Raw genomic sequence first — 55,940 nt, forward strand, 5'->3', positions numbered from 1 at the left:
GCGTCCCCGGCCCGCCGCCGGGCCCGCCCTGCGGGCCCAGGGTGCCGGTGCGGCCGCCGTTGCGGTGGTTCTCGATGAGGGCGACCGCGCGCGAGGGCAGCCACGCCGACGCGGTGCCGCTGTCGTCGCCGGCGGCGAACAGGTGCGGGGCCAGCTGCGCCTGGAGGTCGGCCGGCGTCGGCCGGGCCGTGGCGTCCATCTGCATGCAGGAGTCGATCAGCGGGCGCAGCTCGTCGGGCAGGCCCTCCAGGTTCGGTCCCTCGCGCAGCAGCATGAAGACCGTCTCCACCGGGTTGGCCCCGTGGTACGGCGGGTGGCCGGTCGCGGCGAAGACCAGGGTGGAGCCGAGCGAGAAGACGTCGCTGGAGCCCTTGACGCTGCGCGAGTCCTTGGCCTGCTCGGGCGACATGTACGCGGGGGTGCCGACGGCGACGTTGGTCATGGTCAGCCGGGTGTTGGAGATACCGCTGGCGATGCCGAAGTCGATCACCCGCGGCCCGTCCTCGACCACGAGCACGTTCGAGGGCTTGAGGTCGCGGTGGACCAGGCCCGCCCCGTGGATGGACTGCAGCGCCTCCGCGATCCCGGCGGCCAGCCAGCGCACGGCCTGCGCGGGCATCGGCCCGCACTCGTTGACGATCTCCTCCAGGGAGGGCGCCGGGACGTACGCGGTCGCCAGCCACGGCACGGCGGCCCGCGGGTCGGCGTCCACGACCGCGGCCGTGTAGAAGCCGGAGACGGCCCGGGCCGCCTCCACCTCCCGCGTGAAGCGCACGCGGAAGAGCTGGTCCTCGGCGAGCTCGGTCCGTACCGTCTTGATCGCGACCCGCCGGCCGGACGCCGACCGCGCGAGATAGACCAGCCCCATGCCGCCGGCGCCGAGCCGTCCCAGCACCTCGAAGGGGCCGATCCGTCTCGGGTCGTGCTGCGTCAGCTGCTCCACCACTCGCCTCACACCTCCCCGTACGGACCCGAGCCGGGCCCGCCACACCAGCCCGTGCAGCGTCTCACCGCCGGGCGCCGCCCGGGGTCGCGCAACCCCGATTCTGTCAGGCCTTCCCGTCCCCGGTTTCGGAGAGCAGGGCGAAGGCCGCCCCCTGATTGTCGGTGACCACCGCGATCCGCCCGTACGGGGTGTCGAAGGGGTCCGCCGTGACCCGTCCGCCCAGTCGGCGCACGTCCGCGGCGGTCCGGTCGCAGTCGGGGACCGCGAAGTAGACCAGGAAGTGCGCGGGCATCGCCTCGGGGAACGCGTCGGTGATCAGGCTACGGCCCATGACCGCGGTCTCGGGCCCCGGCACGCTGCCGGGCGGGGACCAGGTGCGGTACTCGGTGCCGGCGTCGTCCTGGTCCTGGGGCACGTAGCCGAAGACGGTGGCGTAGAAGACGTCGACCGCGTCCCGCGCCCGGGTGTAGAGCTCGCTCCAGCAGTACGTGTACGGCTCCATGCTGGCCTCGAAGCCGTGGTGGGTGCCGGGCTGCCAGAGCCCGAACACGGCCCCGCCCGGATCGGCGGCCATGGCCGCGACGCCGTACGGGCCGACCGGCATCGGGTCCATGACCATCTGGCCGCCGGCGGCGCGGATCCGGGCGGCGGCCGCGTAGGCGTCGGCGGTGTAGAGGTAGACGCCCCAGACGGTGGGCATGCGCCCGTCGGGCTTGGGGGCGAGGGCCGCCACGTTGCGGCCGTCGCGGTAGGCCTGGGTGTAGCCGCCGTACTGCCCGGAGCTCTCGCTGAAGGTCCAGCCGAACAGTTCGCCGTAGAAGCGCTTGCCCGCCTCGACGTCCGGAAGCGAGGCGTCCACCCAGCAGGGCGTGCCTTCTGCGAATGCGGCCATGGGCCCTTCCTTCCGTTCCGGGGCTGGTACCTACTGCTACGTACTGCTACCTACTGCCACGTACGCTGCTTATCCACCCTCCCGACATGATCTGCCCCCATATTGTCCACAGCCTGTTGACAGGCCTGTTCGGGGGACCCCGCCGCAGGCCAGGGGGCGGGTCACCCCATTTGCATGCGGCCGGATCGCGCCCCGATCACCCCTCGGTAAGCTGACGGCATGACAGGACAAGTACGCACCGTCGACGGCCGTGTCGCCGGCCGGCGCGGTCAGGCGACGCGGCAGAAGCTGCTCGACTGCCTCAGCGAGATGCTCAGCACCTCGCCGTACCGCGACGTCAAGGTCATCGACGTCGCCAGGAAGGCCGGCACCTCGCCCGCGACCTTCTACCAGTACTTCCCGGACGTCGAGGGCGCCGTCCTGGAGATCGCCGAGCAAATGGCCGCCGAGGGCGCGCAGTTGACCGCGCTCGTCGAGGGCCGCTCCTGGGCCGGCAAGTCGGGCTGGCAGGCCGCGGAGGAACTCGTCGACGGATTCCTGGACTTCTGGCGCCGCAACGACGCCATCCTGCGGGTCGTGGACCTCGGCGCGGCCGAGGGCGACAAGCGCTTCTACAAGATCCGCATGAAGATCCTGAACTCCGTCACCAACTCCCTCTCGGCGTCGATGCAGGAGCTCCAGGCCAAGGGCAGGCTCGACAAGGACCTCAGCCCCGCCGCCATGGCCGGCTCGATCGTCGCGATGCTCGCCGCGGTCGCCTCGCACCAGAAGGGGTTCCAGACCTGGGGCGTGAAGCAGGCCGAGCTCAAGCCGAACCTGGCGCTGCTCGTGCACCTGGGCATGACGGGCAAGAAGCCCTCCAAGTAACGGCGGACCCTGCCGGGTCCGCCGCGATCAGCGCCGTTCCAGCCGGAACAGCCTGATCTCCCGCTCGATCCGCGCCTGGTACGCCGCGTACGGCGGCCAGAACCGCAGCACCGCCTCCCACGCCGCCGCGCGCTCCGCGCCCTGGAGCAGCCGGGCCCGGACGTCGATGTCCCGCCCCTTCCAGCTCACCCGGGCGTCCGGGTTCTTGAGCAGGTTCGCGGTCCAGGCCGGGTGCCCGGGCCGGCCGAAGTTGGACCCGACCAGGATCCAGCTCGTCCCGCCCTCCTCGGGCATGCACGCCAGCGGCGTGGTGCGGGGCTCCCCGGTCCTGGCGCCCTTGGCGGTGAGGACCACCCCGGGCAGCATCCGGGCGCTGAGCAGGACCTTGCCGCGGGTGAGCCGGTGCACCGCCTTGTCGAGGGCGGGGACGAAGTGCGGGGCGACCTTCGCGAAGAGCGGTGTGGAGGACAGCCACTGCATCAGCTTCACGCCGGGTGCGGCCATCAGAGCACCACCCTCTCGCGGTGGACGCCGGTGGCGGTCGCGCCGGTGCTCGCGGCGACCGCGGCGCCGCCGGCCACGCCCGCCGGCCCCGGACCGAACAGCCCGGCCCGCTCGGCCGCGTGCGCGCGCAGCCGGTGGACCGGCCCGAACAGCAGCTCGTCGGCCGCCGCCCGCTTGAAGTACAGGTGCGCGTCGTGCTCCCAGGTGAAGCCGATCCCGCCGTGCAGCTGGATCGCCTCCCCGGCGCTCCCCCGCAGCGCCTGCAGCGCCTGGGCGAGCGCGAGCGGGCCCTGCTCGGGGTCCCAGGCCGCGTAGTACGCCGCCGAGCGGGCCGCCTGGACCTGTACGTAGAGGTCGGCCAGCCGGTGCTTGACCGCCTGGAACGAGCCGACGGCCCGCCCGAACTGCTCGCGCCGGCCCACGTACTCCACCGTCCGGGCCAGCGCCTGCCCGGCCGCGCCGACGGCCTCGGCGGCGAGCGCGGCCGCCGCGGTCCGGCCGGTGGCGGCCAGCGCCGCGAGCGCGTCCGCGTCCTCCTCCCCCAGCGGTTCGGCGGGTACGTCGCGCAGCTGGACCCGGCCCTGGGCCCGGGTCTCGTCCAGCGCGGTCTGCCGGGTCCGCACCAGCCCGGGCACGTCGCCGTCGGTGTCCCGGGCCCGTACGAGGAACAGCGCGGTCCGGCTGCGCGCGAAGCCGCCGGTGTGCGCGGCGACCAGCAGCAGCCCGGCCCGGTGCCCGTCGAGGACCTGGGCGGCCTCGCCGTACAGCCGCCAGCCGTCCTCCGTCCGGCGGGCCTGCACGCCCCCGGCCCGTCCGCCGCCGGCCCAGTCGCCCTCGGTGTTCTCACCGGTCAGGGCGAGGGCGGTGGCCAGCGCGGTGCCGGGGACGGCGAGCGCGGCGGTGAGGGAGCCGTCGGCGAGCCCGGGCAGCAGGGCCGCCCGCTGGGCCGCGGTCCCCAGCGCCGTGACCAGCGGCGTCACCAGCACGGCGGTGGCCAGCAGCGGCGAGGGCAGCAGCACCCGCCCGGCCTCCTCGCAGGCGAGCGCCAGGTCGGTGGGGGTGCAGCCGACCCCGCCGTACTCCTCGGCGACGGCCGTGCCGGGCAGCCCCAGCACCTGTGCGAGCTGCTGCCACAGCTCGCGGTCGTACCCGGCGGCGGTCCGTACGGCGGCCTTGACCTCGTCCGGTCCGCAGCGCTTGCCCAGGATCTCGCGCAGGGTGCGGCGCATCTCGTCCTGCTCCGCGGTGAAGGCGGCGTCCATCGGCGGGCTCCTCCCCGTAACTGACGGGCCGTCATATTAGGCTCGGCCCCCACCGATGCCCAGAGGGCGGCCCCGGCCGATACCCGCACCGACAGATCTGATGTACCGTCAGATTCATGCCTGCACCCACGCCCCGCCGCAAGGTCGCTGTCGTCGGCGTCGCCCTCTCGGACTGCGGCAAGGTCGACGGCCCGACCCCCTACGCCCTGCACGCCCAGGCCGCCCGCCGCGCCCTCGCCGACTCCGGCCTGGACCGCTCGGTGATCGACGGCCTCGCCTCCGCCGGGCTCGGCACCCTGGCCCCGATCGAGGTCGCCGAGTACCTGGGCCTGCGCCCCACCTGGGTGGACTCCACCTCGGTCGGCGGCTCCACCTGGGAGGTGATGGCCGCCCACGCGGCCGACGCCGTCGCGGCGGGCCACGCCGACGCGGTCCTGCTCGTCTACGGCTCCACCGCCCGCGCCGACATCAAGGCCCGCCGGCGCACCTCCAACCTCTCCTTCGGCGCCCGCGGCCCGCTCCAGTTCGAGGTGCCCTACGGCCACACGCTGGTGGCCAAGTACGCGATGGCGGCCCGGCGGCACATGCACGAGTACGGCACCACCCTGGAGCAGCTCGCCTCGGTGGCCGTCCAGGCCCGCGCGAACGCCGCCACCAACCCGCAGGCCATGTACCGCGACCCGATCACGGTCGAGGACGTGCTCGCCGCCGAGATGATCGCCGACCCCTTCACCAAGCTGCACTGCTGCATCCGCTCCGACGGCGGCTGCGCGGTCCTGCTCGCCGCCGAGGAGCTGGTCCCCGACACGGCCAGCACCCCCGTGTGGGTGCTCGGCCACGGCACCGCCGTCTCGCACACCACCATGTCCGAGTGGCCCGACTTCACCGTCTCCCCGGCGGCCGCCTCCGGCCGCCAGGCCTTCGCCCGGGCCGGCCTGACCCCGGCCGACGTGGACCTCGCCCAGATCTACGACGCCTTCACCTACATGACCCTGGTGACCCTGGAGGACCTCGGCTTCTGCGCCAAGGGCGAAGGCGGGGCCTTCGTGGAGAAGGGCCGCCTGCTGCGCGACGGCGACCTGCCGGTCAACACCGACGGCGGCGGCCTGTCCGCCTGCCACCCGGGCATGCGGGGCCTGTTCCTCCTGGTCGAGGCCGTCCGCCAGCTGCGCGGCGAGGCGGGCGCCGGCCAGGTCCGCAGGCGCGACGGCAGCCTGCCCGAGGTCGCCGTCGCCTCCGGCACCGGCGGCTGGTTCTGCTCCTCGGGCACCCTCCTGCTCGGCCGCGGCTAGATCCCGCCGCGCACCGTCACCGCCGAGCACCGGCCACCCGCCCCATGGTGTTCGATGGACGCCATGAGCAGCGAAGAGCCCCTCGACGACTTCCACGCCGCCCTGCGCGCCGCCCGCGTGTGGGACATCGAACTCCCGCGCTTCGACCCGGCCGACGCCCCCGCCGACCCCGTCGCCCTCTTCCGGCAGTGGTTCGTGCACGCCGCGAAGGCGGGCCAGCCGGAGCCGCACACCATGTCCCTGGCCACGGCGGACGAGGCCGGCCGCCCCGACGTGCGCACGCTGATGCTGCACGACGCCGACGCCCGCGGCTGGCACTTCGCCTCGCACTCCACCAGCGCCAAGGGCCGCCAGCTGGCGGCCCGTCCGGAGGCGGCCCTCGGCTTCTACTGGCCGGCCGTCGCCCGCCAGGTGCGCGTCCGCGGCCGGGTCACCGCCGCCGGCCCCGAGGTCAGCCGCGCCGATCTGGCCGTCCGCTCGCGCGGCGCCCTGGCCGCCGCGCTGACCGGCCACCAGAGCGAGGTCCTGGACTCCCCCGAGGAACTGGCCCGCGCCTCGGCCGCCGCCTGGGAACGCGCCGGCGCCGAACCGGACGCACCGGCCCCGACCTGGACGGCGTACGTCCTGGAACCCGACCGCGTCGAGTTCTTCCAGGGCGACGCGATGCGCCGGCACGTACGGCTGCGCTACCGCCGCACACCCGACGGCCACGGCTGGGCCACGGAACTCCTCTGGCCCTAGCGGCACGTGGGACCAGTGCCATGTCACTCAATTCGGCCAACTCCCTCACAGAGCGTCGCCGGACCGTCCTACGCTGATTCCTCCGGTACGGGCTGTACGGACGAGGGCGGATCAGCCATGAACGACCTGTCACCACGCGAAGAACGACCCGAGCGCCCGCTGGAGGTGGATGGGACGGCCCATCTCTTCCGCACCCTGGGCAAACAGATCAAGACGCTGCGCGAACTGATGGGGCTCACCCAGAAGGAACTGGCGCAGCGGATGCACGTCAGCGAAGACCTCGTCGGCTCCATCGAGCGGGGCGTACGGCTCCCGCAGGTGGACTTCCTGGAACGGGCGGACGTGGTCCTGGAGGCCAGGGGGTTGCTCCTGGCGTCGGTGGAGGAGGTACGGGAGGCGCTCAAGAAGGCCCGGGCTCGGCACCCGGACTGGTTCCGGGACTATGCCAACGCGGAGGCCGAGGCCAAGGCCCTCCACTACTACGGCCACCAGGGCGTGCCTGGAATGCTCCAGACCGAAGCCCATGCAAGGGCGATCTTCACCGCGTATCGCCCACTGCTTGACGAGGCGACCATCGAGAAGCGCGTGGCAGACCGTCTCGACCGGCAGCAGCTCTTCGCACGCTGGCCCTCGCCCACCTTCAGCTTCGTGCTCGACGAGAACCTACTGATGCGCGAAGTGGGCGGCAGAGAGGCTCACATCGTGCAGCTGCACCGGTTTCTGGAGATCGGCCGTCTACGGACGGTCGAACTCCAGGTGATCCCGTTCGGGCGGGGTGTGCACGCCGCCATGGAGGGTTCATTCACCCTCCTGCACCCCAAGGGCCGTCATCAAGTGGCCTACACGGAGACGTATGGCTATCCCCGCCTTCTCACCGGTCCAGACGAGGTAAGGATCTTCAGCGAGCGCTATGGAATCATCCGGGCAGGGGCGCTCAGCCCTGATGAGTCCCTCGCCCTGATTGAGAAGAAGCTGGGAGAGCTATGAACACCACCGAGCCGTCCTGGTTCAAGAGCAGCTACAGCGGCGGTGAAGGCGGCGAGTGCGTCGAAGTTGCTTACGCCTGGCGGAAGTCCAGCTACAGCGGCGGCTCCGGCGGCGAATGCGTAGAGGTGGCGGCCTGCCCCACCACCATCCACGTCCGCGACTCCAAGAACCCGGCAGGCCCCCGGCTGAATGTCTCGCCGGAGGCCTGGACCGCCTTCGTCAGCGCCCGCTAGGGGCGCGCCGGGTTCAGTTGTAGGTGCCGGTGATGGCGATGCCGGTGCGGGTGCCGGAGACCCCCGTCAGGTCGACGGTGCCCGTGCCGGACCAGGTGGCGTTGGTGTGGCGGATGGTGTGCAGGACCCGGCCGTCCGCGGTGACCATGGCCACCTGGAGCTCGCCCTCGATCGCCGCCGCGGCGACGTCGGTCACGGTCGTGCTCGGCACGATCCCGGCGAGGCTGTTGAAGCCGGTCCAGGTACCGCTGCCGTAGCGGGCGCCGTGGAACTGCTGCGTGCCGCCGTTGGCGGTCACGACGAACTGGAGGTCGCCGTTCCCGGTCCCGGCGACCGCCACGTCGTCGATCCGGCTGATCCCGGCCGCCCCGGCACCCGCCGCGGCCGAGGCGTCGCCCCAGGCCGTCCACGTGCGGTCCGCGTGCCGGATCGCGTGCCGCAGCACACCCGTGTCCGACAGCGCCACCACCTGGAGCTCGTCGCCGGTGCGGCCGACGGCGACCTTGGTCACCGGGCTGCCTCCGGGCTGGCCGAGGGTGCCGAACTTGTCCCAGGTGCCGTCCGCGTGCCGGATCGTGTGGTAGGCCGTGCCGCCCGCGACGACCGCCACGTGCAGGTCGGAGCCGATGGAGACGGCCGTGACCTGGGTGACGCCGGTCAGCTCGCCCGCCTCGGTGTGGACGTCGCCGAAGCCAGCCCATTCCCGGTCGGCGAAGCGGATGGTGTGGTACAGGCGGCCGTCGTTGCTGACCGCGAGGACGTGGGTGTCGCCGTTGACGCCCGCCTCGGCGATGCTCCGCACGCCGCTGGGGACCTCGCCCGCGACGTTCTCGACGTTGCCGAAGTCCGTCCAGGTGCGGTCGGCGTTGCGGACGGCGTGGAAGACGTTGCCGCCGGCCTCGACGGCGACCTGGGCCCGCCACTCCTTCGGCTCGGCCGGCGGCTTCGGCGCGGGCGGGGCCGTGTCGGGGATGCCCGTGGGCGAGACGAAGGCGAGGGCCCGGCCCGCGCCCGGGTTGGTGTACGTACGCCAGTTGAACCAGTCCTTGAACGAGACCTTGCCGCTCTCGTTGCCGCCGACCGTCTGGATCTTCGTACCGTCCGAGGAGACGCCGACCACGAGGCTGACGTGGTTCGCCTCGCCGGAGACCGAGCCGTCGTCGTCCCACAGGACGGCGTCGCCGACCTGGGGGCCGCTGGTGTGCAGGGTGCCGTTCTTCGAGCCGTACGAGTAGAAGCTCGCGGCGGCGGCGTTGAGGCCGGTGGTGTTGGCGCCGGCCTGCTTCCAGACCCACCGGGAGAACTCGGCGCACCAGGCGCGGGGGTAGGCACAGCCGTAGTACGGCGTGCAGTTGTTGCCGATCTGGCTGCGGGCTATGTCGGCGACGCGGGGGGCGTCCGCCGCGGCCGAGCCGGCGGCGGCGATCCCGAGGACGGGCGCGAGGACCGAGACGGCGAGGAGGGCGCGGCCGCTGAGGTGGCGGGTGCGGGTGCGGGACATGGTGGAGGGAGTCCTTCGGGGCGGCGTGGTCGGGTCAGCTGTAGGTGCCGGTGACGGCGATGCCGGTGCGGGTGGCGGGGACGCCGGTGAGGTCGACGGTTCCGGTCTCCGACCAGGTGGCGTTGGTGTGGCGGATGGTGTGCAGGACGCGGCCGTCGGCCGTGACCATCGCCACCTGGAGCTCGCCCTCGATCGCCGCCGCGGCGACGTCGGTCACGGTCGTGCTCGGCACGATCCCGGCGAGGGAGTTGAAGCCGGTCCAGGTGCCGCTGCCGTAGCGGGCGCCGTGGAACTGCTGCGCGCCGCCGTTGGCCGTCACGACGAGCTGGAGGTCGCCGTTGCCGGTCCCGGCCACGGCCACGTCGTCGATCCGCGCGATCCCGGCGGCGGTGGCACCCGCCGCGGCCGAGGCGTCGCCCCAGGCCGTCCAGGTGCGGTCCGCGTGCCGGATCGCGTGCCGCAGCACGCCCGTGTCCGACAGCGCCACCACCTGGAGCTGATCACCGGTCCGGGCGATCTCCACCTTCGCCACCGGAGCACCACCCGGCCGACCCAGGCTGCCGAACGCGTCCCACGTGCCGTCCGCGTGCCGGATGGTGTGGTGGACCGTGCCGTCGGCGACGACGGCCACGTGCAGCTCGGTGCCGATCGAGGCCGCGGACACCTGCGTCACGTTCGCCAGCGCGCCCGCCACCGCGCCGACGTCACCGAAGTCGGTCCACGACCGGTCGTCGAAGCGGATGGAGTGGTACAGCTTGCCGTCGTTGCCGACCGCGAGCAGGTGGGTGTCGCCGTTGATGCCCGCCTCGGCGATGTCACGGGCGCCGCTGGGCACCTCGCCCGCCGCGCTCTCGACGTTGCCGAAGTCCGTCCAGGTGCGGTCCGCGTTGCGCAGGGCGTGGTAGAGGCCGCCGCCCGCCTGGACCGCCACCTGGGCCCGCCACTCCTTGGGCTGGGCGGGCGGCTGCGGGGGCTCCTGGGCGCAGTTCTGGCTGGTCAGGGTCGCACCGCCGGAGAACGGGCTGCCGTTGAAGACGGACTGCTTGACCTGGCCGTTGTAGCGCTGCTCGTAGTGCAGGTGCGGGCCGGTGGAGTTGCCGGTGCTGCCGACGACGCCGATCTTCTGGCCGCGCGTGACGCGGGTGCCGGCGGTGACGTCGTAGTCGTTGAGGTGCGCGTAGAGGGTGGTGTGGCCGCCGCCGTGGTCGATGACGACGTACTTGCCGTAACTGCCCGACAGCGTCACCGCCTTGGAGACGGTGCCGTCGGCGCTGGCGGTCACGGGCTGGTTCAGGGTGCCCTCGCGGCGCGTCCAGTCGATGGCGAGCGGGGAGGGGCTGTGACCGGCCCGGGTGACGCCGGTCCAGGACTGGCCGCAGCTGAAGGGCATCTGGTAGCCGGGCCCGGCGGCGTAGGAGGGCGTGGCGGCGAAGGCCAGCAGGCCGGAGGCGAAGACGGCGGCACCGGCGACGGAGGTCACGGCACGACGGGTGAAGGGGCGACGGGTCATGGGTGGGGAAGTCCTTGAGCGAGAGGGGGTGGTGGTGGAGAGGCGCCGACGGGCGGAGGGCGTCAGCTGTAGGTGCCGGTGACGGCGATGCCGGTGCGGGTGCCGGGGACACCGGTCAGGTCGACCGTTCCGGCCGGGGACCAGGTGGCGTTGGTGTGGCGGATGGTGTGCAGGACGCGGCCGTCGGCCGTGACCATCGCCACCTGGAGCTCGCCCTCGATCGCCGCCGCGGCGACGTCGGTCACGGTCGTGCTCGGCACGATCCCGGCGAGGGAGTTGAAGCCGGTCCAGGTGCCGCTGCCGTAGCGGGCGCCGTGGAACTGCTGCGCGCCGCCGTTGGCCGTCACGACGAGCTGGAGGTCGCCGTTGCCGGTCCCGGCCACGGCCACGTCGTCGATCCGCGCGATCCCGGCGGCGGTGGCACCCGCCGCGGCCGAGGCGTCGCCCCAGGCCGTCCAGGTGCGGTCCGCGTGCCGGATCGCGTGCCGCAGCACGCCCGTGTCCGACAGCGCCACCACCTGGAGCTGATCACCGGTCCGGGCGATCTCCACCTTCGCCACCGGAGCACCACCCGGCCGACCCAGGCTGCCGAACGCGTCCCACGTGCCGTCCGCGTGCCGGATGGTGTGGTGGACCGTGCCGTCGGCGACGACGGCCACGTGCAGCTCGGTGCCGATCGAGGCCGCGGACACCTGCGTCACGTTCGCCAGCGCGCCCGCCACCGCGCCGACGTCACCGAAGTCGGTCCACGACCGGTCGTCGAAGCGGATGGAGTGCAGGAGCCGGCCGGTGCCGTTCACCGCGAGCACGTGCGTGTCGCCGTTGATCCCGGCCTCGGCGAGGTCGCGCACGCCGCCGGGCACGGAGCCGGCCGCGGCGGAGACGTCACCGAACCGGGTCCAGGTGCCGTTGTCGAACCGGCTCGCGTGGAACAGGCCCTGCCCGGCCTCGACCAGCACCTGCGTCTTCCACGACGGGGCCGGGGTGGGGACGGTCGGCGCGTCCGGGTAGGGGTCGGCGTGGTCGCGGCCGAGACCGGCCACCTGACCGCAGTGCGGCCAGGCCCCCGGCCCCTGGCCGGCCAGGACCCGCTCGGCGGTGAGGATCTGCTCCTTCTTGCTCGCCTGGTGCGGGTAGGCGGCGTACTGCGTGCCGCCGTACGCCCGCCAGGTGGACAGCGAGAACTGCAGCCCGCCGTAGTAGCCGTTGCCGGTGTTGATGCTCCAGTTGCCGGAGCTCTCGCACTGGGCGACCTTGTCCCACGTCGCCACGCTGGCGGCGGACGCGGGGCCGGTGCCGGCCGCGCAGAGCAGCAGGGTCGAGCCGACGGCCGCGGTGGCGGTGAGCGTGGCGAGGCGCCTGAAGGCAGGCATGCGGGTCCCCCGTAGATCTGTCACATGGTGGTGCGGATGCGGATGAGGTGCTGCGGGGCGCCTGCTGGCGGCGCCGGTGTGACAGATCATCTCCGCAGGTCAGCGGGGTATCCAGGGTCGGCGGGTGGCCGGAACAGCCCTTGGCCGCAACCGTCCTGCCGCCGCGCTCAGGGGGTGGGCGCGGGCCGGAAGAGGGGGACGCTCACCCCCTCGGCGAGGTCCCGGAAGGTGACTTGTAGGGCCATGCCGACGCGGAGGGCGGCGGGGTCGGGGCAGTCGACCACCTCGGTCATCATCCGCGGTCCCTCGGCGAGTTCCACGACGGCGGCGACGTACGGCACCCGCCCGCCGAACGGCGGCAGGTCGTTGCGGTGGACGACGGACCAGGTGTACAGCGAGGCCAGTCCACTGGCCGGGCGCCACGTGACCTGCTCCTCCCCCGCCCAGCAGTGGGGGCAGAACTCGCGCGGGTAGTGGTGGGTCCGCCCGCACGCGGCGCAGTACCGCAGCAGCAGCGCCCCCTCGCGGGCGGCGTCCCAGTAGGGCCGGGTGAACGCGTCGATCTCGGGCAGGTCGAAGGACGGGGCGGGGGCGGCGGCGCGCGCCGCGGGCGTGTTCACAGGAAGAGCCCCGCCGCCGCGTCGAGGGACCAGACCTGCCAGCTCATGGTGAACAGCGAGACCACCGAGATGAGGGCCATCATCGCGTTCTGCCCCTGTTCGGCCCAGTCGTGGATCATCAGCACGAGGTAGAGCAGGTTCAGCAGCAGACCGCCGACCAGCGCGACGGGCGTGAGGAACCCGGCGACGAGACCGAGTCCGACGGCCAGCTCCGCGTACACGACGACGTACGCCATCAGCCGGGGCCGGGGCTCGACCACCTGCCGGAAGCCCCGGGTGACGAAGCCCCACCGGTGCTTGCCGGCCACCTCGGCGGCCCACGCGATGCCCGTGCCGCGCTCGAACCAGCCCTTCTTGTCCTTGTGCCGCCAGCTCTCCAGCCACCACAGCCCGAGCCCGATCCGGAGCACAGCGCCCCACTCGACCCCACTGAGCCACACGGTCCGCATCCCCGTCCCCACCGCCCTCCACCGCGCGCACTTATCTGACGGTACGTCAGTTCAGCCGATCGCGGCCGATCCCGCAAGGCCGGTGGGCGCGATCGGTCGGGGGATGCGATCGAGCGGGGGGATGTGATCGAGCGGGGGAGGCGGGACCGACCGGGGAGTGCGATCGAGCGGGGGAGGCGCGATCGACCGGGGTGCCGATCAACCGGGAGGCGTGATCGATCCGCAATCGGATCCCCGCCCGACCGAGACCCAACGGCGCCCCACGCCGATACGCTCACTGCTCATGCCTGGAGCGCCCACCGAGCCCGACCTGATGAGCACGCAGCCGCGTCCCGTGTACGTGATCGGTGCCGGGCCCGCCGGGCTCGCCGCGGCCGCCGCGCTGCGCGGGCGCGGGGTGCGCGCCGTGGTCGTGGAGAAGGCCGACGCCGTCGGCGACTCCTGGCGGCGCCACTACGACCGGCTGCGCCTGCACACCACCCGCCGGCTGTCCGCCCTGCCGGGGCTGGCGGTGCCGCGCCGGTTCGGGCGCTGGGTGGCCCGCGCCGACGTGGTCCGCTACCTGGAGAAGTACGCCGAGTTCCACGAGCTGGAGATCGTCACCGGCGTCGAGGTGCACCGCGTCGAACGCGCTGCCGACGGCGCCGGCTGGACCCTGTACGCCAGCGGCGGCCGGGAACTGGCCGCAAGTGCCGTGGTCGTGGCCACCGGCTTCAACCACACCCCCCGCCTGCCGGACTGGCCCGGCCGCGACACCTTCACGGGCCGCCTCGTGCACGCGTCGGCGTACCGCAACGCCGCCCCCTACACCGGCCAGGACGTCCTGGTCGTCGGCGTCGGCAACACCGGCGCCGAGATCGCCGTCGACCTCGCCGAGGGGGGCGCCGCCCGCGTGCGGCTGGCCGTACGCACCGCCCCGCACATCGTGCGCCGCTCCACCTTGGGCTGGCCCGCCCAGCGCACCGGCATCCTGGTGCGCCGCCTGCCGGTGCGCCTGGTGGACCGGCTCGGGGCGCTGGTGGCCCGGATCTCCGTGCCCGACCTGTCCGCGTACGGGCTCCCGCGGCCCACCACCGGCCTGTACAGCCGCGTCCGGCAGGGCGCGATACCCGTGCAGGACGTCGGCCTGATCGACGCCGTCCGCGCCCGCCGGGTGCTGCCGGTGGCCGCGGTGGAGGCCTTCGACGGCGCCGAGGTCGTCCTCGCCGACGGCTCCCGCGTCACTGCGGACGCGGTGATCGCGGCCACCGGCTACGTCCGCGGGCTGGAGCCGCTCGTCGGCCACCTGGGCGTCCTGGACGGGCGCGGCCGCCCCACGGCCCACGCCCCCCGCAGCCCGGCCGGGGCGCCGGGACTGTACTTCGTCGGGTACACCAATCCCATCTCGGGCATGTTCCGGGAACTGGCCCTGGACGCCCGCAAGCTCGCCCGGGCCCTCGCCCGCCGGTAGCGCGCGCCGGACCGGCCCGGCCAGGGGTCCCCGTCCGCGGCCCCTGCCCGCGGGCCGCGGCATCTTTCCCGCGCAGCCCTGTTCCTGACGGCGTGTCAGTTCAGTAATCTGACTACGCGTCAGTATACGAGTTGAGAGTCATCGAGCAGGAGCGGGCGGCAACGATGCTTGGATCTACTCACGGCACCCTCACCACCGACTTCCGCGCACGCGTCGAGGCCTGCGGGGAGACGCCCCGGACGGCCGTCCACTCCACGACGGGCCCGGCCGCCACGGCCGACGGCGCCGTGGACGTCAGCGGACGGCCCCTGACCGCCGACGTGCCCGACCTGGACCGGTTCTTCCGGCCCGAGTCCGTGGCCGTCATCGGCGCCTCCGACGCCGAGGGCCGACCCAACACCGGCATCACCCGCCAGCTCATGGCCTGGGCCGAGCGCGTCGGCGCCCGGCTGCACCCCGTCCACCCCACCCGCGCCTCCGTGTTCGGGCTGCCCTGCCGCACCTCCGTGGCCGACCTGCCCGAACCCGTCGACCTCGCGGTCCTGCTCGTCGCCGACCCGCTTCCGGTGATCGAGGAGCTCGCCGAGGCCAAGGTCAAGTTCGCCGTCGCCTTCGCCTCCGGCTTCGCCGAGACCGGCGAGGCGGGCGCCGCCGCCCAGACCCGGCTGGCCGCCGCGGTCAGGCGCTCCGGGATGCGGCTGCTGGGCCCGAACACCAACCTCAACGCCTTCCAGGAGTTCCGCGAGGACCTCGACGGCCCCGCCATCGCCCTGATCACCCAGTCCGGGCACCAGGGCCGGCCCCTCTACGCCCTCCAGGAACTCGGCATCCGGCTGTCCCACTGGGCCCCCACCGGCAACGAGGCCGACCTGGAGACCGCCGACTTCATCTCCTACTTCGCCGGGCGGCCCGAGGTCGGGGCGATCGCCTGCTACGTGGAAGGCCTCAAGGACGGCCGCTCCTTCCTGCTGGCCGCCGACCGGGCCGCGCGCAGCGGCGTACCCGTGGTGGCCGTCAAGGTCGGCCGCACCGAGGCGGGCGCCCGGACGGCCGCCTCCCACACCGGCAAGCTGACCGGCGCGGACACCGTCGTGGACGCCGCCCTGCGGCAGTTCGGGGTGATCCGCGTCGACGGCCTGGACGAACTCCAGGACACCGCCGCCCTGCTGGCCCGCGCCCGGCGCCCGCAGGCGGACGGGGTGGTCGTCTACTCCATATCCGGCGGCACCGGCGCCCACTTCTGCGACCTCGCCACCGAGGCGGGTCTGCACCTGCCGACCCTCTCCCCGGCCAAGCAGGACGAACTGCACCAGTGGATCCCCGCGTACCTGAACGTGGCCAACCCCGTGGACAACGGCGGCCACCCCGTCGGCGACTGGCGCGGCCGCAAGATCATCGACGCGATCCTCGCCGACCCCGCCGTCGGCGTCCTGATCTGCCCCATCACCGGGCCCTTCCCCCCGATGAGCGACAAGCTGGCACAGGACCTGGTGGACGCGGCCGAGCAGACCGACAAGCTGATCTGCGTGGTGTGGGGCTCGCCCGTCGGCACCGAGGAGGCCTACCGCACCACCCTCCTCGGCTCCTCCCGCGTGGCCACCTTCCGCACGTTCGCCAACTGCATCACCGCCGTCCGCGCCTACTTCGACCACCACCGCTTCACCAGCGGCTACCGCTCCCCCTTCGCCGACGCCCCCCGCACGCCCTCGCCGTCGTACCGCAAGGCACAGGCCCTGATGCGGCCGGGCCAGCAGCTCAGCGAGCACGCCGCGAAGCAGCTGCTGCGCGCGTACGGCATCCGGGTGCCGCGCGAGCAACTGGTCACCAGCGCGGCCGCGGCCGTCCGCGCCGCCGGCCTGGTCGGCTACCCGGTCGTCATGAAGGCCTCGGGCCCGCAGCTGGCCCACAAGACCGAACTGGGCCTGGTGAAGGTGGGGCTCACCTCGGCCAGCCAGATCCGCGACGCCTACCGCGAACTGACCGACATCGCCCGCTACGAGGACGTCCCCCTGGACGGCATCCTCGTCTGCCAGATGGTCGAGCGCGGCGTGGAGATGGTCGTGGGCGTCACCCAGGACGAGCTGTTCGGCCCGACCGTGACCGTCGGCCTGGGCGGCGTGCTCGTGGAGGTCCTGCGCGACGCCGCCGTGCGCGTCCCGCCCTTCGGCGAGGACCAGGCCCGGGCCATGCTGACCGAGCTGCGCGGGCACGCCCTCCTGGAGGGCGTCCGGGGAGCGCCCCCGGCCGACGTGGACGCCCTGGTCGAGGTGGTCCTGCGCGTCCAGCGCATGGCCCTGGAGCTCGGCGACTGCCTCAGCGAGCTCGACGTCAACCCCCTGATGGTCCTCCCCCGGGGCCAGGGCGCGGTCGCCCTGGACGCCCTGGCGATCTGCCGCTGACACCCGCCCACACGACGGGAGCACCCTTGCCATGACCGACTCCGCCCGGACGGTACGGCACACCACGGACCACGGGGTGGCGTGGATCACCCTCGACCGCCCCGAGGCCATGAACGCCCTGACCTGGGACCAGCGCGAACGCATCATCGCCCTGCTCGCCGACGCCTCCGCCGACCCCGCCGTACGGGCCGTGGTGATCACCGGCACCGGCAAGGGCTTCTGCGCGGGCGCCGACCTGCGCGGAGCGCCCCGGACCGGCGGTGACCGGGTCGCCGGGGACGTCGCGCGGATGATCCGCGAGGGCGCCCAGCGCTTCATCACCGCGGTGCTGGACTGCGAGAAACCGGTGATCGCCGCGGTGAACGGCACGGCGGCCGGGATCGGCGCCCATCTGGCCTTCGCCTGCGACCTGGTCCTCGCGGCGGACAGCGCACGGTTCATCGAGGTCTTCGCCCGCCGCGGCCTGGTGCCCGACGGCGCCGGCGCCTACCTGCTGACCCGCCTGGTCGGCCCGCAGAAGGCCAAGGAACTCATGTTCTTCGGCGACGCCCTGCCGGCCGCGGAGGCGGCCCGCATCGGCCTGGTCAACGCCGTGGTCCCGGCCGCCGAGCTGCACGCCACCGCCACCGCCTGGGCCCACCGCCTGGCCGAGGGCCCCACCCGGGCCCTGGTGCTGACCAAGCAGCTGGTCAACGCCGCCCTGGACACCGACCGCACCACCGCCCTGGCGGCCGAGGCCACGGCCCAGGAACTGAACATGACCACGACCGACGCCACGGAGGGCATAGCGGCCTTCACGGAACGCCGCCCCCCGAAATTCCGCGGCACCTGACCGCCCCCCGCCCCGGGCCGGGGCGCCGGGCCCCTGGGCCTCGGCCCAGGGCCGGGGCGCGGGGGCTCAACCTCCCCCCTGGACCCAGGCCGGGCCGGGGGCGCAGGGTGGGGGTGTCCGGGACGTAAAGCGTGATTTGTGGCGTGCCCGCTGCGCGTGATGTGGAATCGGCCGGGACCGCCATAAATCATGCAGTCCCGGATACCCCCACCCGGAGCCGCCGGCCCCCCGAAGCCACCCAGACCCTCAGGCGGCCAGACCCCAGGCCACACCACGCGGCAGGACCGGAGCCAAGCCCGGCCGGGCAGGAGCCCGAGCCAGGCCTAGGCCTGGCGAGGGTTCGGCTTGAGCACCGCGAACACGGCCCCCGCCGGATCCGCAAGCCACGAGATCCGCCCCACCTCCGGCACATCCGCCGGAGGCATCAGCACCTGCCCCCCGTGCACGGTCACCGCCGCCGCCACCGCATCGGCGTCCGCCACGGCGAAGTACGGCACCCACCGCGCGTCCCGCTGCCCCTCCTGCAGGGGTGCCACCCCGCCGAACGAGGCCTCCTCCAGCTCCCCGTCGGCCGTGCTCAGCACCCGGTACGTCATCCCGGGCGCGTCCATCTCCTGCGACCGCCACCCGAACAGCGCCCCGTAGAACCCGATCGCCGCCTCCGGCTCGGGCACGTGCAACTCGACCCACACCAGCGCGTCGTCCTCGGAGGCCCGCTCCAGCCCCTTGGTCCGGCCCGGCTGCCAGACGGCGAACTCGGCCCCCTGCGGGTCGGTGAACTGCGCCATCCAGCCCTCACCCATCACGTCCATCGGTTCGGCCCGTACGGCCCCGCCGCGCGCGACCACCTCGTTGCGGGTGGCCTGGACGTCGTCGGACCGGAAGTAGACCATCCACGCGGGCCGGGCCCCCTCCTCGCCGAGCTTGCCGAGCGCCCCGACGGTCCTGCCGCCCTTCTGCAGGAAGCCGTAGCCGCCGGCCTCGGGCCCGGCGCTCATGAACTCCCACCCGAACACCGCCGAGTAGAACGCGAACGCCCGGTCGATGTCGGGGCTGCCGAGGTCGATCCAGTTGGGTGAGCCGACCCGGAAATCGGTGCCGAGCATGCGATGCCTCCTACGGGTGACGGTTGCGCGACCTCCGCCACCATGCCGACACGCGGCCCGGGCCCCGGCGCAGCGGCCCCACCGCGACCTGCCGTTTCACCCGGGCGGCGCAACGGCGGGTCGCGGCGCGACCGGGCGCACGGCCCTTCCTATCTGACGCACCGTCAGCTTCAATGGCGGTGTGATGGGACACGCAGGGATGGCGGCCACCGTCGTCCGATACCTCAGGTCCGCCGGTCGGCCGACCACGCAGCCCGGGGCGGTCGACCCGCACCCCCGGCCCGATCTGCGGGCCGTGCGGGAGGACGAGCGGGCCCCCGTCGGCCCGGCCGAGTTCCGGTCGGTGCTCGGCAACTTCGCCAGCGGCGTCACCGTGATCACCGCCCCGGCGGCCGAGGGCGAGGACGGCCCGGCGGGCTTCGCCTGCCAGTCCTTCGCCTCGCTGTCCCTGGACCCCCCGCTCGTGACGTTCATGGTGGCCCGTACGTCGACCACCTGGCCGCGGATCGCCCGCGCGGGCGTGTTCTGCGTCAACATCCTCGGGGCCGAACAGGGGGAGCTGTGCCGCGCGTTCGCGGTGAGCGGGGCCGACAAGTTCGCGGGCGTGGAGCACGGTCCGGCGCCGGCGACCGGCGCGCCCCGCCTGGACGCCGTACCGGCCTGGATCGACTGCCGCATCCACGCCGTCCACACCGGCGGGGACCACCTCATCGTGGTGGGGCGGGTGGAGGCGATGGGGGCCAGCGGCGAGGGGGAGCCGCTGGTGTTCCACAAGGGGCGGTTCGGGCGGTTCGTGCCGTAGCTCCGGCGGGCGGCGGCTTCGGGTGGGCCGGCGGCTCCGGGTAGGGGTGTCCGGGACTGCATGATTTATGGCGGTCCCAGCCGATTCCACATCACGCGCAGCGGGCACGCCACAAATCACGCTTTACGTCCCGGACACCCCCACCCTGCGCCCCCGGCCCCGCGGCGGGAACCAGCCCCCGGCACAGCCCCCCGCCCCCGCGGCGGGAGCCGGGGGCGCCGGGCCGGCCGGGGGCGGTCAGAAGGTCAGGACCGCGCGGGCCACTCGGCCCGCCTTGGCGTCGGCCGCCGCCTTGGTGAAGTCCTCCATCGTGTAGACCTGGGTCACCAGCTCGTCCAGCAGCAGGCGGCCCTCCCGGTAGAGCCGGGCGTACAGCGCGATGTCGTGCTGGGGGCGGGAGGAGCCGTAGCGGCAGCCCAGGACGGACTTGTCCAGGTACAGGGAGGAGACCTGGAAGGACGCCTCCTCGGTGAAGCCGGGTACGCCCAGCAGGACCGCCTGGCCGTGCCGGTCCAGGAGGTCGATCGCCCGGCGGATGAGCTCGACGTGGCCCACGCACTCGAACGTGTGGTCCGCCCCGGTCGGCAGGACCTCCTTCACCGCCGCCACGCTGTCCGCCACCGCCGAGGCGTCCACGAAGTGCGTCGCCCCGAACTGCCGGGCCACCGCCTCCTTCGCCGGGTTGGCGTCCACCGCCACGATCACCGAGGCACCGGCCAGGCGGGCGCCCTGGAGGACGTTGAGGCCGATGCCGCCGGTGCCGATGACCACGACCGTCTCGCCGTGGCCGACCCGGGCCCGGTTGAGGACCGCCCCGACGCCCGTCAGCACCCCGCAGCCGATCAGCGCGGCGGACGTCAGCGGGATGTCGGACGGGATCTTCACGGCCTGGACCGCCTTGACGATCGTCCGCTCCGCGAAGGCCGAGTTCGAGGCGAACTGGAACAACGGCTTCCCGCCTCGCGAGAACGGCTGTCCCGGCATGCCGATCGCCTTGCGGCACATCGTCGGCCGGCCCCGGTCGCAGTCGGCGCAGGCGCCGCAGTTGGCCAAGGTGGACAGCGACACATGGTCACCGGGCGCCACGTGCGTCACGCCCGCACCCACCGCTTCCACCACGCCCGCGCCCTCGTGCCCCAGCACCACCGGCGGCGGGAACGGGATCGTCCCGTCCATCACCGACAGGTCGCTGTGGCACAGCCCCGCCGCCGCGATCGCGACGAGCACCTCCCCCGGCCCCGGTTCCCGGATCTCCAGATCGTCGACCACCTGCGCCTGCTTGCCGTCGAACACGACGCCTCTCACCTGGGCTCCTTCGGCAGGCCGAGCACCCGCTCGGCGATGATGTTGCGCTGGATCTCGTCCGAGCCGCCGTAGATCGTGTCGGCGCGGGTGAAGAGGAACAGCCGCTGGGCCTCGTCCAGCGGGTAGGGGTCCTGCGGTGTCCAGTCGCGGGGGCCGGCGGTCGCCGCCGCCCCCCGGACCGCCACCGCCAGTTCACCCAGGCGCCGGTGCCAGCCGCCCCACAGCAGCTTGGCCACGCTGGGCGCCCCCGGGTCCTCGGGGCCGCCGCCGAGGGTGCGCAGCGCGTTCCAGCGCATGGTGCGCAGCTCCGCCCACTGCCGCACCAGCCGCTCCCGCAGCACCGGGTCGGCGGAGGTGGGCGAGGCGAGGAAGGCGCCGACGACGCGTTCGAGTTCGGCGGCGAAGCCGATCTGCTGGACCAGGGTGGACACGCCGCGTTCCAGGGCCAGCAGCCCCATGGCGACGGTCCAGCCGTTGCCCTCGCCGCCGACCACCTCCTCGGCCACCGCCCCGTCGAGGAACACCTCGTTGAACTCGCTGGTCCCCGACATCTGCCGGATCGGCCGGACCTCGATCCGGCCCGGCTGGTCCATGGGGACGAGCAGGAAGGACAGCCCGTGGTGGCGCCGGGAGCCCGGCTCGGTGCGGGCCAGGACGAAGCACCAGTCGGCCTCCCGGGCGAGCGAGGTCCAGATCTTCTGGCCGGTCACCCGGTAGGTGCCGGCCGCCGTGCGCCGCGCGGCCGTACGGATCCCGGCCAGGTCCGAGCCGGCGTCGGGTTCGCTGTAGCCCTGGCACCACAGCTCCTCGCCGCGCGCGACGGGCGGCAGGAAGCGGCTGCGCTGCTCCTGGCTGCCGTACGCCAGCAGGGTCGGGGCGAGCAGGTTCTCGCCGATGTGGCCGACCCGGGCAGGGGCGCGCAGCCGGGCGTACTCCTCGGCCCACACGACCTGCTGGGTCAGGCTCGCGCGCCGCTGGCCGTACGCGCCCTCGGGCGCCTGCCAGCCCAGTCCGATCCAGCCGGCCCGCCCCAGTTCGCGTTCCCACTCCCGGCGGGCGCCGCCGCCCTCGTGCTCGCTGCCGGGGCCGCCGAGCCCGGCCGCGTGGGCGTACGGGCCGCCGCCGGTCAGCCGTTCGGCGAGCCAGTCACGGGCCCGCCGCCGGAACTGCTCCTCCTCCGCACCGAACCCGAAGTCCACCGGGCCGCCCCCTCTACGCGTTGGGGCGGTCCTTGGCGGCCGCCGCCTTCGCCATGGCCTCCAGCTGGGCCAGCATCGGCATGGGGTCGGTGCCCACCGTGCCCGGGAGGAAGTCGGCGATCTTCTGCGGGGTCCAGGAGCCCTCCGCGTAGCCGGCGCGCAGCTCGCGCGGCTGGGCCCAGACGGCGATCTTGGGGCCGGCGATCGTGTAGACCTGCCCGGTGATGCCCTCGGCGCGGGCGCGTTCGCTGAGCAGGTACGTCACCAGCGCGGCCACGTCCTCCGGCTCGCCGATCTCCTTGAGCTCCATGGGGACGTTGGCGGACATCCGGGTCCGGGCCACCGGCGCCACGGCGTTGGCGGTGACCCCGTACTTGTGCAGGCCGAGCGCCGCGGAGCGGACCAGGGAGATGATCCCGCCCTTGGCGGCGGAGTAGTTGGCCTGGGCCACCGAGCCCTGGTGGTTGCCGCTGGTGAAGCCGATGAGGGTGCCGGTGCCCTGCTTGCGCATGACGGCGGAGGCGGCGCGGAAGACGGTGAAGGTGCCCTTGAGGTGGGTGGCGACGACGGGGTCCCACTCCTCCTCGGTCATGTTGAACAGCATCCGCTCGCGCAGGATGCCCGCCACGCACACGACCCCGTCGAGGCGTCCGTAGTGCTCGACGGCGGTGTCCACCACGCGCCGGCCGCCCGCCATGGTGGAGATGTCGTCGGCGACCGCGAGGGCCTGCCCGCCCGCCGCGAGGATCTCCTTCACCACGCCGTCGGCGATCTCGCTGGTCGGCTCGCCGCCCTCGATCGAGACGCCGTAGTCGTTGACGACGACCTTGGCGCCCTCGGCGGCGGCGGCCAGCGCGACGGCCCGGCCGATGCCGCGGCCGGCGCCGGTGACGGCCACGACCTTGTCTGCCAAGAAGTTCCCCACGTCCCGCCCCTTCCCGGGTTTTCTGACGGACCGTTAGATTTTAGGGGCAGTGCGACGGCCGCGCACAAGCCCCCGAACCGCAAGGAGCTGATGAGACCCATGCCGCTGCCTCCCGAGTTCCACGACATCGCCAAGCGCGTCAACAACTGGGGTCGCTGGGGCGCCGACGACGAGAGGGGCACGCTGAACCTGGTCACCGACGAGGTCGTACGGGCGGCCGCGGCCGAGATCCGCACCGGGCGCCGGATCCCGCTGGCGCTGCCGCTGAAGGAGGACGGGGTGCAGGCCGGGATGATCCCGGGCCGGATCAACCCGCTGCACACGATGGTGCAGATCAACCAGGAGATCTTCGGTCCGGGCACGGTGGCGTGCAGCGACGACGCGGTGACCATGGGCCTGCAGGCGGCCACCCACTGGGACGCCCTCACGCATGTCTCCCACTCGGGGAAGATCTGGAACGGCCGCCCCGCGGACACCGTCACGGCGCACACCCGGGCCCAGTACAGCGGCATCGACAAGGCGGGCCCGATCGTCTCCCGCGGGGTGCTGCTGGACGTGGCGGCGGCCAAGGGCCTGGACCGGCTGCCGGGCGGGCACGCGGTGACCCCGGCGGACCTGGCGGAGGCCGAGGAGTTCGGGCGGGTGACGGTCCGCCCCGGCGACATCGTCCTGGTCCGCACCGGCCAGATGCAGGTCTACCTGGCCGGGGACAAGCACGGCTACGGCTTCCCGTCCCCCGGCCTGTCGATCCGCACGCCGGAGTGGTTCCACGCGCGGGACGTGGCGGCGGTCGCGAACGACACGCTCACCTTCGAGATCTTCCCGCCCGAGATCGAGAACCTGTGGCTGCCGGTGCACGCGCTGGACCTGGTCGAGATGGGCATGCACCAGGGCCAGAACTGGAATCTCGAAACCTTGTCCACAGCCTGTGGAGAAGCCCGGCGGTACAGCTTCCTGCTGTCGGCCATGCCGGAGCCGTTCGTGGGCGGCACCGGGACCCCGGTGGCCCCGGTGGCGATCCTCTGACGGGACCGGGACCGGGACCGGGACCGGGGAGCCGGGGCCGGGCGCGGGGCCGGGTGCGGGGAGCCGGGGCCGGGCGCGGGCTGCCGCCGGGCCTCAGCCGGTCTGCTCCTGCGTGACGTCCCCCCGCACCGTGGTCCGCCGTACGACCTGCTCCCCCGGCCCGGGCAGCCGCTGCGTCAGGGAGCCGCCCTCGACCTCCAGGTCGGTCAGCTCCTGCCGGCGCACGGGGGCGGGAGCGGGGGCGGAGGCCACCGCCTCGGCCGCGCCGTCCAGCCGGGCCAGCCACACGGTCAGGACCGCGGCCACCGCGACCGCCACCACCGTGCACAGCACCCAGGCCAGCGCCCACTTCTGGGTGAGCATGCCGGTCGTGACGTTCACGACGGCCCCCGCCACGGCCGAACCCCCCGAGACCACCATGCGCTTGGTCGCCGTCGTCATCGCGCAACTCCCCCCGATTTCCGTACCATTGCGGACCGAACTCACGTTCCGACCACTACTACCACGGGGGACGGCGCCACATGCGCGGTAGTCGCTGGAAGCAAGAGATCAGGGGGGTGCAGGCCGAGAATGTGGTCCAGAGCCAGACCAACATCCAGATCGTGGACGGCGACGTCGTCACCGACACCGATCGCGCCGCACGCCGGCTGCACGTCCGTGTGAAGACCCGGCTGGACGGCGAGGTCGGGCGGCTCCGGCTGGAACGCCCGGGCCGGATCCCGGTCCGCTGGTCCCGCTCCGGGCGGCCCGTGCAACCGCCGGCCCGGGCCCTCGGCATCGAGGGGCACCCCCTGGACGGCGACGTGCGGGCGGTCCCGGAGTTCCTGCGCAGCCTGCCCCGGCGCCAGCTCATGGTGCTGGGGGCGCCCGGCTCCGGCAAGAGCGTCCTCGCGCTGCTGCTGGCCAAGGACCTCCTGGCGGCCTGGCAGCCCGACGAGCCGGTCCCGGTCCTGATGGCGCTGTCCTCCTGGCGGCCGACGGTCGGGTTGCGGGACTGGATGATCCAGCACGTGCGCGAGAGCGGCGGAGCCGACCTCGCGCAGGCCCTGTTCGACGAGCACCGGGTGATGCCCGTGCTCGACGGCCTGGACGAACTGCCCGCCCCCTTGCACTCCCTCGCCGTGGAGGCGATCGACACGGCCGTCGCCGACGGCCTCCCGCTGCTGGTGACCTGCCGGGCCCACGAGTACGAACAGGCCGTCAGGAACAGCGGCCAGTACCTGACGCGGGCCGCGGTCGTGGAACTGGAGAAGGTGGGGACGGCCGACGCGGTCGGCTACCTCCAGGAGTCGACGCTCGCCGGCGACACCCGCTGGGACCCGGTCCACGAGGCCCTGCGCAACCGGCCCGACACCGCCCTGGCCACCGTGCTGTCCTCACCGCTGATGCTGTACCTGGTGCTGACGGCGTACCGGGGAAGGTCGACCGACCCCGCCGAACTGCTGGACGGGGCCAGGTTCCCCACCCCCGAGGCGATCGAGTCCCACCTGCTGACGCGCTACCTCCCGGCGGCGTTCGGACCGCTGTCCGACGCGCGCTTCGACGCGGAGCAGGCCGAGCTGTACCTGACCACGATCGCACGGCAGATGAACCGCGACGAGACGCACGAGTTCGCCTGGTGGCAGATCCACTCCCCGGTCACCGCGGCGGCCGTGGGGCTCGCCTTCGCCTGCTCGTACGGCTGGTTCCTCTCCCTGCTGATCGGTCCGGTGCTGGGTCTGGCCTCCGGGCTGGTGACGGGCGGCGCGGGCTTCTTCGTCCACATGGCCGTCCGGGAGAAGCGGATCCAGGTGCACGTCACCGAGGACGTGCTGCACGGCCCGCGGGGCGTGCTGCGCCGGTACGCGGTCCTCGCCTGGCTGTCGGCCCTGCTCGTGGGGACGCTGATGGGAGCCGCCGTCGGCGGCTGGCTGAGCATGGTGCTGGACGTCCCTAGCAGGCCCCTGCTCTCCTTCAGCCTGTTCGTGGGCGGGGCGGCGGGGCTCGCCGCGCTCTTCGGCTCGACCTGGGGCTCGTACCTGGTGTCCCGGATCTGGCTCAGCCTGACCGGGCGGCTGCCCTGGCGGTTCTGGACGTTCGTGGACACCGCGCACGCGCTGGGAGTGCTGCGGCAGACCGGCGCCGTCCACCAGTTCCGCCACCTGCGGGTCCAGGAGCAGCTGAGCGGCGGAAGGAAGCCCGTCAGGCGGTCCGTCTACAGCAGGGCGAGCGCGGCACGGCGCTGGAAGCTGCTGCTGCCGGTGCTGCCCGTCGCCGCCCAGACCCTGGTGGCGCTGGCGTGGCTCGTGCTCGCGGGCGCGCTCAGCGCCGGCAACGGGATCGGCGAGAACCTGCGCTACCGCTCGGGTGACGAGCCGGTGCGGGAGTACGAATTCTGCGAGACCGCGTGCACGAGCACCGAGACCTGGACCTGGCGCCTGCCGCCGGGCGGGGCGCGGCGGACGGTGACGACCCCGGACCGGCCCAGCGGGACCGCTGTCGCGCAGTGGGGCGGCAGCGTCGCCGCCCACGGGTGCCCCGGGGCCGCAGTCGAGGTGACGCTGCGGCCGGGCGACCACCCCTCGGTGTCCTTCGTCCTACGGGCCGGTGCGGGGGTGGACGCGCTGAGGGACGTGGCCCGGCTGCCCGAGCCCGTCCACCTGGAGGGTGCTCCGGTCACGATCACGCTGCGCAGGACGGACGCGGAGTCCTGCGAGACCCGCTTCAGCTGGACCGGGCCGGGACTGGTGAAGGACGGCATGGAGCCGGTCAGAAAGTACTTCGGCCTCGACTGAGGGCATGAAACCATGAGGTGTCCATGCCGCGTCGTAGGGGACGTACACCCTGCGCCTGCGCGCCTCTTCCGGCATCCCGTACGGCACGCCCACGTCCTTCCCTCCCTCGCCCAGAACGGAGCAGTCCATGTCCCAGTACGGTGGCGGCCCGATCCCTCCGCCGCCCCCCGCCGCGCCGACCCCGCCGCGGCGCTCGGGCGGCTGCCTGACGACGCTCGTCGTCCTCGGCCTGCTCCTGGGCGGCGGCTACGCGGCGTCCAAGGTGTTCGGCGGCAAGGACTCCTCGTCGTCGTCCTCGTCCAAGTCCCCCTCCGCCTCGGCCTCCCCGTCGAAGAACACCTCCAGCTCCTGGCAGGTCGGCGACTGCGGCGGCCCCGACCCGGACGACAGGCCCGACGGCTACAAGGCGCTGAAGTGCTCCGACCCCGGGGCGACGTTCAAGGCGCTGGAGATCAAGGAGGCCGGGATCCTGCCCGGTTCGATCCAGTGCCCGGCCGGCACCGACATCATGATCAAGGTGAGCATCTCCTACGGCTCCTCCAAGGGCGGCGGCATCCCGACGAACACGGTGTGCGGACGCAACCTCTCGGGCGACCACCCCGGCGACGCCGGCGCGGGCGGCGGCCAGCTGGTCAAGGGCGACTGCATCACCGACCAGGCCCAGGAAGTGGCCTGCGCCTCGGCCGGCAAGGGCTCCTACAAGGTGCTCGACCTGGTCAAGACGAAGTCCGAATGCCCGTCGGGCACCACGGAGCCCATGCAGCTGACCCTGTCCGTCGGCCGCCCGTACGACGTCATCTGCGCCACCGACGTCTAGTCGGCGCGGTTCTGTGGGTGGCGGCGCACGGTTCGTGCGCGCCCCGAGCGCGGCACGGCAGCCGCCACCCCACGACCCGCACTCGTCAAGGTCGACCCTTGGCGTCCCCTCGCGACGAATCGCTCCACTCCAGGGTGATCAACGCATGACGGTCCGTCAACACCTCGTTAGAGGTACACGCGCGGTTCCCGGGCCGGGGCGGTTTTTTCGGAGCGCTGCGCGCAGTCCTTCCGGGCGCGGTCGATCTCGCACCAGATCCGCTTGCCCGCACCCTCGCGCTGCCAGCCCCACCGGTCCGCGAGGCCGTCCACCAGCTCCAGGCCGCGCCCGCCGGTGTCGTCCCCGGAGGCGTGCCGGGGGGCGGGCGGGCGGTCGCTGGCGTCGGTGACCTCGACCCGGACGCCCGGGCCGCCGAACAGCATGCGCAGGACCGCCGGACAGCCGGTGTGGACCACGGCGTTGGTGACGAGCTCCGAGATCAGCAGGATCAGCGTCTCGGTGAGCGACTCGTCGTCCCCTATGCCCGATCCCGCCAGCCGGGAGCGCGCCCATCGGCGGGCCCGGCCGACCTCCGCGGGATCCGGCCCTACCTCCAGCTGAACCTGAAGCACCTGCACCGCTCACACCATCCGAACCGGCGGACACTTCGCCTCGCGACAGACTAGGATCACGGTCCGTGACCCCCTTGTGGAGCAGCATGGTTGACCTACAGTCACCACAACAAGCGCTTCGGGCATATTCCAGCGCGAAGGAGTAGGCGTGGTGCATACTGTGCGACGCCCTCGCCGCTGAACCACTCGTACCGAGGGAGCGTACCGGAGCCCGCCCTCCACTCCCCTGCGTAGCGAGTCGGGCGAAGGACACGAAGCGATATCAACTCTCCGTCAGGTCCGCCGCCAGCGCCTCCTCCGCCTCCGCCGCCGTGAGCCACTGCTCGGCGCGCAGCCAGGCCCGCTTGAGGTGCAGGTGGACCTCGGCCTCCCAGGTGAAGCCCATGCCGCCGTGCACCTGGAGGCAGTCCCGGGCGCCCCGCACCGCCGCCTCGTCGGCCAGCAGCTTGGCCGCCGCGGTCTCCACCGGGTCGCCGGTCACCGCTGCCGCGTAGACCGCCGTACGGGCCAGCTCGGCGCGGACCAGCATCTGCGCGCACAGGTGCTTGACCGCCTGGAAGGCGCCGATGGGCCGGCCGAACTGCTCGCGGCGGCCGGCGTACGCCACCGCCAGCTCGGTCGTGCGCAGCGCGCTGCCGACCTGGAGCGCGGCGGTCAGCAAGGCCCCTTCGCGCCGGTACGGGGCCGGCTCCCCGGGCCCGCCCGCACCCCCCGGCCCGGCCGCCGCGGGCCGGGCGGTCCCGGCGCTCCCGGCGCTCCCAGGAGTCCCGGCGGTCCCGGCGGTCCCGACGCTCCCGGCGGTCCCGGGGGCCTCGGCCGTCCCCTCCGAGCGGGCCGCCCGGCCGAGCGGCGTGAGCGGGTCCACCGATGCCGCCGGCCCGGCCGCGACGGCGGGGCGTCCGGCCGCGACCGCGGCCGGGCCGGACCCGCCGAGCACCGCGTCCGCCTCGGCCGGGTAGGTCACCAGGCCGTCGCCGAGGTCGTACGCGGTGACCAGCACCCGGCCCTCCGCCGCCCCCGGCACCGTCCCGGCGGCCAGCCAGGTCGCCACCAGCGGCCCCGGCAGCAGGGCCCGGCCGGCCTCCTCGAAGAGCAGGACCGCCTCCGGCAGGCCCAGCCCGACCCCGCCCGCCTCCTCCGGCAGCCCGAGCGCGAAGAACCCGGTGTCGCCGAGCTCCCGCCACAGCCGCCGGTCCACCACCGGCGCGCCGGCCTCGGCCGCCGCCACGGCCGCGCGGAGCGCGTCCTGACCGAAGCGGGCGGCCAGCACCTCGCGCAGGCCCGCCCGCAGGGCCCGCTGCTCCTCCGTCGGCTGGAAGTCCACGGCCGCCCTCACCCGCCCTTCGGGAGGCCGAGGATCCGCTCGGCGACGATGTTGCGCTGGATCTGCGAGGTGCCGGCGGCGATCGTGTACGACAGCGAGGACAGCCGGTCGGCCACCCAGGGCCCGCCCTCCCCGTCCAGCACCAGCGCCCGCGCGCCCAGCACCTCGGCCGCCGCGTCGTACAGCTCCTGGCGGGCGTGGGAGTAGCGCAGCTTGAACACCGAGCCGCCCACCCCCGGCACCCCGCCCGGGGAGCGCTGCGCCTCGCTGACGTTCCACTGGGTGAGCCGCCACAGCGCGCCGAACTCGGCGTGCAGCCGCCCCAGCCGGCGCCGCAGCGCCGGATCGTCCCAGCGCCCGCTGCGCCGGGCGGCCCGCGCCAGCTCGGCCAGGACCCGGCGGCAGGCCACCACCTCGCCGACGAACGCGGTGCCGCGCTCGAAGGACAGCGTCACCATGGTCACGCGCCAGCCGTCGTTCTCGTCGCCGACCCGGTTGCGGACCGGGACCCGGACCTCGTCGAGGAACACCTCGGCGAACTCGGCGGACCCGGCGAGCGTCCGCAGCGGCCGTACGGTCACCCCGGGGGCGTCCATGGGCATCGCCAGCCAGGAGATCCCCCGGTGCCGGGGCGCGCGCGGATCGGTGCGCACCAGCAGTTCGCACCAGTCGGCGACCTCGGCGTGGGAGGTCCAGATCTTCGAGCCGGTCACCACGTAGTCGTCCCCGTCGCGCACCGCCCGGGTGCGCAGGGCCGCGAGGTCGGAGCCGGCGTCGGGCTCGCTGAAGCCCTGGCACCAGATCTCCTCGCCCCGCAGGATCGGCGGCAGCCATCGCTCGCGCTGCTCGGGGGTGCCCTCGGCGGCGATGGTCGGTCCGGCGTGCAGCAGTCCGACGAAGTTGGCCCCGACGTACGGCGCCCCGGCCCGCTCGGTCTCCTCCAGGAAGATCAGCCGCTGCGTCGGGGACGCGTCCCAGTGCAGGTCGGCGTAGCCCGCGTCGTACAGGGCCCGCTGCCAGCCGGCGTCGTAGGCGCGGCGGCCCGGCCAGTCGCCGGGCGAGGGCTTCGGCGGCAGCTTCGCCAGCGCCCCGGCGAGCCAGTCCCGCAGCCGTGCGCGGAAGGCCTCTTCCTCCTCGGTGTACGTCAGGTCCATCAGACGAGGTCCAGGCCGAGCATCCGGATCGCGTTGCCCCGCATCAGCTTGTGGACGGTCTCCTCGTCCAGCCCCTCGACGTGGTCGAGGGCGACCTGCTTGGTGTGCGGGAAGGTGGAGTCCACGTGCGGGTAGTCGGTCTCGAAGGTGGCGTTGTCGCGACCGACGACGTCGAGCGAGGCGATGCCGTGCTTGTCGCGGAAGAAGCAGCAGAAGATCTGCCGGTAGTAGTACGTCGACGGCGGCTCGGGGACCAGGTCGCGCACCCCGCCCCAGGCCCGGTGCTCGCGCCAGACGTCGTCGGCGCGCTCCAGGGCGTACGGGATCCAGCCCATCTGGCCCTCGCTGTAGGCCAGCTTGAGCCGCGGGAACTTCACCAGCACCCCGCTGAACAGGAAGTCCATCATCGAGGCCATGGCGTTGTTGAAGCTCAGCGAGGCCTGCACGGCGGGCGGCGCGTCCGGGGAGGCGGCGGGCATCTGCGAGGAGGACCCGATGTGCATGTTGACCACCGTCCCGGTCTCCTGGCAGACGGCGAAGAACGGGTCCCAGTAGCCGGAGTGGATCGAGGGCAGGCCGAGGTAGGTGGGGATCTCCGAGAAGGTCACCGCCCGCACCCCGCGCGCGGCGTTGCGCCGGATCTCCGCGACCGCCAGGTCGATGTCCCACAGCGGGATGATGCACAGCGGGATCAGCCGGCCGCCGCTGTCGCCGCACCACTCCTCGACCATCCAGTCGTTGTACGCGCGCACGCACGCCAGCGCGACCTCCTTGTCGTGCGCCTCGGCGAAGGTCTGGCCGCAGAACCGCGGGAAGGTGGGGAAGCACAAGGAGGCCTCGACGTGGTTGAGGTCCATGTCGGCCAGCCGCGCCTTGGGGTCCCAGCAGCCCCGCCGCATCTCCTCGCGGGTGATGCCCTCCAGGGTCATCTCGTCGCGGTCGAAGCCGACGGCGGCGATGTTGCGCTTGTACGGGAACTTCAGGTCCTCGTAGATCCACCAGTCGGTCGGGGGGCCGTCGGGGTCCATCGTGATCTGGTACTTGCCCCCGACGTACGCCAGCTCGCCGATGCCCGCCGTGACGGCCCGGGGGCCCCGGTCCCGGTACTTGGCCGGCAGCCAGGTGTCGAAGAGGTGGGCGGGCTCGATCACGTGGTCGTCGACGCTGATGATCCGGGGCAGTTCCATGGGTTCCCCTCGCATGGTCCCTGAGCGTTCCTGGGCAACGGCTCACAGTTTCTGATGGATCGTCAGAAACAAGCTAGCCCCGCCACCCCTGGACCGACAAGCGGCAGCGCCCTACGCTCTCCAGTCGATCTGACGGAACGTCAGGACTTGGAGGTCCCCGATGTCCGCACCCGAGCAGCTGAGCGGCTCCCCCACCCTGTGGTCCCTGGTCGCCGCGCGCGCCGCGCTCACCCCGGACACCCCCGCGCTGATCGAGGCCGAGACCGGCCGCACCCTCACCTTCGGGGCCCTGCGCGAGCGCGGCGAGCGGGTGGCGGCCGGGCTGTACGGCCTCGGCGTACGGCCCGGCACGGTGGTCGCCTGGCAGCTGCCCACCCGGATCGAGACGGTGCTGTTCTCGGTCGCCCTCGCCCGGCTGGGCGCCGTCCAGTCCCCGGTGATCCCCTTCTACCGGGACCGCGAGGTCGCCTTCGCGCTGCGCTCCTCCCGCGCCGAGTTCTTCGCCGTACCGGGCGTCTGGCGCGGGTTCGACCACACGCAGATGGCCCACCGGCTCGGCGCCCGCGGCGTCCTCCAGGTCTACGCCGACCTGCCCGGCGGCGACCCGGCCGTGCTGCCCCCGCCCCCGGCGGACGGCACGGCGGTCCGCTGGATCTACTGGACCTCCGGCACCACCTCCGACCCCAAGGGCGTCCTGCACACCGACCGCTCGCTGCTCGCCGGCGGCTCCTGCCTGGCCCACGCGCTGCGCCTGCGACCCACCGACGTCGGCTCGATCGCCTTCCCGTACGCGCACATAGGCGGGCCCGACTACCTGGTGATGCTGCTGCTGTACGGGTTCCCGGCGGTCCTGTTCGAGACGTTCGCCCTGCCGGAGGCGGTGGCCGCCTACCGGCGGCACGGGGTCACCGTGGCGGGCGGCTCCACCGCCTTCTACTCCATGTTCCTCGCCGAGCAGCGCAGGACGCCCGGCGAGAAACTGATCCCCAGCCTGCGGCTGCTGGCCGGCGGCGGCGCGCCCAAGCCGCCGGAGATCTACCACGCGGTGGTCCGTGAGCTGCGCTGCCAGCTCACCCACGGCTACGGCATGACCGAGGTCCCGATGATCACCATGAACTCGCCCGACGACACCGCCGAGCACCTGGCCACCACCGAGGGCCGGCCGCCCGCGGGCATGTCGGTCCGGATCACCGACGCCGACGGCAAGCCGCTGCCGGCCGGCACCGAGGGCGAGGTCCGGCTGCGCGGCGAGGCCGTGTGCCAGGGCTATCTGGATCCGGCCCAGACGGCGCAGGCGTTCGACGCGGACGGCTACCTGATCACCGGCGACCTCGGCCACCTCACCGCACAGGGGCACCTGGTGCTGACCGGGCGCACCAAGGACGTGATCATCCGCAAGGGCGAGAACGTCTCGGCCAAGGAGATCGAGGACCTGCTGCACCGGCTGCCGGGGGTCGGCGACGCCGCCGTGATCGGGCTGCCCGACCCCGAGCGCGGCGAGCGGGTGTGCGCGGTGGTCGAACAGCCGCCGGGAGCCGCGCCGCTGACGCTGGCGGAGGTCACGGCGTACCTGCGCGGCGAGGGCCTGGCCACCCACAAACTGCCGGAGCAGCTGGAGGTGGTCGAGGCCCTCCCCCGCAACGAGACGCTCCGCAAGGTCCTGAAACACAAACTCCGCGAACGCTTCACCTGACCAGGACCGAAGCCCACCCCCAGGGGCACACCCCCGCCCCCACCGAAGCCCCACCCCAGGGGCGCGAGGAACGGCGCGCCCAGCCAAGAACCGGCCCGCAGCCCGCCGGACGGCACCCACACCCACGGCGAAGCCCCACACCGCCACCACCGCGCGGATCACCCACGTCGCGGCGGTGCGAGCCGTCGGGCCTTGCCCGCGCAGTTCCCCGCGCCCCCAAGGGCCCGGCCCGGCCGGGGCCGGTTTCGTCGGTCGGTCGCGCCGGAGGCGCTACGCGTCCGGCAGGGCCACGCCGCAGTACGCCGCGAAGGCGGTCAGGATCTCCTCCTCCGAGATCCGGCCGTCCCCGTCGGCGTCCAGGTGGCGCGCCACCGTCTCGGCCAGCTCCGGCGTGCTCCCCAGCACCCGCAGCACCCGGGCCGTCGCCTCCCGCGTCGGCCCGGCGCCGACCCCGTCCCACGCCACCGCGATGACCGCGTGCAGGAACGGGCGGGCGATCTCGGCGAAGCCCTGCGGGTTGTCCCGCAGCCGCTTGACCGCGCCGGTGACGAACTCCTCGCGGGTCACCCGCTGGTCGCCGTCCACGTCGGCGATCCCGGCCAGGCCCTGCCAGAAGAACTCGGCGCCGCCCAGCACGGCCTGCCCGTGGTCGGAACGCGCGGTGGTACCGAATTCGGCCAGCACCGCTTGCGCCGCGACGCTGAAGTCCTCCCGGTCGATGTATCCGTTGCCGTCCTGGTCGAAGGTGGCGAATCGGGCGGCGATCTTGCGCTCGTACTCTGCGCTGTCCATCTCGGCGTTCCGCCTTCACATGTGCGGTGGGGTTCAGATCAAGACAGGCCGAAGCGTACGGCTTCGGTGGCCCGCGCGTTAAGGAAAGGCGGCAAGGGGGTGGCCGCATCGAACCCGCGCACGAGGAGCGCGCCGGGGCGCGTCCCCCGCCCGCCTAGCACGAGGCGTCCTCGTCCGAGGGGACGTTCCCGTAAAACAGGCGCGAACGCGTATGTGCCCACTACATTCGAGGAGTCGACACACGGCTGGGGGCACGATGCCTAAGGACGTACCACCGCGCTGGGACCGCCGCATGCAGCAACGCCTCGCCCGCGGCGAGGCCGCCGCGCTCGGGGAGCTGTACGACCGGTTCGCGTCACTGGTGCACAGCCTGGCGCACCGGGTGCTGGGCGACGAGACGGCGGCGGACCGGATCACCCGCGAGGTGTTCGGCTACATCTGGGAGAACCCCGACGCCTACGACCCCAAGCAGGGGTCCATGCGCTCCTGGGTGGCCCGGATCACCCAGGGCCAGGCGGTGGCCCGGCTGCGCCAGGCCGAACTGGGGCGCGGCTCGCGCGAGGAGCTCGAACGCAAGGTGGCCACGGCCAACGCCGCGGCCCGCGCCGACTTCATCGTCACCTCCATGCCCGCCCCGCTGCGGGCCGCGCTGGAGCTGGCGTACTTCAAGCGGCGCGACTACCGCCAGGCCGCCGCCGACCTCAAGATCAGCGAGGACGAGGCGCGCCGCCGGCTGCGCCTCGGGCTCCAGCTGCTGTCGACCGCCAACGTCCTCCCGCACGAGGACACCGCACCGCCCGGATACGGAAGTTCTCGATGAACGACCCCGCGGAGTTCCCCGACTCCCCCGACTCCCCCGACGACGGACCCGAGGCCCGGGGCGGGGGCGCCCGGATACCGGGTCCCCGCGCGGCGGCGGACGACTGGGACGTGCTGCCCGAACCCCGCCCGGCGCCCGCCCCGCCCACGCACGACGTGCTGAAGTCCCTGCTGGGCGCGTGGGCGCTGTCGGCGTGTTCGGTGGAGGAGACCCAGGCCGTCGAGGACCACCTCACCGAGTGCGCGCCGTGCGCCGAGGAGGCGTTGCGGCTGCGGGACGCGGTCGGGCTGCTGCACCCCGACGAGAGCCTCGACCTCAAACCGCTGCTGCGCTCGCGGGTGCTGGAGGACTGCCTGGGCAAGCGCCCGGCGCGGATCCCGGTGCCGTCCTGGGCGACGCCGTACGACACCGAGACGGCCCGGCTGGACGCGCTGCTGCAGGACTTCGGCGACGCGGAGTGGCACACTCCGGTGCGGCTGAAGTGGTTCCAGGAGGACCGGCACACCTCCCGCCGGACCACCGTGGCCGGTGTCATCGGCCATCTGCTGACGGTGGACGGGCTGATCGCGACCGCGCTGGGCCTGGCCGATCCGCTCGGCGCCCACGCGGGCAGCGACCCGACGGCGCGCACCGAGCAGTTCTGGTCCTCGTCCCCGTACCCGGTGACCCGGCAGGTGCGGGAGCCGTGGCGGGAGCAGGGCCACACCCTGGTGCGGACGGTGTCGTTCGCCGGTCGCGGGGTGGCCGACCTGTGCGTGGGCTACGGCGACTTCTCGCTGCCGCTCGGCGACGCCTTCCTGGAGCGGGCCTTCGAGTGCTGGGTGCACGCCTGGGACATCGCCGAGGCGGTGGACTACCCGTACGAGCCGCCGTCGGGCGCCCATCTGCACCGGATGATCGACCTGGCGGCCCGGCTGCTGCCGACGGTCCTCGCCGTACGCCGCCGGGGCGGGCTCGCGGCCCCGGCGCAGGAGCTGGTCGCGGCCGGGGCGCCGGGCCGGACCCTGCACCTGGAGATCGAGGGCGCGGGCGGCGGCAGCTGGGACATCGCCCTGGACTCCCCGGCGGCGGCGACCTCCGCCGACCGGACGGTGGCGGAGATCGCCCTGGACGGGCTGGAGTTCTGCCAGCTCGCCGCGGGCCACATCGCCCCGGACGACGCGGCCGCCGGCCAGCACGGCGACCGGGAGGCCATCCGCGACGTCCTGTACGCGGCGGCCTCCCTCAGCCGGCTGTGACCGGCGCGCCCGTACCCGTCGCCTGTGCCCGTACCCGTGCCCGGGTGCCCGGCCCGCCCCGGCCACCCGGGCACGGGCACGCAGGCGCGGGCGCAGGCGCAGTCCCGGGCGGGCGGGCTACGCGAAGACGACGGTGCGGGAGCCGTTGAGCAGGACCCGGTGCTCGCTGTGCCACTTCACCGCGCGGGCCAGGGCCTGGCACTCCACGTCGCGGCCGATGGCCACCAGCTGGTCGGGGGTGACGTCGTGGCCGACCCGCTCGACCTCCTGCTCGATGATCGGGCCCTCGTCGAGGTCGGCCGTCACGTAGTGGGCGGTGGCGCCGATGAGCTTCACCCCGCGCGCGTGCGCCTGGTGGTACGGCTTCGCGCCCTTGAAGCTCGGCAGGAAGGAGTGGTGGATGTTGATGATCCGGCCGCTGAGCTCCTTACACAGGGCGTCGGAGAGCACCTGCATGTAGCGGGCCAGCACGACCAGTTCCACGTTCTCCGAGCGGACCAGCTCCAGCAGCGCCGCCTCGGCCTCCGCCTTCGTCTCCCGGGTGACCGGAATGTGGTGGAACGGGATGTCGTAGGAGGCGACGAGCTCGGCGAAGTCCGTGTGGTTGGAGACCACCGCCGCGATCTCCACCGGCAGCGCCCCGATCCGGCTACGGAAGAGCAGGTCGTTGAGGCAGTGCCCGAACTTCGACACCATCAGGATGATCCGCATCCGCTCGTCGGAGCGGTGGATCTGCCAGTCCATCCGGAACGAGTCGCCGATCGCCGCGAAGCTCGCCCGCAGCTTCTCCAGGGTCACCGGCTCGTCCGCCGAGAAGTGGACCCGCATGAAGAACAGCCCGGTGTCGTGGTCGCCGAACTGCTGGCTGTCCTCGATGTTGCACCCGGTCATGAACAGGTAGCTCGACACGGCGTGCACGATGCCCTGCTTGTCCGGGCAGGAGAGGGTCAGGACGTACTGGTGGGACTGCGGCTGCGGGTCTTCGCTCATGACCCCACAGCCTTTCACACCGCGCGGGTCAGGATCCGCAGGACTTCGAGCGAGCGCGGGCGGGCGTCGGGGTCGTCGCCGTCGGCCGTGGCCAGCCGCACGTGCGCCTCGCGGGCCGCGCGGACCGCCTCGGGCCAGCCGTGGTGGTCCAGGTACGCCGAGACGGGCGCGTCGGGGCCGATCTGGTGCAGGATCCGCAGCACGCGCAGCACGGCGACGTCGACGAGGGCGGCCTCCTGGGAGTCACGGAAGATCGTGCCGACGTACTTCTCGGCGGACCAGCTGTCGAGCCAGGTGTCCTCCACCAGGCGGTACACGGCGTCGGTGACGTCCCCGAAGCCCTCGACCCCGGCCAGCCAGGTGTCCTCCTGGAAGACCGGGTCGGAAAGCATGTGCAGCGCCGAGCGCACATTGCTGCGCCAGCGCCACCACGGCATGTCGTTGAGCGGCATGCCGCCCATGGTGGAGGAGCGGCGGCCGCGGCGGGAGGGGTTATTCGGAGCTTGGACGAATGTCACGCTTTCGATCGTACGTTCCGCCTCTGACACGATCTTGACGACCCCGGACGCGGGCCCGTACGGCCGGGACGACCCCGGACCACCCCGGATGTTCACCTGGCCGTCACTGCCCGTTGCGAACCGCCCACATCCCCGTTACCGACGGCGCGGCATGGTGCAGGTCCATGAGCGAAAGGCGACGCACGACTCGACTCCGATCCCTGCTGGCCGTGACGACGGGCGTGTGCCTCCTCGCCGGGTGCGGCGTGCTCCCCGGGACCTCGGGGGGATCCGGGGAGACCCTCACGGTCGTCACCTTCGCCCCTGAAGGCACGAAAGCCACCAACATGAGCGGTATGACCGCCATGGCCAAGGCCTACGCACGCTGGGTGAACAGCAAGGGCGGCATCAACGGCCACAAACTGCGCGTCCTGACCTGCAACGAGCGCAACACCCCCACCGGGGCCGCCGACTGCGCCCGCCAGGCCGTCGCCGAGAAGGCCGTCGCCGTGGTCGGCTCCTACAGCCAGCACGGCCGCGCCTTCATGGCCCCGCTGGAGGCCGCCGGCATCCCGTTCATCGGCGGCTACGGCGTCTCCGCCGAGGAGTTCCAGAGCACCCTGTCCTTCCCCGTCAACGGCGGCCAGCCGGCGTTGCTGGCCGGCGCCGGGCACCAGCTGGCCCGCACCTGCGAGCAGGTCGCCCTGGTCCGGCCCGACACCCTCGTCGGCGACTCCATGCCGGTGCTGCTCAACGCCGGGCTGCGCGCCACCCGCCAGATGCAGGCCGCCGACATCCGGGCCGCCGAGGACGCCGGGGACTACGGGCCGCAGGCCCGCGAGGCGATGGCCGAGGTCGGCCGGACCAAGGACCGCGGCCGCAGCTGCGTCACGGCGGTGCTCGGCGCCCGCACCGAGACCTTCTTCGACTCCTTCCGCCGGGTCGACCAGGGGCAGGGCCCGGTTCAGGCCTCCGGCCCCCAGGCGCCGCGCAAGCCGCAGATCGCGTCGGTCCTCGGCAGTGTCAGCCAGGCGCTGGTGGACCGGACCGGCGGCAAGGAGAGCCCGTTCGAGGGCGCGTACGTCACCGGCTGGTACCCGGTGGCCACCGACCCGCTGTGGGACCACATGCGCAAGGTGGTGGCCGACTTCGCCTTCGGCGACGACGACGCCGATCCCGCCGACGACGGCACCCAGACCACCTGGATCGCGTACACCGTGCTCAGCGAGATCCTGAAGCAGCTCGGCGGCCAGGACGTCACCGCCCGCAGCGTGGCCCGGGCGCTGAACCGGACCGAGGGCGTCAGCACCGGCGGCCTCACCCCGGACCTGCGCTGGCGCTTCCAGGACCTGCGCGCCGTCGGCGGCTACCCGCGGCTGACGAACGCCCGCGTCAGCTTCCAGCTCGTCCAGGCCGGCCGGCTGGTCGCCCAGCCGGGCGACCAGCCCTCTATGGACATGACGCAGACCTTGGAGGCGGCACCGCGCAGCTAGGGCCTGGCTTCCGGATCAGGCCCTAGAGCTGCGACTTGTCGCGCTTGGTGAGGCCGTACTGGGTCGCGATCCGGTTCCACAGGGTCGCGGCCGTCTCCTTGGCCCGGGTCGCCTCGGCGCTCGCCTTGTTGCCGTCGACGGCATGGCCCGACGGCTTGGCGTGGCCGTCCTTGCAGTCCTTCTTCTTGCCGTCCAGCTCGTCGGCCCAGGCCGCGTAGTGCTTGTCGGCGGCGGCCGAGGACTGCCAGCCCTTGGTCAGGGCGGCGGACAGCTGGGCGCTGTCCTTCAGCTTGTCGATCTTCAACTCGCCGAGCCGGGTGACCATCTCCTCGCGCTGGCGCGCCGCGTCCCGCAGGTCCGACGCCGCGTCGTCGAGGTTCTTGCAGCTCTTGATGTGCTCCACGGCCTGGAGCACCGAGGACCGGCTGTCGTTGCTGTCGGCGAGGAGCTTGTCCAGCTGGACGGCCTGCGAGCGGGCCGGGTCCACCGGGGTCTCGCCGGCGGCCGAGGAGGACGGCCCCGGGGTGGGCGTGGCGGCCACGGCCGCCGGGTCGTCGTTGCGCGCCGGGGCGTCGTCCCCGAGCAAGGTCCCCACCCCGAGCCCGATCACGGCCAGCCCGAACACGGCCGCCGCGATGACGGGCGCGGACGGCCGCCGCGACACGTCCTCCTCCGGGTACGGGGTGAACGGCTGGGGCTGCGGCTGCTGGTGCGGCTGCCGCACCCCGGCCCCCGGCTGCGGCCGACCCCGACCGTACGGCCCGGGCGCCACGGGCTCGGCGATCGGCGGCAACACCTGCGTGTGGCCGCCCGCACTGTCCCGGAACAGCCCGTCGTAGTCCGCCGCGGCCCCGCCCGGAACGGGCGGGATGTACTGAGTGGCGGCGTCGTCGGCGGAAGCCGCGGGCACGGGCGGAATGTACTGGGTGGCCGCTTCACCGGCGTTCGCCCCGGCAACAGGGGGAATGTACTGGGTGGCGGCGTCGCCGTCGTTCGCCCCGGGCACCGGGGGGATGTACTGGGTGACGGCGTCGGGCAGCGGCGGGTAGCCCTGGCCGTGGGGCGCGCCCGGCCCCTCGTAACCCGGGCCCAGGACATGGCCGGGCGGCGGCCCCCAGGGCTCGCCCCCTTGTCCGCTCTGCGTCACCGGGACTCCTCACCGACGTTCGTACAAACCGTCGGCCACGCTACCCCGTCCCCCCACCCGACGGCAGGCCCGGCCGGAGCCCCCGGCCGGAGCCCCCGGCCCGACGGCCGGGCCGCCCGGCCCGCCCCGGCCGCCAGGCCGCTCGCCCGCCAGGCGGCTCGCCCGCCAGGCCGCTCGCCCGTCAGGCCGCCGCCCGCGCCTCCAACCCGGCGGTGAACTCCCGCACCGCCGCCTCCTCCCGGTACGGCTCCAGCCGCGCCCGGAAGTCGTCGAGGTACTCCGCCCCCCGGTTCGAGCGCAGCGACCCCAGCACCTCGGCCGCCGTCGCGGCCGTCCGGCACGCCTCCTCCACCTCGCGCTGCTGCACCTGCGCGGCCGCGAGCAGCAGCATCCCGATGGCTCGTCTGCGCGCCTTGCCCTCGGGCAGGGCGCGCAGCGCGGTCTGCGCCTGCCGCGCCGCGGCCTCGGCCTGCCCGAGGTCGCGGTGGCAGTGCGCGAGCTCGTCCGCCAGGTACGCCTCGTCGAAGTGCCGGATCCACACCGGGTCGTCGCCGGACTCCGGCCGGGCCCGCTCCAGCGCGGACACCGCCCGCGCGGACAGCACGGCCGTGGCCCGGGCGTCGCCCAGCAAGGCGTGGCCGCGGGCCTCCGCCGCGTAGAACATCGCCTCGGCCCGCGGCGTGACCTGCCCCCGCGTGCCCTCCTGCGCGGCCCGCGCGAGCTGCGCGATCTCCCGCGGGTTGCCGAGCTCGGCGGCCAGGTGGCTCATCGAGGCGGCCAGGACGTAGCCCCCGTACGCCCGGTCACCGGCGGCCTGGGCCAGCCGCAGCGCCTGGATGTAGTAGCGCTGGGCGAGCCCGGGCTGCCCGGTGTCCACCGCCATGTATCCGGCGAGTTCGGTCAGCCGGGCCACGGCCGCGAACAGCTCCCGACCCACCTGCTCCCGGTACGAGCCGCCGATCAGGCCGGACACCACGCTGTTGAGGTAGTGCACGACGACGGGCCGGACGTGGCCGCTGCCGAACCGGTGGTCGAGGTCCACCAGCGCCTCGGTGGTGGCCCGGACCGCGTCCACGTCGGACATGCCGACCCGCGCTCCGCCCGACCGGGCGACCTGGCTGTCCGCCCCGGTGATCAGCCAGTCCCGGCTGGGCTCGACCAGCGCGGACGCGGCGACACTGGACCCGGCGAGGAAGTCCCGCCGGCCCACGTCGCTGCGCCACAGCTCGCAGACCTGCTCGATGGCCCCGAGGACGGTCGGGGAGAACTGCAGCCCGACGCCGGAGGCGAGGTTCTTGCCGTTGGCCATGCCGATCTCGTCGATGGTGACGGTACGGCCGAGCTTGCGGCCCAGCGCCTCGGCGATGATCCCTGGGGCCCGGCCGCGCGGCTGCTGCCCGCGCAACCACCGGGCGACGGACGTCTTGTCGTAACGGAGATCGAGGCCGTGCTCGGCGCCGCACATGTTGACGCGGCGGGCGAGCCCGGCGTTGGAGCACCCGGCTTCCTGGATGAGCGCCTGCAGCCGTTCGTTCGGCTGGCGGGCGACGAGAGGCCTGGCTGCCATGAAAACCCCCTGTGGCCGCGGGTGATCGTTCGAATGATCACTTCCCGGCGGATTGGCGGAGAATCTTCCGCTCTGCGACGTGTCGCTACCCACTCCCCGCTCACCGTCCTCCCACGCGCCCCCGTCCGTGCACCGATGCGCCCCGCGTGCAGGATCGATGCACCGCCCACCGGCGGGTCGAGGACCGTAACCCCCCGTGACCGCGGAAGTTGTGAAGGACGTGGAAGAGACGATCGGAGTCACGGAGACCGCGCCCATCCCCCAGCAGCGTGGTGAGCAGCTGCTGGACCATGCCGTGCGGTACGCGGAAGAGCGGCACTGGGATGTGTTCGCCGGCACCTGGCTGGAGGCCGGTGACGGAAGGGAACTGTGCTCCTGCGGGGGCGGTGAGGGCTGCACGGTGCCGGGCGCCCACCCGGCCGTGAAGGACTGGGCGGCGCAGGCCACGGGCAGCGCCGTGCAGGTCCGGCGGATGTGGTCCCGCCACCCCCACGCGTCGATCCTGCTGCCCACGGGCCGCACCTTCGACGCGATCGACGTCCCCGAGACCGCCGGTTTCCTGGCGCTGGCGCGCATGAAGCGGCTGGAGCTGACCGTGGGCCCGGTCACCCGCACCCCGGACCGGCGGACGCTGTTCTTCGTGCTGCCCGGCGCCGGTGCGAAACTGCCGGACCTCATCCGCAAGCTCGGCTGGCCGCCCGCCTCGCTGGACCTGGTGGTACGCGGCGAGGGCGAGTACGTCGCGGCGCCGCCCACCCGGTACGGGGTGCAGGGCTCGGTGCAGTGGGCTATGCGCCCGACGCCCGCCAACCGCTGGCTGCCCGACATCGACGAGCTCATCGACGCGCTGGCCTACGCCTGCGGCCGGGACGCGGCGGCGGCCCGGGCGGCGCAGCGCGCGTGACGGCACGCGAAGGACGCCGGGGTGTACCCGTGTGAAAAACGCCGGGTGAACTCATGACATAAGTAACTGCTCGACCCTCGTGACCTGGCCCTATGGTGATGGCGACCAACGGGGACGGACGAGAGGCAGGGCTGGCTGATGGCCGGTGCCGGTGGAACGGGTGGTGCGGTCCAGGCCGCACCGGCGGTACGGATAGAAGGTCTGTGGAAGCGCTTCGGTGAGCAGATCGCCGTGTCGGGGATCGACCTGGAGCTGCCCGCGGGCAGGTTCGTCGGCCTGGTCGGGCCCAACGGCGCGGGCAAGACGACCACCTTGTCGATGGTGACCGGGCTGCTGCGCCCGGACCAGGGCCGGGTGGAGGTCGCCGGGCACGACGTGTGGCGCGACCCGGCCGCGGTGAAGTCCCGGATCGGGGTGCTCCCCGAGGGCATGCGCTTCTTCGAGCGGCTCTCCGGCCGGGAACTGCTCGGCTACATGGGCCGTTTGCGCGGGCTGCCGGGCGACGAGGTCGACAAGCGCGCGACGCAGCTGCTGGACGTCCTGGACCTGGCCGGTTCCCAGCACAAGCTGGTCGTGGACTACTCCACGGGCATGCGGAAGAAGATCGGCCTGGCGGCCGCGCTCCTGCACAACCCGGAAGTGCTGTTCCTCGACGAGCCGTTCGAGGGCGTGGACCCGGTCTCGGCGCAGATCATCCGCGGTGTGCTGGAGCGCTACACCGCCTCCGGCGCCACGGTCGTGTTCTCCTCGCACGTGATGGAGCTCGTGGAGTCGCTGTGCGACTGGGTCGCCGTGATGGCGGGCGGCCGGATCCGGGCCGCCGGCCCGCTGGCCGACGTACGGGGTGCGGCGCCCTCGCTGCAGAACGCGTTCCTCGAACTGGTCGGCGCGCACGGCCGCGACGCCGGTGAGGCGCTGGACTGGCTGGGCGGCGCACGATGACCACGGCCACTCCCGCGGCCCCGGCCGCCCCGGTGGCCGCCGACCCGGCCGCCGCGCCCTCGCTGACCTCGACGTTCGTCCGGCTGAAGCTGGCGCTGCTGCGCAACGGGCTCAGGGGATCGACCAAGCGCAAGGCCGCCTTCGTCAGTTCGGCCGTGTTCGCGCTGCTGGCCGCCGCGGTGGTGGTGCTCGTGCTGGCGCTGCTGCGCGGGCACGCGCACGCGGGCACCGCGGTGGTGGTGCTGGCCGCGATCCTCGGTCTGAGCTGGGCGTTCATGCCGTTGTTCTTCGCGGCGGGGGACGAGACGCTCGACCCGTCGCGGCTGGTGATGCTGCCGTTGCGGCCGCGGCCGATGGTGCGGGCGCTGCTCGTGTCGTCGTTGGTGGGCATCGGCCCGTTCTTCACGCTCTGTCTGGCCGTCGGTTCGGTGGTGGCGGTGGCGGACGACGGGGCCGCCGTCGCGGCGGGGGTGCTCGCCGTGCCGCTGCTGCTGCTGGTGTGCGTGGCGCTGGCGCGGGCCGTCGCCACGGCCAACGTGCGGCTGCTGAACAGCCGCAAGGGACGGGACCTGGCGCTGCTCAGCGGTCTGCTGATCGCGGTCGGCGCGCAGCTGGCCAACTTCGCCAGCCAGCGGCTGACCCAGGCCGGCGGTCTGACCGCGCTGGAGCCGGTCGAGGCGGTCGTGCGCTGGCTGCCGCCGGCCACCGCCATCGGCATGGTGGACTCCGTGAGCGCGGGCGCGTACGGGCGGGCGGCGGTCCAGCTGGCCCTGACCCTGGCGGCGCTGGTGCTGCTGCTGTGGGGCTGGGAGCGCGGGCTGACCAACCTGATGGTCACCCCCGACGGCTCGACCCTCGCCGCGGCCGGGCCGGAGAAGGAGCGGGCGACCGGCGGCGGGCTGTGGGCCCTGCTGCCGGGGGGCCGCACCGGCACGGTGATGCAGCGCACCCTGCGCTACGTCGTGCGGGACCCCAAGACCAAGTCGGCGTGGGTGACGGCGCTGGCCGTCGGCCTGATCGTGCCGGTCTTCAACGCCCTCCAGGGCACCGGCTCCGTGTACCTGGCGTGCTTCGGCGCGGGCATGCTGGGCGTGCAGATGTACAACCAGTTCGGCCAGGACACCTCGGCGTTCTGGATGGTCGCCCAGACCATGTCGTCCTCCCGGGACGCGTTCGTCGAACTGCGCGGCCGGGCCTACGCGCTGGGGCTGGTCACCGTGCCGTACACCGTCCTGGTCACGGCGGTCACGGCCGGGCTCGTGGGTGACTGGTCCGCGCTGCCGGAGGCCCTCGGCCTGGCGCTGGGGCTGCTCGGCGCGATGCTCTGCACGGGCGCGCTGGCCTCGGCGTACTACCCGTACTCGATCCCGTCGGAAGGCGCCTTCAAGAACGTCGCCCCCGGGCAGGCGGGGCTGGCGTGGGCCGGGATCTTCGGCGGCATGCTGTCGGCGGCGGTGCTGTGCCTGCCGCTGATCGCGCTGACGATCACGCTGCACGTGACGGATCTGCACGCGCTGCTGTGGCTGCTGCTCCCGGTGGGCGTCCTGTACGGGCTGCTCGCGACCTGGGTGGGGCTGAGGCTCGGCGCCCGGAAGGTCGCGACGAGCCTGCCGGAGATCCTGCAGGCCGTCAGCAAGGGATAGGCCGGCCGCTGCCCGCGGGGCGCTCGGGCCACCCGTCACGGGGGTGGGGTGGAACGGGCGACCGCGGGCAGCCGCGTCGGGGCGGAAGGTCAGGGGCCGGTCGGCACGGCCGTCAGGAAGGGTTCCAGGGCGGCGCGCCAGGCGGCCGGCTGGTCGTAGTGGAGGTAGTGGCCGGCGTCGGGGACCTCGGCGTACTGGCCGGCGGGCAGGACCCGGACCATCTCCTGGGCCTCGGCGCGGCCCAGCTCGCCGTCGAGGCCGCGGACGACCAGGGTCGGGCAGCGGACCTGGGCGAGCTCCTCCCAGTGCGCGTCGTGCACCCATGTCTCGCGGGCGACGAGCATCTGACGGCGGGAGAACAGCGGGCGCCAGCCGTCCTCGGCCTGGTGCATCACCTCGGCGAAGAAGGCGCCGCGGCCGGGGTTGGGGCGCTCCACCCAGGGGTCGTCCTCGCCGAACCAGCGGCGGGCGGCGTCCCGTGTGGGGAAGGGCAGCGGCCAGCGGCTGAACCACTCCTCCCACTGACGCTGCGAGGCCGCGCCGAGCGCGGAGGCCCGCATGTCGCAGATGACCAGGGCCCGGACGAGGTCGGGGCGGCGGGCGGCCAGCTGCCAGGCGGTCAGGGCGCCCATGGAGTGGCCGACGAGGGTGACGGGGGCCAGGCCCAGCTGCTCGACGGTGGCCTCGGCGTCGGCGACGAAGGCCTCACGCGTGTACGGGCCGGCTGCGGGCCGCTCGCTCTGGCCGTGCCCGCGCTGGTCGAGGGCGACGACGCGGTGGCCGGCGGCGAGCCAGCTCGCGGTGCCGGCCCAGTGGAAGGCGCGGCCCATCAGACCGTGGAGTAAGAGGACGGCCGGGCGCGGGTCACCGGCCGCGTCGGGCGGCTCCGCCCGGGCCGGGAGGCCGGCCGCGGCGGGCTTGCGCAGGCCCGGCCCCGTGGCCTGGCGGGGTGGCGCGGAGTCCGCTTCACGGAACTCCCAGGCCGCCAGGCGCACGCCGTCGGCCCCTGTCACATCGAAGCGCTGTACCACCGCAGATGCACCCCCTTGGCTCCCGCCCAGACTATCGAACCCGCATTCGAAAACGGCTTTCTCGCCGCCAACACCGCTCTTTCGAGTGACCTTGCTCAAGGATTGGCCGCCGCTGCCGAGGGGAGATCTTCATCGGGAGGCGGGCCGCTCGGGGAAGACGGTCCGAGGGGAAGACCCTGAGAGCTCGGGGCTCCGGGTCGACTGGGGAGGACCGGTCCCGGCGCCGCAAGGCGCCGGGACCATCACTACCCACAAATGCGCCGGCTCAGCGCTTCGCCACGAAAACGTGCGAGGCGATCTCGGGCTCCAGCTCGGCGGCCTCGCCGCCACTGCCCACGAGCACCCCGCCGGGCGACTCGGTCACGCTGACCACCGACCCGGGCTGCACGCCCGCCCGGCGCAGCGTGTACATCAGCTGGGCGTCCGTCTGGATCGGCTCGCCGATCCGGCGCACGACCACGGTCTTGCCCTCCGTGCCGGGGTCCAGCTCCGACAGGCTGACCATGCTGTCGTCGAGGAACGGGTCGGCCTCGGCCTTCTCGCCGAGCTCCTCCAGGCCCGGGATCGGGTTGCCGTACGGCGACTCGGTCGGGTGGCGCAGCAGCTCCAGCACCCGCCGCTCCACCGCCTCGCTCATCACGTGCTCCCACCGGCACGCCTCGGCGTGGACCTGCTCCCACTCCAGGCCGATCACGTCGACGAGCAGGCATTCCGCCAGGCGGTGCTTGCGCATGACGCGGGTGGCCAGGCGGCGGCCCTCCTCGGTCAGCTCCAGGTGCCGGTCGCTGGCCACGGCCACCAGGCCGTCGCGCTCCATGCGGGCGACCGTCTGGCTGACCGTCGGCCCGCTCTGGTCGAGCCGCTCGGCGATCCGGGCGCGCATGGGGACCACACCTTCCTCCTCCAGCTCAAGGATGGTGCGGAGATACATCTCCGTGGTGTCGATCAGTCCGGACATTCGTGCCCCTCGGATTTTTCGTGCGCTGGCCCTGCCCCAATTCTGACGCATCGGGCCGACAACCGTCCCGAGCCTGAGCGGTCCGGGCCGTCGGTCCACGGATTGACGTCCGTATTGACACGCCCTTGGTACAGACCGCACGGTGAGCGGCGGACCGCGACGCACCCGATCACTGGAAGGACCCTCGGCGCATGGGCGAGAGCAAGCTGGCCGGTCAGTTCTTCGACGCCGCCATCGGGCTGCTGCAGCGGGTCCGCGAGGAGGAGGAGGCGGCGATCGCCGCCGCCGGGGCGGCCGTGGCGGACGCCGTCGCCGCCGGCAACCGGCTGTTCGCCTTCGGCGCCGGCCACTCGTCGCTGCCCGCGCAGGACGTGGTGTACCGGGCCGGCGGGCTGGCCGTGATGAACTTCCTGGCCGTGCCCGGCACCGCCGGGGTCGACGTCATGCCCGCCACCCTCGGCAGCGCGCTGGAACGGGTGGACGGACTGGCCGGGGCGGTGCTGGACAGCAGCCCGGCCGGGGCGGGCGACGTCCTCGTGGTCATCTCGCTGTCCGGGCGCAACGCCCTGCCGGTGGAGATGGCGATGAACGCGCGGGCGCTGGGCCTGAAGGTCATCGGGGTGACGTCGCTGGCGTACGCCGAGGGCACGCGGTCGCGGCACGTGTCGGGGACGTTCCTGAAGGACCACTGCGACATCGTCGTCGACAGCAAGATCGCGGTCGGCGACGCCGAACTGACCGCGGACGGCATCGACGCGCCGTTCGCCCCGGCGTCGACCGTGGTCACGAGCGCCATCATGCAGGCGGTCATGGCCGCGGCCGCGGGCGACCTGGCCGCCCGGGGCCTGGAACCGCCGCTGCTGCGCTCGGGCAACGTCGACGGCGGCCACGAATGGAACGGCCGCGTGATGTCCCAGTACCGCGACCGCATCTTCTTCCGGCACTGATCCGCCGCGGCCCCGCCCGTCAGGGGCCCGGGGGGCGCGGGGAGAGGGAGGAGGCGAGGTCCATGTCCTCGGCCACTCGGGCCGCCACCTCCTCGGCGTAGGCGGCGTCCGCGCGGTCGAAGACGGGGCGGGAGGCCGCCCGGGCGAAGGTGAGGACGCCCAGGGTGCGGCCGCGGCTGCGCAGGACCGTGCACAGGGCGTGGACGGTGCCCGCGGGCCAGTGGCGGGTACCGGCCCAGGCGGGGGCGTCCTCCCCGCGCGGGACGCTGCTGCGGACCGGGCCCAGGCGGTCCAGGGCCTGGAGGGCGGGATGCCCCTCGGGGTAGCGGACCGGGATGGCGCCGGGCTCCGGCAGGAGGGACACGGGCCCGGCCGAGCCCGAGGGCCAGTCGGCCACCCTGACCAGCCGTTCGCCGCAGACCGAGTCGACGAGGGCGTGGTCGGCGAACCCGGCCAGCGCGAACTCCAGCCGGACGGCCGCGGCCTCGGCCGGGTCCTCGCACTCGGCGGCGGCCCGCCCGGACCGGTGCAGCTGCTGGGAACGGAACCGCAGCTGGGCGGCGTCCAGCTGGACCTGCCGGGCCTCGGTGACGTCCTGGAACAGCCAGCCCACCCCGAGCGGGACGGGCTCCTCCGCCAGCGGCGAGGCCAGCCGCAGGAACCCGCACCGCCAGCAGCGCCTGCGTTCGCCCTCCGGCGTGCGGACCGACACCCACAGCTCCACCGGCGCCGGCGGCGCCCCCTCGGCCAGCACGTGCTGCAGCGCGCCCTCCAGCTCCTCCACGCCCTGCGCCAGCAGCTCGCCCAGCGGCCGGCCCAGCAGGGCCGTGCGCCCCATCCCGAAGGCCCGCGCCGCGTGCGTGTTGACCACCGCCGGCCGCAGGTCCACGTCGACGAGCACCACGCCCCAGGACGCGTCGTCCATCAGGGCCTCGCTCAGCGCGATCGACCGCTCCAGGTCGATCTGCGCGTGCACCTCGCTGAAGGCGCAGTACACCCCGGCCGGCTTCCCGTCGGCCCCGGGCACCCCGGCCGACTGGGTCCGTACCAGCACCCGCCCGCCGTCCTTGGTGACCAGCGCGAACTCGTGCACCTGCCGCCCGGGGCCCTCCTGGGCGGCCATCAGCTGGGCCTCGACCTCCTGGGCGTCGGCCTCCCGAGCCGCCCAGCCCGCGAACCCGCGGCGCCCGACCGCCTCCGCGGCCGTCCAGCCCAGGATCCGCTCCGCCTCCCGGTTCCAGTGCGTGACCACGCCGTCGGCGTCGAACGCGCACAGCGCCGCGTCCATGCCGTCCAGCAGCGCGGCCAGCAGTTCCTCGGTGGTCTCACTACGTCCGGAAGCACTCACCTGGCACCCCCTGCAGGTGTTCGCGTGTGCGGCACGTCAGATCATTGAACTGGAACGTGACGCAGCCCACACCGCATTCCCCCGATTCCCCCAGAATAAATCGGTTGAGGCCCCCGGAACGGGCTCCTAGTGTGGGGCGTACACGAGAAGGGAGGTGGTTCCGGAAATGTATGGCAACCGGACGCGTGAGGTGGCTGCGGGCTAGGGCCCGTCGTCTCAACGCACCCAGTGCTGTGCCGGCGGAAACCGCTGGCCAATCCCAAGCAGTCACCCGACCCGCGGGCTCGCCGGTACGTCCGGCCGGCTCCTCTTTCCTGCAGGAGAGGACCCGAGCCCGCGGGTCGTCTGCGTCTCCGGGACAGGCGCTCGCCGTCTACGGGCACAGGCGCTCGCCGTCTAGGGGCACAGGCGCTCGACGCGCCACGCGTCGTCGTCGCGGACGTAGCGCAGCCGGTCGTGCAGCCGGTTCTCGTGGCCCTGCCAGAACTCGACCTCGTGCGGGACGACGCGCAGTCCGCCCCACTCCGGCGGCACCGGCACCTGCTCCCCCTCCGGGTAGCGCTCCGCGAGCTCGGCGTAGCGCCGGTCCAGCTCCGCGCGCGAGGCGATGACCCGCGACTGCTCGCTGGCCCACGCCCCCAGCTGGGAGCCGTGCGGCCGGGAACGGAAGTACGCGGCGGTCTCGTCGCGGCCGGTGCGGGCGGCGGTGCCCCTCACCACGACCTGGCGGGCGATGGAGTGCCAGGGGAAGAGCAGGGCGACGTGCGGGTTCTCGGCGATCTCCCGCGCCTTGCGGGAACCGTAGTTGGTGAAGAAGACGAACCCGCGGTGGTCGAACTGCTTCAGCAGCACGGTGCGGGAGCTGGGCCGGCCGTCCGCGGTCGCGGTCGAGACGACCATGGCGTTGGGCTCGAAGACGTGCGCGTTGGCTGCCTGCCGGAACCACAGGGCGAACTGCTCCATGGGGTCCGCGGCGAGCCCGTCCTCGCCGAGGATCTCGGAGCGGTACTGCTTGCGCATGACGGCGGGGTCAAGGTCGTGGGCGGTCACCCGGCCATCCTGCCGTAGGGCCGACCGATGGGGTGTGCCGTATGTCACGCTTCCGCACATCAAGCGGAACCGACAAAATCTTGGGGCCGGTCCGCTGGTCCCCGCACGGGTGACGGGCGGCCCTGCCGGGCATCAACGGGGATGACCGCGCCGGACCGCGAATCACGCCGGGAGCCGCGCGTGTTCGCACTACCTGAGGAGCCGCCTGATGTCCGACTTCGTACCCGGACTCGAAGGGGTCGTCGCGTTCGAGACGGAGATCGCCGAGCCCGACAAGGAAGGCGGAGCCCTCCGCTACCGGGGCGTCGACATCGAAGACCTGGTCGGTCACGTCTCCTTCGGGAACGTGTGGGGCCTGCTGGTCGACGGTGCCTTCAACCCCGGCCTGCCGGCCGCCGAGCCCTTCCCGATCCCCGTGCACTCCGGGGACATCCGTGTGGACGTGCAGTCCGCCCTCGCGATGCTCGCCCCGGTGTGGGGCCTGAAACCGCTGCTGGACATCGACGAGGCCACCGCCCGCGACAACCTGGCGCGGGCCGCGGTCATGGCACTGTCCTACGTCGCCCAGTCGGCCCGCGGCCAGGGACTGCCGATGGTGCCGCAGCGCGAGATCGACAAGGCCGAGTCCGTCGTGGAGCGGTTCATGATCCGCTGGCGCGGGGAGCCGGACCCGGCGCACGTCAAGGCGGTCGACGCCTACTGGACCTCCGCGGCCGAGCACGGCATGAACGCCAGCACCTTCACCGCCCGGGTCATCGCCTCGACCGGCGCCGACGTCGCGGCCGCCCTGTCGGGTGCGGTCGGCGCCATGTCGGGCCCGCTGCACGGCGGCGCGCCCTCGCGTGTGCTGGGCATGATCGAGGAGATCGAGCGCACCGGCGACGCCGAGGCGTGGGTGAAGAAGGCCCTGGACCGCGGCGAGCGCCTGATGGGCTTCGGGCACCGCGTCTACCGCGCCGAGGACCCGCGCGCCCGGGTGCTGCGCCGTACGGCCAAGGAGCTGAACGCGCCGCGCTACGAGGTCGCGGCGGCGCTGGAGAAGGCGGCGCTGGCCGAGCTGCACGCCCGCCGGCCCGACCGGGTGCTCGCCACCAACGTGGAGTTCTGGGCGGCGATCATGCTGGACTTCGCCGAGGTCCCGGCGCACATGTTCACCTCGATGTTCACCTGCGCCCGCACCGCGGGCTGGTCGGCGCACATCCTGGAGCAGAAGCGCACCGGCCGCCTGGTGCGTCCCTCGGCCCGCTACGTCGGCCCGGGCAAGCGCGACCCGCGCGACATCGAGGGCTACGCCGACATCGCCGGCTGAGCCGGCCGCACCCCAGGGCCCGTCCCGCACCGGACCTCCCGGCGCGGGGCGGGCTCCCTGCGTCGGGTGGGCTCAGGGCCGCCCGAGGGCCGTCTCGACGATGCGCGACCACTGGGCGACCACCCGGGCGCGGCGGCCGGCGTCGTCGGTGAGGACGTTGGCCAGGCCGAGCCCTCGGGCCATGTCGAGCAGGCCCTGGACGGTCTCGCGGACCCCGGGCACCGACTCGTCGGCGCCGAGCAGCTCGACGGCGATGCGGTGGGTCTCCCGGCCCACCTTGGCCTCCAGCTCGACGACGCGGGGACGCAGCTGCTCCTCGTTGGAGGCGGCCACCCACAGCTGCAGGGCGGCCCGGAACAGCGCCCCGGTGTAGAGGTCCACGAGCGCCTCGACCACGGCGGGGCGGGCGGCGGGACCGGCCGCGAAGAGCTCGCGCAGGGCGGCCGAGCGCTCCTCGGCGACGTGCTCGACGGCGGCGGTGAACAGGTCCTCGCGGGTCGGGAAGTGGTACTGGGCCGCGCCCCGGGAGACCCCGGCGCGCTCGGCGACGACGGCGACGGTGGAACCGGCCCAGCCCTGCTCGGCCAGGCACGAGACCGCCGCCTCCAGCAGGTGCCGGCGCGTCACCCGGCTCCGGGCCTGCTTGGGCGAGGACCCCTGCTTGGGCGAGGATCCCTGCTTCGCCCCCGCCACCTGCGGGCCGCCACTGCCCTGCCGCGCGTCGGTCACCGTGCCCATGACGGGTCCCGGCGCTCGAAGCGGGCGGTGAGGCCCTCCCGGGCCTCGGCGGAGCCGAAGACCCGCGCGGACAGCTCGGCCAGGGCCGCGCCGTCGCGGGCGAGGGCTTCCCGCACCGGCGCGGTGACCAGGCGCTTGGTCTCGGCCAGGGCCTCCGGGCCGGCTTTGCCCAGCCCGGCGAGGACCGGGGCCAGGGCCGCGTCGACGTCCTGCGCGTGCAGGGTGAGCAGGCCGATCCGGACCGCCTCGGCCGCGTCGAACGGCTCGGCGGTCAGGAAGTAGCGGGCCGCCGCGCGGGGGTCGAGGCGGGGCAGCAGCGGCGCGGAGATCACGGCCGGGACCAGGCCCAGGTGCGTCTCCGTGAAGGCGTACGTCGAACCGGGCCCCGCGGCGGCGAGGTCGCAGACGCCGAGCAGGCCGAGGCCGCCGGCCCGGACATGGCCGGTGACCCGGGCGACCACCGGCTTCGGCAGGTCGGTGATCTCGCGCAGCAGCGCCAGGAAGTCGGCCGGGTCGCAGGGCGAGGCGAGGTCGGCGCCCGCGCAGAAGGTGCCCCCGGTGTGGGTGAGCACGACCGCCCGGGCCTGCGGGTCCGCCCCCGCCGCGGCCAGGGCGGCGCGCAGCTCGCCGACGAGGGTCGCGGAGAGCGCGTTGCGGTTGGCCGGTGAGTCGAGCGTGAGCGTGGTGATGCCGTGCGCGTGCGCGGCGTTGACGACCGATTCCACGGCCGCTCCTCCCTTGCGGTCCGGGCCGGCCGGGACGGTGGCGGCTGCCACCGCCCCGGCGGGCGGGTGCGGTGCCGGGCCGTACGCCTAGTACGACTTGGGCAGGCCCAGGGTCTGGTGCGAGACGAAGTTGAGGATCATCTCGCGGCTGACGGGGGCGATCCGGGCGACCCGGGCGGCGGTCACCAGGGCGCCCAGTCCGTACTCACGGGTGAGGCCGTTGCCGCCCAGCGTGTGGACGGCCTGGTCCACCGCCCTCGCACAGGCCTCGCCGGCAGCGTACTTGGCCATGTTCGCGGCCTCGCCCGCGCCCATGTCGTCCCCGCTGTCGTAGAGGTGGGCGGCCTTCGCCATCATCAGGCGGGCCAGTTCGAGCTCGATGTGCGCCTGCGCCAGCGGGTGGGCCACGGCCTGGTGGGCGCCGATGGGCTCCTTCCACACCTGCCGGGTACGGGCGTAGTCCACGGCCCGGCCCAGGGCGTAGCGGCCCATGCCGATGGCGAAGGCGGCGGTCATGATCCGCTCCGGGTTCAGCCCGGCGAACAGCTGCAGCAGCCCCGCGTCCTCTTCGCCGACCAGCGCGTCGGCGGGCAGCCGTACGTCGTCCAGGACGAGCTCGAACTGCTTCTCGGCAGCCTGGATCTCCATGTCGATCACCGAACGGGTGAATCCCGGAGCGTCCCGCGGGACGATGAACAGGCACGGCTTGAGCGCGCCCGTGCGGGCGTCCTCGGTCCGGCCGACGATCAGGGTGGCATCGGCGATGTCCACCCCGGAGACGAACACCTTGCGCCCGCTCAGCAGCCAGTCGTCGCCGTCGCGGCGGGCGGTGGTGGTGATCCGGTGGGAGTTCGAGCCCGCGTCCGGCTCGGTGATGCCGAAGGCCATGGTGCGGCTGCCGTCGGCCAGACCCGGCAGCCAGGCGCGCTTTTGCTCCTCGGTCCCGAACCGGGCGATGACCGTGCCGCAGATCGCGGGCGAGACGACCAGCATCAGCAGCGGGGAGCCGGCGGCGCCCAGCTCTTCGAGCACGATGGCGAGTTCGGCGATGCCGCCGCCCCCGCCGCCGTACTCCTCGGGCAGGTTGACGCCGAGGTAGCCGAGCTTGGCGGCGTCGGCCCACAGCTCGTCCGGATGGCGGCCCTCGCGGGCGGTCCGGGCCAGGTACTCACGGCCGTAGCGCCGGCCGAGGGCGGCGACGGCGGCGCGCAGGGCGGCGTGCTCTTCGGATTCGATGCCGGGTGTGGTGCTCATGCGTGCGGTTCCTCCTGGACGACGGCGAGCAGGGCACCGACCTCGACCTGGTGGCCGGGTGCGGCGTGGAGCGCGGTGAGCGTGCCGGAGGCGGGCGCGAGGATGCGGTGCTCCATCTTCATGGCCTCCAGCCAGAGCAGCGGCTGTCCGGCGCTGACCGGGACCCCGGGGGCGAGGCCCTCGGCGACCCGGACGACGGTGCCGGGCATGGGAGCGAGCAGGGAGCCGGGTTCGGTGCGGTCCTGGGGGTCGGCGAACCGCGGCTGTGGAAGCAGGGTGTGGGCGCCGAACGGCGAGTCGACGTAGACCTCCGTCCTGTTCGAATTTTGTTTCACGTGGAACACCCGCTGGACGCCGTCCTGTTCGAGCACCACGCGGTCGGCGGAGACGCCCAGGACGCGCACGTCGTCCCGCCCCTCGGGGCGCGGCCCCTGCCGGGTGTGCCGGTACGCCACCTCGTACGAGCTGCCGTCGGCGGTCCGGTAGTGGCGGGTCTGCGGCTGGGAGGGGACGTTGCGCCAGCCGCCGAGCCGGGCGGTGAGCGGGGCGTCCGGCGCCGGGACGGTGCCGGCGAGGGCGGCGGCCAGGGCGGCGAGAGCGGTGCCGCCCGCCGCGTCCGGGGCCTCGGCGGTGAGGGCGTCGAGGTGGCGGTCGTAGAAGCCGGTGTCCAGGTGCGCGGCCACGAACTCCGGGTGGCGCAGGGAGCGGACGAGCAACTCGCGGTTGGTGGTCAGGCCGTGCACCCGCGCCCGGGACAGCGCGCGGG

The 55,940-nt window shown here is 73.7% G+C and carries 51 protein-coding genes and 1 pseudogene (1 of these 52 running past the window's edge); 21 read left to right on the forward strand and 31 right to left on the reverse strand.

The genetic code is table 11. From position 1 onward, the window contains the following. Window positions 1–946: serine/threonine-protein kinase (locus LG632_RS02630; protein ID WP_226724720.1), on the reverse strand; the 946-nt coding region annotated here is incomplete at its 3' end. 103 nt (window positions 947–1,049) lie between these two features. Further along, window positions 1,050–1,838, reverse strand: coding sequence for an AfsK-binding protein KbpA (gene kbpA / locus LG632_RS02635; RefSeq protein WP_226724721.1), 789 nt, complete (start codon window positions 1,836–1,838; stop codon window positions 1,050–1,052). Window positions 1,839–2,057: 219 nt separating this feature from the next. Here kbpA and LG632_RS02640 point away from each other — a divergent pair, with 219 nt between their 5' ends. Beyond that, a complete protein-coding gene (locus tag LG632_RS02640) occupies window positions 2,058–2,705 on the forward strand; it encodes a TetR family transcriptional regulator (RefSeq protein WP_226724722.1) in 648 nt (215 codons plus the stop codon). 27 nt (window positions 2,706–2,732) lie between these two features. Here LG632_RS02640 and LG632_RS02645 read toward each other — a convergent pair whose 3' ends face one another. Next, window positions 2,733–3,209: a nitroreductase family deazaflavin-dependent oxidoreductase gene (locus LG632_RS02645; protein WP_226724724.1), complete on the reverse strand. Its 477-nt coding sequence runs from the start codon at window positions 3,207–3,209 to the stop codon at window positions 2,733–2,735. After that, window positions 3,209–4,471 (reverse strand): acyl-CoA dehydrogenase family protein, encoded by a 1,263-nt coding sequence (locus tag LG632_RS02650; protein WP_226724726.1) that lies wholly within the window; start codon window positions 4,469–4,471, stop codon window positions 3,209–3,211. The genes LG632_RS02645 and LG632_RS02650 overlap by 1 nt, the downstream gene beginning before the upstream one ends. A gap of 116 nt (window positions 4,472–4,587) precedes the next feature. Between LG632_RS02650 and LG632_RS02655 the strand changes: the two genes are divergently transcribed. The 4 genes from LG632_RS02655 to LG632_RS02670 all read left to right on the forward strand — a co-directional run bounded on the left by LG632_RS02655 (window position 4,588) and on the right by LG632_RS02670 (window position 7,724). Next, entirely contained in the window at window positions 4,588–5,763 is a 1,176-nt protein-coding gene (locus LG632_RS02655) for an acetyl-CoA acetyltransferase (RefSeq protein ID WP_226724728.1), read from the forward strand. Between the two features lie 63 nt (window positions 5,764–5,826). Continuing rightward, complete coding sequence (locus LG632_RS02660; protein WP_226724729.1) at window positions 5,827–6,504, forward strand: pyridoxine/pyridoxamine 5'-phosphate oxidase; 678 nt, start codon at window positions 5,827–5,829, stop codon at window positions 6,502–6,504. Window positions 6,505–6,621: 117 nt separating this feature from the next. Beyond that, entirely contained in the window at window positions 6,622–7,491 is an 870-nt protein-coding gene (locus LG632_RS02665; RefSeq protein WP_226724731.1) for a helix-turn-helix domain-containing protein, read from the forward strand. After that, window positions 7,488–7,724 (forward strand): DUF397 domain-containing protein, encoded by a 237-nt coding sequence (locus tag LG632_RS02670; RefSeq protein WP_226724733.1) that lies wholly within the window; start codon window positions 7,488–7,490, stop codon window positions 7,722–7,724. The genes LG632_RS02665 and LG632_RS02670 overlap by 4 nt, the downstream gene beginning before the upstream one ends. Before the next feature lie 13 nt (window positions 7,725–7,737). Here the strand turns inward: LG632_RS02670 and LG632_RS02675 are convergent, their stop codons facing one another. The 5 genes from LG632_RS02675 to LG632_RS02700 all read right to left on the reverse strand — a co-directional run bounded on the left by LG632_RS02675 (window position 7,738) and on the right by LG632_RS02700 (window position 13,177). After that, window positions 7,738–9,225, reverse strand: a complete 1,488-nt coding sequence (locus LG632_RS02675) for a CHAP domain-containing protein (protein WP_226724735.1) — start codon at window positions 9,223–9,225, stop codon at window positions 7,738–7,740. Between the two features lie 34 nt (window positions 9,226–9,259). Beyond that, a complete protein-coding gene (locus LG632_RS30435) occupies window positions 9,260–10,735 on the reverse strand; it encodes a peptidoglycan DD-metalloendopeptidase family protein (protein ID WP_308107822.1) in 1,476 nt (491 codons plus the stop codon). 62 nt (window positions 10,736–10,797) lie between these two features. Further along, a complete protein-coding gene (locus LG632_RS30440) occupies window positions 10,798–12,108 on the reverse strand; it encodes a transglycosylase family protein (protein WP_308107824.1) in 1,311 nt (436 codons plus the stop codon). A 167-nt stretch (window positions 12,109–12,275) separates the two neighbouring features. Next, the gene (locus LG632_RS02695; RefSeq protein ID WP_226724736.1) at window positions 12,276–12,728 is read right to left on the reverse strand and encodes a Zn-ribbon domain-containing OB-fold protein; all 453 of its coding nucleotides are present in this window, start codon (window positions 12,726–12,728) and stop codon (window positions 12,276–12,278) included. Continuing rightward, window positions 12,725–13,177 carry a DoxX family protein gene (locus tag LG632_RS02700; RefSeq protein WP_226724738.1) on the reverse strand — a complete coding sequence of 151 codons (453 nt, stop codon included), beginning with the start codon at window positions 13,175–13,177 and terminating at the stop codon, window positions 12,725–12,727. The genes LG632_RS02695 and LG632_RS02700 overlap by 4 nt, the downstream gene beginning before the upstream one ends. Before the next feature lie 283 nt (window positions 13,178–13,460). On the opposite strand from LG632_RS02700, the gene LG632_RS02705 reads away from it, so the two are divergent. The 3 genes from LG632_RS02705 (at window position 13,461) to LG632_RS02715 (ending at window position 17,858) form a co-directional block, all read left to right on the forward strand. Further along, window positions 13,461–14,627: a flavin-containing monooxygenase gene (locus LG632_RS02705; protein ID WP_226724740.1), complete on the forward strand. Its 1,167-nt coding sequence runs from the start codon at window positions 13,461–13,463 to the stop codon at window positions 14,625–14,627. Between the two features lie 164 nt (window positions 14,628–14,791). Continuing rightward, on the forward strand, window positions 14,792–17,026 hold the full coding sequence (locus tag LG632_RS02710) for an acetate--CoA ligase family protein (RefSeq protein WP_226724742.1): 2,235 nt from the start codon (window positions 14,792–14,794) through the stop codon (window positions 17,024–17,026). Between the two features lie 31 nt (window positions 17,027–17,057). After that, complete coding sequence (locus tag LG632_RS02715) at window positions 17,058–17,858, forward strand: enoyl-CoA hydratase/isomerase family protein (protein WP_226724744.1); 801 nt, start codon at window positions 17,058–17,060, stop codon at window positions 17,856–17,858. Between the two features lie 323 nt (window positions 17,859–18,181). Here the strand turns inward: LG632_RS02715 and LG632_RS02720 are convergent, their stop codons facing one another. Then, complete coding sequence (locus LG632_RS02720; RefSeq protein WP_226724745.1) at window positions 18,182–18,964, reverse strand: VOC family protein; 783 nt, start codon at window positions 18,962–18,964, stop codon at window positions 18,182–18,184. 199 nt (window positions 18,965–19,163) lie between these two features. Between LG632_RS02720 and LG632_RS02725 the strand changes: the two genes are divergently transcribed. Continuing rightward, window positions 19,164–19,766 carry a flavin reductase family protein gene (locus LG632_RS02725; protein WP_226724854.1) on the forward strand — a complete coding sequence of 201 codons (603 nt, stop codon included), beginning with the start codon at window positions 19,164–19,166 and terminating at the stop codon, window positions 19,764–19,766. Window positions 19,767–20,003: 237 nt separating this feature from the next. Here the strand turns inward: LG632_RS02725 and LG632_RS02730 are convergent, their stop codons facing one another. The 3 genes from LG632_RS02730 to LG632_RS02740 are packed head-to-tail and all read right to left on the reverse strand — an operon-like array spanning window position 20,004 to window position 23,195. Further along, on the reverse strand, window positions 20,004–21,071 hold the full coding sequence (locus LG632_RS02730) for a Zn-dependent alcohol dehydrogenase (RefSeq protein WP_226724748.1): 1,068 nt from the start codon (window positions 21,069–21,071) through the stop codon (window positions 20,004–20,006). Then, the gene (locus LG632_RS02735; protein ID WP_226724750.1) at window positions 21,068–22,270 is read right to left on the reverse strand and encodes an acyl-CoA dehydrogenase family protein; all 1,203 of its coding nucleotides are present in this window, start codon (window positions 22,268–22,270) and stop codon (window positions 21,068–21,070) included. Before LG632_RS02735 ends, LG632_RS02730 begins: the two co-directional genes overlap by 4 nt. Before the next feature lie 13 nt (window positions 22,271–22,283). Further along, entirely contained in the window at window positions 22,284–23,195 is a 912-nt protein-coding gene (locus tag LG632_RS02740) for an SDR family NAD(P)-dependent oxidoreductase (RefSeq protein WP_226724752.1), read from the reverse strand. A 99-nt stretch (window positions 23,196–23,294) separates the two neighbouring features. Between LG632_RS02740 and LG632_RS02745 the strand changes: the two genes are divergently transcribed. Further along, entirely contained in the window at window positions 23,295–24,221 is a 927-nt protein-coding gene (locus LG632_RS02745; RefSeq protein ID WP_226724754.1) for a cyclase family protein, read from the forward strand. Between the two features lie 93 nt (window positions 24,222–24,314). On the opposite strand, the gene LG632_RS02750 is transcribed toward LG632_RS02745, so the two are convergent. Then, window positions 24,315–24,662 carry a hypothetical protein gene (locus LG632_RS02750; protein WP_226724755.1) on the reverse strand — a complete coding sequence of 116 codons (348 nt, stop codon included), beginning with the start codon at window positions 24,660–24,662 and terminating at the stop codon, window positions 24,315–24,317. A gap of 116 nt (window positions 24,663–24,778) precedes the next feature. On the opposite strand from LG632_RS02750, the gene LG632_RS02755 reads away from it, so the two are divergent. Further along, window positions 24,779–26,995 (forward strand): NACHT domain-containing protein, encoded by a 2,217-nt coding sequence (locus tag LG632_RS02755; protein WP_226724757.1) that lies wholly within the window; start codon window positions 24,779–24,781, stop codon window positions 26,993–26,995. 127 nt (window positions 26,996–27,122) lie between these two features. Beyond that, window positions 27,123–27,812 carry a hypothetical protein gene (locus LG632_RS02760; protein ID WP_226724759.1) on the forward strand — a complete coding sequence of 230 codons (690 nt, stop codon included), beginning with the start codon at window positions 27,123–27,125 and terminating at the stop codon, window positions 27,810–27,812. Between the two features lie 167 nt (window positions 27,813–27,979). On the opposite strand, the gene LG632_RS02765 is transcribed toward LG632_RS02760, so the two are convergent. The 4 genes from LG632_RS02765 to LG632_RS02780 all read right to left on the reverse strand — a co-directional run bounded on the left by LG632_RS02765 (window position 27,980) and on the right by LG632_RS02780 (window position 32,103). Further along, entirely contained in the window at window positions 27,980–28,429 is a 450-nt protein-coding gene (locus LG632_RS02765) for an ATP-binding protein (protein ID WP_226724761.1), read from the reverse strand. A 256-nt stretch (window positions 28,430–28,685) separates the two neighbouring features. Then, window positions 28,686–29,747, reverse strand: coding sequence for an acyl-CoA dehydrogenase family protein (locus tag LG632_RS02770; protein WP_226724763.1), 1,062 nt, complete (start codon window positions 29,745–29,747; stop codon window positions 28,686–28,688). Window positions 29,748–29,755: 8 nt separating this feature from the next. Next, complete coding sequence (locus LG632_RS02775) at window positions 29,756–30,901, reverse strand: acyl-CoA dehydrogenase family protein (protein WP_226724765.1); 1,146 nt, start codon at window positions 30,899–30,901, stop codon at window positions 29,756–29,758. Continuing rightward, entirely contained in the window at window positions 30,901–32,103 is a 1,203-nt protein-coding gene (locus LG632_RS02780) for an amidohydrolase family protein (protein WP_226724767.1), read from the reverse strand. The genes LG632_RS02775 and LG632_RS02780 overlap by 1 nt, the downstream gene beginning before the upstream one ends. A gap of 145 nt (window positions 32,104–32,248) precedes the next feature. Here LG632_RS02780 and LG632_RS02785 point away from each other — a divergent pair, with 145 nt between their 5' ends. Then, the gene (locus LG632_RS02785; RefSeq protein ID WP_226724769.1) at window positions 32,249–33,781 is read left to right on the forward strand and encodes a class I adenylate-forming enzyme family protein; all 1,533 of its coding nucleotides are present in this window, start codon (window positions 32,249–32,251) and stop codon (window positions 33,779–33,781) included. Window positions 33,782–34,051: 270 nt separating this feature from the next. On the opposite strand, the gene LG632_RS02790 is transcribed toward LG632_RS02785, so the two are convergent. Continuing rightward, entirely contained in the window at window positions 34,052–34,573 is a 522-nt protein-coding gene (locus LG632_RS02790; RefSeq protein WP_226724771.1) for an EF-hand domain-containing protein, read from the reverse strand. A gap of 292 nt (window positions 34,574–34,865) precedes the next feature. On the opposite strand from LG632_RS02790, the pseudogene LG632_RS30815 reads away from it, so the two are divergent. Continuing rightward, window positions 34,866–35,051: pseudogene (locus tag LG632_RS30815) on the forward strand (sigma factor); the annotation flags it as partial. Further along, entirely contained in the window at window positions 35,012–36,631 is a 1,620-nt protein-coding gene (locus LG632_RS02800; protein ID WP_508618712.1) for a maleylpyruvate isomerase N-terminal domain-containing protein, read from the forward strand. The pseudogene LG632_RS30815 and the gene LG632_RS02800, both read left to right, overlap by 40 nt. 117 nt (window positions 36,632–36,748) lie before the next feature. Here the strand turns inward: LG632_RS02800 and purU are convergent, their stop codons facing one another. Together purU and LG632_RS02810 are read right to left on the reverse strand one after the other, a co-directional pair. After that, entirely contained in the window at window positions 36,749–37,621 is an 873-nt protein-coding gene (gene purU / locus LG632_RS02805; protein ID WP_226724777.1) for a formyltetrahydrofolate deformylase, read from the reverse strand. 14 nt (window positions 37,622–37,635) lie between these two features. Further along, entirely contained in the window at window positions 37,636–38,082 is a 447-nt protein-coding gene (locus LG632_RS02810; protein WP_226724856.1) for an SCO4402 family protein, read from the reverse strand. 221 nt (window positions 38,083–38,303) lie between these two features. Between LG632_RS02810 and LG632_RS02815 the strand changes: the two genes are divergently transcribed. After that, entirely contained in the window at window positions 38,304–39,611 is a 1,308-nt protein-coding gene (locus LG632_RS02815; RefSeq protein ID WP_226724778.1) for an ABC transporter substrate-binding protein, read from the forward strand. A gap of 22 nt (window positions 39,612–39,633) precedes the next feature. Here the strand turns inward: LG632_RS02815 and LG632_RS02820 are convergent, their stop codons facing one another. Together LG632_RS02820 and LG632_RS02825 are read right to left on the reverse strand one after the other, a co-directional pair. Further along, on the reverse strand, window positions 39,634–40,758 hold the full coding sequence (locus tag LG632_RS02820; protein ID WP_226724780.1) for a hypothetical protein: 1,125 nt from the start codon (window positions 40,756–40,758) through the stop codon (window positions 39,634–39,636). A gap of 181 nt (window positions 40,759–40,939) precedes the next feature. Beyond that, window positions 40,940–42,325, reverse strand: a complete 1,386-nt coding sequence (locus LG632_RS02825; RefSeq protein WP_226724782.1) for an NsdA family TPR-like regulatory protein — start codon at window positions 42,323–42,325, stop codon at window positions 40,940–40,942. Window positions 42,326–42,536: 211 nt separating this feature from the next. Between LG632_RS02825 and LG632_RS02830 the strand changes: the two genes are divergently transcribed. From LG632_RS02830 to LG632_RS02840, 3 genes are all read left to right on the forward strand, one after another. Continuing rightward, the gene (locus tag LG632_RS02830; protein ID WP_226724860.1) at window positions 42,537–43,229 is read left to right on the forward strand and encodes a bifunctional DNA primase/polymerase; all 693 of its coding nucleotides are present in this window, start codon (window positions 42,537–42,539) and stop codon (window positions 43,227–43,229) included. Window positions 43,230–43,367: 138 nt separating this feature from the next. Continuing rightward, complete coding sequence (locus LG632_RS02835; RefSeq protein ID WP_226724784.1) at window positions 43,368–44,171, forward strand: ABC transporter ATP-binding protein; 804 nt, start codon at window positions 43,368–43,370, stop codon at window positions 44,169–44,171. Continuing rightward, entirely contained in the window at window positions 44,168–45,814 is a 1,647-nt protein-coding gene (locus tag LG632_RS02840) for a transporter (RefSeq protein ID WP_226724786.1), read from the forward strand. The genes LG632_RS02835 and LG632_RS02840 overlap by 4 nt, the downstream gene beginning before the upstream one ends. Window positions 45,815–45,903: 89 nt before the next feature. On the opposite strand, the gene LG632_RS02845 is transcribed toward LG632_RS02840, so the two are convergent. After that, window positions 45,904–46,845 carry an alpha/beta fold hydrolase gene (locus LG632_RS02845; protein ID WP_226724788.1) on the reverse strand — a complete coding sequence of 314 codons (942 nt, stop codon included), beginning with the start codon at window positions 46,843–46,845 and terminating at the stop codon, window positions 45,904–45,906. Between the two features lie 265 nt (window positions 46,846–47,110). Next, window positions 47,111–47,803: an iron-dependent transcriptional repressor DtxR gene (locus tag LG632_RS02850; protein ID WP_226724789.1), complete on the reverse strand. Its 693-nt coding sequence runs from the start codon at window positions 47,801–47,803 to the stop codon at window positions 47,111–47,113. Between the two features lie 191 nt (window positions 47,804–47,994). Between LG632_RS02850 and LG632_RS02855 the strand changes: the two genes are divergently transcribed. After that, window positions 47,995–48,750 carry an SIS domain-containing protein gene (locus LG632_RS02855; protein ID WP_226724790.1) on the forward strand — a complete coding sequence of 252 codons (756 nt, stop codon included), beginning with the start codon at window positions 47,995–47,997 and terminating at the stop codon, window positions 48,748–48,750. Window positions 48,751–48,769: 19 nt separating this feature from the next. Here LG632_RS02855 and LG632_RS02860 read toward each other — a convergent pair whose 3' ends face one another. Further along, window positions 48,770–50,098 carry a PAS domain-containing protein gene (locus LG632_RS02860; RefSeq protein ID WP_226724792.1) on the reverse strand — a complete coding sequence of 443 codons (1,329 nt, stop codon included), beginning with the start codon at window positions 50,096–50,098 and terminating at the stop codon, window positions 48,770–48,772. Between the two features lie 396 nt (window positions 50,099–50,494). Beyond that, complete coding sequence (pdxH, locus tag LG632_RS02865) at window positions 50,495–51,118, reverse strand: pyridoxamine 5'-phosphate oxidase (RefSeq protein WP_226724862.1); 624 nt, start codon at window positions 51,116–51,118, stop codon at window positions 50,495–50,497. Between the two features lie 238 nt (window positions 51,119–51,356). Here pdxH and LG632_RS02870 point away from each other — a divergent pair, with 238 nt between their 5' ends. Then, window positions 51,357–52,457: a citrate synthase 2 gene (locus LG632_RS02870; RefSeq protein ID WP_226724794.1), complete on the forward strand. Its 1,101-nt coding sequence runs from the start codon at window positions 51,357–51,359 to the stop codon at window positions 52,455–52,457. Between the two features lie 72 nt (window positions 52,458–52,529). Here LG632_RS02870 and LG632_RS02875 read toward each other — a convergent pair whose 3' ends face one another. From LG632_RS02875 to LG632_RS02890, 4 genes are all read right to left on the reverse strand, one after another. Further along, on the reverse strand, window positions 52,530–53,195 hold the full coding sequence (locus tag LG632_RS02875) for a TetR/AcrR family transcriptional regulator (RefSeq protein ID WP_226724796.1): 666 nt from the start codon (window positions 53,193–53,195) through the stop codon (window positions 52,530–52,532). Beyond that, the gene (locus LG632_RS02880; RefSeq protein WP_226724797.1) at window positions 53,183–53,920 is read right to left on the reverse strand and encodes an enoyl-CoA hydratase family protein; all 738 of its coding nucleotides are present in this window, start codon (window positions 53,918–53,920) and stop codon (window positions 53,183–53,185) included. Before LG632_RS02880 ends, LG632_RS02875 begins: the two co-directional genes overlap by 13 nt. Before the next feature lie 87 nt (window positions 53,921–54,007). Continuing rightward, window positions 54,008–55,174 carry an acyl-CoA dehydrogenase family protein gene (locus LG632_RS02885; RefSeq protein WP_226724799.1) on the reverse strand — a complete coding sequence of 389 codons (1,167 nt, stop codon included), beginning with the start codon at window positions 55,172–55,174 and terminating at the stop codon, window positions 54,008–54,010. Then, a protein-coding gene (locus LG632_RS02890; protein ID WP_226724801.1) for an acetyl/propionyl/methylcrotonyl-CoA carboxylase subunit alpha crosses the window boundary here: on the reverse strand, window positions 55,171–55,940 show its 3' portion. It continues 1,204 nt past the right edge of the window; only the last 770 of its 1,974 coding nucleotides appear in the window; the start codon falls outside the window, past its right edge; the stop codon is at window positions 55,171–55,173. Before LG632_RS02890 ends, LG632_RS02885 begins: the two co-directional genes overlap by 4 nt.

Source organism: Streptomyces antimicrobicus (assembly GCF_020532625.1).
Taxonomy (GTDB): domain Bacteria; phylum Actinomycetota; class Actinomycetes; order Streptomycetales; family Streptomycetaceae; genus Streptomyces; species Streptomyces antimicrobicus.

Excerpts from the sequence above, each read along its gene's own strand:
- kbpA (WP_226724721.1), bottom strand. The coding sequence starts at position 1,838 with ATGGCCGCATTCGCAGAAGGCACGCCCTGCTGGGTGGACGCCTCGCTT.
- LG632_RS02640 (WP_226724722.1), top strand. The coding sequence starts at position 2,058 with ATGACAGGACAAGTACGCACCGTCGACGGCCGTGTCGCCGGCCGGCGC.
- LG632_RS02645 (WP_226724724.1), bottom strand. The coding sequence starts at position 3,209 with ATGGCCGCACCCGGCGTGAAGCTGATGCAGTGGCTGTCCTCCACACCG.
- LG632_RS02650 (WP_226724726.1), bottom strand. The coding sequence starts at position 4,471 with ATGGACGCCGCCTTCACCGCGGAGCAGGACGAGATGCGCCGCACCCTG.
- LG632_RS02655 (WP_226724728.1), top strand. The coding sequence starts at position 4,588 with ATGCCTGCACCCACGCCCCGCCGCAAGGTCGCTGTCGTCGGCGTCGCC.
- LG632_RS02660 (WP_226724729.1), top strand. The coding sequence starts at position 5,827 with ATGAGCAGCGAAGAGCCCCTCGACGACTTCCACGCCGCCCTGCGCGCC.
- LG632_RS02665 (WP_226724731.1), top strand. The coding sequence starts at position 6,622 with ATGAACGACCTGTCACCACGCGAAGAACGACCCGAGCGCCCGCTGGAG.
- LG632_RS02670 (WP_226724733.1), top strand. The coding sequence starts at position 7,488 with ATGAACACCACCGAGCCGTCCTGGTTCAAGAGCAGCTACAGCGGCGGT.
- LG632_RS02675 (WP_226724735.1), bottom strand. The coding sequence starts at position 9,225 with ATGTCCCGCACCCGCACCCGCCACCTCAGCGGCCGCGCCCTCCTCGCC.
- LG632_RS30435 (WP_308107822.1), bottom strand. The coding sequence starts at position 10,735 with ATGACCCGTCGCCCCTTCACCCGTCGTGCCGTGACCTCCGTCGCCGGT.
- LG632_RS30440 (WP_308107824.1), bottom strand. The coding sequence starts at position 12,108 with ATGCCTGCCTTCAGGCGCCTCGCCACGCTCACCGCCACCGCGGCCGTC.
- LG632_RS02700 (WP_226724738.1), bottom strand. The coding sequence starts at position 13,177 with ATGCGGACCGTGTGGCTCAGTGGGGTCGAGTGGGGCGCTGTGCTCCGG.
- LG632_RS02705 (WP_226724740.1), top strand. The coding sequence starts at position 13,461 with ATGCCTGGAGCGCCCACCGAGCCCGACCTGATGAGCACGCAGCCGCGT.
- LG632_RS02710 (WP_226724742.1), top strand. The coding sequence starts at position 14,792 with ATGCTTGGATCTACTCACGGCACCCTCACCACCGACTTCCGCGCACGC.
- LG632_RS02715 (WP_226724744.1), top strand. The coding sequence starts at position 17,058 with ATGACCGACTCCGCCCGGACGGTACGGCACACCACGGACCACGGGGTG.
- LG632_RS02720 (WP_226724745.1), bottom strand. The coding sequence starts at position 18,964 with ATGCTCGGCACCGATTTCCGGGTCGGCTCACCCAACTGGATCGACCTC.
- LG632_RS02725 (WP_226724854.1), top strand. The coding sequence starts at position 19,164 with ATGGCGGCCACCGTCGTCCGATACCTCAGGTCCGCCGGTCGGCCGACC.
- LG632_RS02745 (WP_226724754.1), top strand. The coding sequence starts at position 23,295 with ATGCCGCTGCCTCCCGAGTTCCACGACATCGCCAAGCGCGTCAACAAC.
- LG632_RS02750 (WP_226724755.1), bottom strand. The coding sequence starts at position 24,662 with ATGACGACGGCGACCAAGCGCATGGTGGTCTCGGGGGGTTCGGCCGTG.
- LG632_RS02760 (WP_226724759.1), top strand. The coding sequence starts at position 27,123 with ATGTCCCAGTACGGTGGCGGCCCGATCCCTCCGCCGCCCCCCGCCGCG.
- LG632_RS02775 (WP_226724765.1), bottom strand. The coding sequence starts at position 30,901 with ATGGACCTGACGTACACCGAGGAGGAAGAGGCCTTCCGCGCACGGCTG.
- LG632_RS02780 (WP_226724767.1), bottom strand. The coding sequence starts at position 32,103 with ATGCGAGGGGAACCCATGGAACTGCCCCGGATCATCAGCGTCGACGAC.
- LG632_RS02785 (WP_226724769.1), top strand. The coding sequence starts at position 32,249 with ATGTCCGCACCCGAGCAGCTGAGCGGCTCCCCCACCCTGTGGTCCCTG.
- LG632_RS02790 (WP_226724771.1), bottom strand. The coding sequence starts at position 34,573 with ATGGACAGCGCAGAGTACGAGCGCAAGATCGCCGCCCGATTCGCCACC.
- purU (WP_226724777.1), bottom strand. The coding sequence starts at position 37,621 with ATGAGCGAAGACCCGCAGCCGCAGTCCCACCAGTACGTCCTGACCCTC.
- LG632_RS02810 (WP_226724856.1), bottom strand. The coding sequence starts at position 38,082 with ATGGGCGGCATGCCGCTCAACGACATGCCGTGGTGGCGCTGGCGCAGC.
- LG632_RS02815 (WP_226724778.1), top strand. The coding sequence starts at position 38,304 with ATGAGCGAAAGGCGACGCACGACTCGACTCCGATCCCTGCTGGCCGTG.
- LG632_RS02825 (WP_226724782.1), bottom strand. The coding sequence starts at position 42,325 with ATGGCAGCCAGGCCTCTCGTCGCCCGCCAGCCGAACGAACGGCTGCAG.
- LG632_RS02835 (WP_226724784.1), top strand. The coding sequence starts at position 43,368 with ATGGCCGGTGCCGGTGGAACGGGTGGTGCGGTCCAGGCCGCACCGGCG.
- LG632_RS02840 (WP_226724786.1), top strand. The coding sequence starts at position 44,168 with ATGACCACGGCCACTCCCGCGGCCCCGGCCGCCCCGGTGGCCGCCGAC.
- LG632_RS02850 (WP_226724789.1), bottom strand. The coding sequence starts at position 47,803 with ATGTCCGGACTGATCGACACCACGGAGATGTATCTCCGCACCATCCTT.
- LG632_RS02855 (WP_226724790.1), top strand. The coding sequence starts at position 47,995 with ATGGGCGAGAGCAAGCTGGCCGGTCAGTTCTTCGACGCCGCCATCGGG.
- pdxH (WP_226724862.1), bottom strand. The coding sequence starts at position 51,118 with ATGCGCAAGCAGTACCGCTCCGAGATCCTCGGCGAGGACGGGCTCGCC.
- LG632_RS02870 (WP_226724794.1), top strand. The coding sequence starts at position 51,357 with ATGTCCGACTTCGTACCCGGACTCGAAGGGGTCGTCGCGTTCGAGACG.
- LG632_RS02875 (WP_226724796.1), bottom strand. The coding sequence starts at position 53,195 with ATGGGCACGGTGACCGACGCGCGGCAGGGCAGTGGCGGCCCGCAGGTG.
- LG632_RS02885 (WP_226724799.1), bottom strand. The coding sequence starts at position 55,174 with ATGAGCACCACACCCGGCATCGAATCCGAAGAGCACGCCGCCCTGCGC.